The sequence below is a fragment of the Acinetobacter sp. 24-47-39 genome (assembly GCF_056783825.1).
This window is the reverse complement of record NZ_JBWYIP010000005.1, coordinates 1-57,671: the sequence shown is the minus strand read 5'-3', so window position 1 is coordinate 57,671 and position 57,671 is coordinate 1. Positions and strand designations below refer to the sequence as shown.

Annotated in this window: 50 protein-coding genes and 4 pseudogenes (1 of these 54 running past the window's edge); 23 read left to right on the top strand and 31 right to left on the bottom strand. The window is 37.5% G+C overall.

The window, feature by feature from the left end; translation table 11 throughout:
* The 3 genes from AC1M9C_RS06195 to AC1M9C_RS06185 form a co-directional block, all read left to right on the top strand.
* On the top strand, positions 1-841 hold the 3' portion of the coding sequence (locus AC1M9C_RS06195) for an MFS transporter (RefSeq protein ID WP_481953383.1). The gene continues 398 nt to the left of window position 1, outside the view; the window shows 841 of its 1,239 coding nt (coding positions 399-1,239); the start codon falls outside the window, past its left edge; its stop codon occupies positions 839-841.
* A 351-nt stretch (positions 842-1,192) separates the two neighbouring features.
* Positions 1,193-1,417 (top strand): hypothetical protein, encoded by a 225-nt coding sequence (locus tag AC1M9C_RS06190; RefSeq protein ID WP_180028591.1) that lies wholly within the window; start codon positions 1,193-1,195, stop codon positions 1,415-1,417.
* 383 nt (positions 1,418-1,800) lie between these two features.
* Entirely contained in the window at positions 1,801-2,490 is a 690-nt protein-coding gene (locus tag AC1M9C_RS06185) for an aspartate/glutamate racemase family protein (protein WP_180028590.1), read from the top strand.
* Between the two features lie 168 nt (positions 2,491-2,658).
* Here the strand turns inward: AC1M9C_RS06185 and AC1M9C_RS06180 are convergent, their stop codons facing one another.
* A complete protein-coding gene (locus AC1M9C_RS06180) occupies positions 2,659-4,368 on the bottom strand; it encodes an ATP-binding cassette domain-containing protein (protein WP_481953382.1) in 1,710 nt (569 codons plus the stop codon).
* 144 nt (positions 4,369-4,512) lie between these two features.
* On the bottom strand, positions 4,513-5,145 hold the full coding sequence (locus AC1M9C_RS06175) for a hypothetical protein (protein WP_481586409.1): 633 nt from the start codon (positions 5,143-5,145) through the stop codon (positions 4,513-4,515).
* Positions 5,146-5,258: 113 nt separating this feature from the next.
* Between AC1M9C_RS06175 and AC1M9C_RS06170 the strand changes: the two genes are divergently transcribed.
* Both AC1M9C_RS06170 and AC1M9C_RS06165 read left to right on the top strand, forming a co-directional pair.
* Positions 5,259-5,648: a DUF3144 domain-containing protein gene (locus tag AC1M9C_RS06170; protein ID WP_481586410.1), complete on the top strand. Its 390-nt coding sequence runs from the start codon at positions 5,259-5,261 to the stop codon at positions 5,646-5,648.
* Positions 5,649-5,789: 141 nt separating this feature from the next.
* Entirely contained in the window at positions 5,790-6,854 is a 1,065-nt protein-coding gene (locus tag AC1M9C_RS06165; RefSeq protein WP_481953381.1) for an amidohydrolase family protein, read from the top strand.
* Positions 6,855-6,907: 53 nt separating this feature from the next.
* Here AC1M9C_RS06165 and AC1M9C_RS06160 read toward each other — a convergent pair whose 3' ends face one another.
* The 5 genes from AC1M9C_RS06160 to AC1M9C_RS06140 form a co-directional block, all read right to left on the bottom strand.
* Positions 6,908-9,697, bottom strand: a complete 2,790-nt coding sequence (locus AC1M9C_RS06160; RefSeq protein WP_481953380.1) for a M16 family metallopeptidase — start codon at positions 9,695-9,697, stop codon at positions 6,908-6,910.
* Between the two features lie 73 nt (positions 9,698-9,770).
* Positions 9,771-10,598, bottom strand: a complete 828-nt coding sequence (locus tag AC1M9C_RS06155; RefSeq protein ID WP_092767133.1) for a PhzF family phenazine biosynthesis protein — start codon at positions 10,596-10,598, stop codon at positions 9,771-9,773.
* Positions 10,599-10,770: 172 nt separating this feature from the next.
* On the bottom strand, positions 10,771-10,896 hold the full coding sequence (locus AC1M9C_RS06150; RefSeq protein WP_257219857.1) for a hypothetical protein: 126 nt from the start codon (positions 10,894-10,896) through the stop codon (positions 10,771-10,773).
* A 104-nt stretch (positions 10,897-11,000) separates the two neighbouring features.
* Complete coding sequence (locus tag AC1M9C_RS06145) at positions 11,001-11,240, bottom strand: hypothetical protein (RefSeq protein WP_481586413.1); 240 nt, start codon at positions 11,238-11,240, stop codon at positions 11,001-11,003.
* A gap of 238 nt (positions 11,241-11,478) precedes the next feature.
* Entirely contained in the window at positions 11,479-12,018 is a 540-nt protein-coding gene (locus AC1M9C_RS06140) for a M23 family metallopeptidase (protein WP_481586414.1), read from the bottom strand.
* A 304-nt stretch (positions 12,019-12,322) separates the two neighbouring features.
* Here AC1M9C_RS06140 and AC1M9C_RS06135 point away from each other — a divergent pair, with 304 nt between their 5' ends.
* The 3 genes from AC1M9C_RS06135 to AC1M9C_RS06125 all read left to right on the top strand — a co-directional run bounded on the left by AC1M9C_RS06135 (position 12,323) and on the right by AC1M9C_RS06125 (position 14,438).
* A complete protein-coding gene (locus AC1M9C_RS06135; protein ID WP_481586415.1) occupies positions 12,323-13,105 on the top strand; it encodes an rRNA large subunit pseudouridine synthase E in 783 nt (260 codons plus the stop codon).
* A gap of 127 nt (positions 13,106-13,232) precedes the next feature.
* Positions 13,233-13,628 carry a hydroxyisourate hydrolase gene (gene uraH / locus AC1M9C_RS06130; RefSeq protein ID WP_481586416.1) on the top strand — a complete coding sequence of 132 codons (396 nt, stop codon included), beginning with the start codon at positions 13,233-13,235 and terminating at the stop codon, positions 13,626-13,628.
* Positions 13,629-13,742: 114 nt separating this feature from the next.
* A complete protein-coding gene (locus tag AC1M9C_RS06125; protein WP_481953379.1) occupies positions 13,743-14,438 on the top strand; it encodes a hypothetical protein in 696 nt (231 codons plus the stop codon).
* Between the two features lie 57 nt (positions 14,439-14,495).
* On the opposite strand, the gene AC1M9C_RS06120 is transcribed toward AC1M9C_RS06125, so the two are convergent.
* Positions 14,496-16,199, bottom strand: a complete 1,704-nt coding sequence (locus tag AC1M9C_RS06120; RefSeq protein WP_481586418.1) for a M61 family metallopeptidase — start codon at positions 16,197-16,199, stop codon at positions 14,496-14,498.
* A gap of 179 nt (positions 16,200-16,378) precedes the next feature.
* On the opposite strand from AC1M9C_RS06120, the gene AC1M9C_RS06115 reads away from it, so the two are divergent.
* From AC1M9C_RS06115 to AC1M9C_RS06100, 4 genes are all read left to right on the top strand, one after another.
* Positions 16,379-17,689, top strand: coding sequence for a D-alanyl-D-alanine carboxypeptidase family protein (locus tag AC1M9C_RS06115; protein WP_481953378.1), 1,311 nt, complete (start codon positions 16,379-16,381; stop codon positions 17,687-17,689).
* Between the two features lie 122 nt (positions 17,690-17,811).
* A complete protein-coding gene (locus AC1M9C_RS06110) occupies positions 17,812-19,098 on the top strand; it encodes an NAD(P)/FAD-dependent oxidoreductase (protein WP_035267310.1) in 1,287 nt (428 codons plus the stop codon).
* 135 nt (positions 19,099-19,233) lie between these two features.
* Positions 19,234-19,716: an FKBP-type peptidyl-prolyl cis-trans isomerase gene (locus AC1M9C_RS06105; protein WP_092767151.1), complete on the top strand. Its 483-nt coding sequence runs from the start codon at positions 19,234-19,236 to the stop codon at positions 19,714-19,716.
* Positions 19,717-19,847: 131 nt separating this feature from the next.
* Positions 19,848-21,263 (top strand): cryptochrome/photolyase family protein, encoded by a 1,416-nt coding sequence (locus AC1M9C_RS06100; RefSeq protein WP_481953377.1) that lies wholly within the window; start codon positions 19,848-19,850, stop codon positions 21,261-21,263.
* Here the strand turns inward: AC1M9C_RS06100 and AC1M9C_RS06095 are convergent.
* Positions 21,252-21,881: an HD domain-containing protein gene (locus AC1M9C_RS06095; protein ID WP_481586422.1), complete on the bottom strand. Its 630-nt coding sequence runs from the start codon at positions 21,879-21,881 to the stop codon at positions 21,252-21,254. The genes AC1M9C_RS06100 and AC1M9C_RS06095 overlap by 12 nt on opposite strands.
* 33 nt (positions 21,882-21,914) lie before the next feature.
* Positions 21,915-22,694: a peroxide stress protein YaaA gene (gene yaaA, locus AC1M9C_RS06090; protein WP_481586423.1), complete on the bottom strand. Its 780-nt coding sequence runs from the start codon at positions 22,692-22,694 to the stop codon at positions 21,915-21,917.
* 123 nt (positions 22,695-22,817) lie between these two features.
* On the opposite strand from yaaA, the gene AC1M9C_RS06085 reads away from it, so the two are divergent.
* Positions 22,818-23,447 (top strand): alpha/beta hydrolase, encoded by a 630-nt coding sequence (locus AC1M9C_RS06085; RefSeq protein ID WP_035267316.1) that lies wholly within the window; start codon positions 22,818-22,820, stop codon positions 23,445-23,447.
* 67 nt (positions 23,448-23,514) lie between these two features.
* Here AC1M9C_RS06085 and AC1M9C_RS06080 read toward each other — a convergent pair whose 3' ends face one another.
* From AC1M9C_RS06080 to AC1M9C_RS06065, 4 genes are all read right to left on the bottom strand, one after another.
* Positions 23,515-23,889 (bottom strand): hypothetical protein, encoded by a 375-nt coding sequence (locus AC1M9C_RS06080; protein ID WP_481953376.1) that lies wholly within the window; start codon positions 23,887-23,889, stop codon positions 23,515-23,517.
* A 111-nt stretch (positions 23,890-24,000) separates the two neighbouring features.
* Positions 24,001-26,247, bottom strand: coding sequence for a bifunctional prephenate dehydrogenase/3-phosphoshikimate 1-carboxyvinyltransferase (locus AC1M9C_RS06075; RefSeq protein WP_481953375.1), 2,247 nt, complete (start codon positions 26,245-26,247; stop codon positions 24,001-24,003).
* Between the two features lie 19 nt (positions 26,248-26,266).
* Positions 26,267-27,376: a prephenate dehydratase gene (pheA, locus tag AC1M9C_RS06070; protein WP_035267321.1), complete on the bottom strand. Its 1,110-nt coding sequence runs from the start codon at positions 27,374-27,376 to the stop codon at positions 26,267-26,269.
* Positions 27,377-27,657: 281 nt separating this feature from the next.
* Positions 27,658-28,800 (bottom strand): acyl-CoA dehydrogenase family protein, encoded by a 1,143-nt coding sequence (locus AC1M9C_RS06065; protein ID WP_481953374.1) that lies wholly within the window; start codon positions 28,798-28,800, stop codon positions 27,658-27,660.
* Positions 28,801-29,011: 211 nt separating this feature from the next.
* Here AC1M9C_RS06065 and AC1M9C_RS06060 point away from each other — a divergent pair, with 211 nt between their 5' ends.
* Positions 29,012-30,013 (top strand): glycosyl transferase family protein, encoded by a 1,002-nt coding sequence (locus tag AC1M9C_RS06060; protein WP_481953373.1) that lies wholly within the window; start codon positions 29,012-29,014, stop codon positions 30,011-30,013.
* Between the two features lie 50 nt (positions 30,014-30,063).
* On the opposite strand, the gene AC1M9C_RS06055 is transcribed toward AC1M9C_RS06060, so the two are convergent.
* Positions 30,064-30,330, bottom strand: coding sequence for a YeaC family protein (locus AC1M9C_RS06055; protein ID WP_035267325.1), 267 nt, complete (start codon positions 30,328-30,330; stop codon positions 30,064-30,066).
* A 2-nt stretch (positions 30,331-30,332) separates the two neighbouring features.
* On the bottom strand, positions 30,333-31,274 hold the full coding sequence (locus AC1M9C_RS06050; protein WP_035267328.1) for an NAD(+) kinase: 942 nt from the start codon (positions 31,272-31,274) through the stop codon (positions 30,333-30,335).
* Positions 31,275-31,501: 227 nt separating this feature from the next.
* On the opposite strand from AC1M9C_RS06050, the gene mrcB reads away from it, so the two are divergent.
* Together mrcB and AC1M9C_RS06040 are read left to right on the top strand one after the other, a co-directional pair.
* Positions 31,502-33,898 (top strand): penicillin-binding protein 1B, encoded by a 2,397-nt coding sequence (gene mrcB / locus AC1M9C_RS06045; protein ID WP_092767169.1) that lies wholly within the window; start codon positions 31,502-31,504, stop codon positions 33,896-33,898.
* Between the two features lie 26 nt (positions 33,899-33,924).
* On the top strand, positions 33,925-34,494 hold the full coding sequence (locus AC1M9C_RS06040) for a tetratricopeptide repeat protein (protein WP_481607683.1): 570 nt from the start codon (positions 33,925-33,927) through the stop codon (positions 34,492-34,494).
* Between the two features lie 30 nt (positions 34,495-34,524).
* Here AC1M9C_RS06040 and AC1M9C_RS06035 read toward each other — a convergent pair whose 3' ends face one another.
* Positions 34,525-35,427 carry a thiamine phosphate synthase gene (locus AC1M9C_RS06035; protein ID WP_481607684.1) on the bottom strand — a complete coding sequence of 301 codons (903 nt, stop codon included), beginning with the start codon at positions 35,425-35,427 and terminating at the stop codon, positions 34,525-34,527.
* A gap of 136 nt (positions 35,428-35,563) precedes the next feature.
* On the opposite strand from AC1M9C_RS06035, the gene hemP reads away from it, so the two are divergent.
* Positions 35,564-35,734, top strand: a complete 171-nt coding sequence (gene hemP, locus AC1M9C_RS06030) for a hemin uptake protein HemP (protein ID WP_035267337.1) — start codon at positions 35,564-35,566, stop codon at positions 35,732-35,734.
* A gap of 101 nt (positions 35,735-35,835) precedes the next feature.
* Here the strand turns inward: hemP and AC1M9C_RS06025 are convergent, their stop codons facing one another.
* The 5 genes from AC1M9C_RS06025 to tsaA all read right to left on the bottom strand — a co-directional run bounded on the left by AC1M9C_RS06025 (position 35,836) and on the right by tsaA (position 41,076).
* Complete coding sequence (locus tag AC1M9C_RS06025) at positions 35,836-37,167, bottom strand: sensor histidine kinase (RefSeq protein WP_481607685.1); 1,332 nt, start codon at positions 37,165-37,167, stop codon at positions 35,836-35,838.
* Between the two features lie 12 nt (positions 37,168-37,179).
* Positions 37,180-37,845 carry a response regulator transcription factor gene (locus AC1M9C_RS06020; RefSeq protein WP_481591355.1) on the bottom strand — a complete coding sequence of 222 codons (666 nt, stop codon included), beginning with the start codon at positions 37,843-37,845 and terminating at the stop codon, positions 37,180-37,182.
* Positions 37,846-37,990: 145 nt separating this feature from the next.
* The gene (locus AC1M9C_RS06015) at positions 37,991-38,368 is read right to left on the bottom strand and encodes a NirD/YgiW/YdeI family stress tolerance protein (protein WP_481607686.1); all 378 of its coding nucleotides are present in this window, start codon (positions 38,366-38,368) and stop codon (positions 37,991-37,993) included.
* A gap of 102 nt (positions 38,369-38,470) precedes the next feature.
* Positions 38,471-40,228, bottom strand: a complete 1,758-nt coding sequence (gene tfpB, locus AC1M9C_RS06010; protein ID WP_481607687.1) for a type IV pilus assembly ATPase TfpB — start codon at positions 40,226-40,228, stop codon at positions 38,471-38,473.
* A 128-nt stretch (positions 40,229-40,356) separates the two neighbouring features.
* Positions 40,357-41,076: a tRNA (N6-threonylcarbamoyladenosine(37)-N6)-methyltransferase TrmO gene (gene tsaA / locus AC1M9C_RS06005; protein WP_481607688.1), complete on the bottom strand. Its 720-nt coding sequence runs from the start codon at positions 41,074-41,076 to the stop codon at positions 40,357-40,359.
* A gap of 105 nt (positions 41,077-41,181) precedes the next feature.
* Here tsaA and AC1M9C_RS06000 point away from each other — a divergent pair, with 105 nt between their 5' ends.
* Positions 41,182-41,961, top strand: a complete 780-nt coding sequence (locus AC1M9C_RS06000) for a ferredoxin--NADP reductase (protein ID WP_035267346.1) — start codon at positions 41,182-41,184, stop codon at positions 41,959-41,961.
* A 125-nt stretch (positions 41,962-42,086) separates the two neighbouring features.
* Here the strand turns inward: AC1M9C_RS06000 and AC1M9C_RS05995 are convergent.
* Positions 42,087-43,261: pseudogene (locus tag AC1M9C_RS05995) on the bottom strand (IS3 family transposase).
* A gap of 185 nt (positions 43,262-43,446) precedes the next feature.
* Here AC1M9C_RS05995 and AC1M9C_RS05990 point away from each other — a divergent pair.
* From AC1M9C_RS05990 to AC1M9C_RS05970, 5 genes and pseudogenes are all read left to right on the top strand, one after another.
* A pseudogene (locus tag AC1M9C_RS05990) lies at positions 43,447-43,659 on the top strand (AHH domain-containing protein); the annotation flags it as partial.
* Positions 43,660-43,664: 5 nt separating this feature from the next.
* Complete coding sequence (locus AC1M9C_RS05985; RefSeq protein ID WP_481607689.1) at positions 43,665-44,210, top strand: hypothetical protein; 546 nt, start codon at positions 43,665-43,667, stop codon at positions 44,208-44,210.
* A 209-nt stretch (positions 44,211-44,419) separates the two neighbouring features.
* Positions 44,420-44,848 (top strand): transposase family protein, encoded by a 429-nt coding sequence (locus tag AC1M9C_RS05980; protein ID WP_481953372.1) that lies wholly within the window; start codon positions 44,420-44,422, stop codon positions 44,846-44,848.
* Positions 44,849-44,853: 5 nt separating this feature from the next.
* Positions 44,854-45,075 carry a hypothetical protein gene (locus tag AC1M9C_RS05975; protein ID WP_481953420.1) on the top strand — a complete coding sequence of 74 codons (222 nt, stop codon included), beginning with the start codon at positions 44,854-44,856 and terminating at the stop codon, positions 45,073-45,075.
* Positions 45,076-45,124: 49 nt separating this feature from the next.
* Positions 45,125-45,235 (top strand): hypothetical protein, encoded by a 111-nt coding sequence (locus tag AC1M9C_RS05970; protein ID WP_481595909.1) that lies wholly within the window; start codon positions 45,125-45,127, stop codon positions 45,233-45,235.
* Between the two features lie 37 nt (positions 45,236-45,272).
* Here AC1M9C_RS05970 and AC1M9C_RS05965 read toward each other — a convergent pair whose 3' ends face one another.
* The 8 genes and pseudogenes from AC1M9C_RS05965 to AC1M9C_RS05930 all read right to left on the bottom strand — a co-directional run.
* Positions 45,273-45,533, bottom strand: coding sequence for a hypothetical protein (locus AC1M9C_RS05965; protein WP_481607691.1), 261 nt, complete (start codon positions 45,531-45,533; stop codon positions 45,273-45,275).
* A 118-nt stretch (positions 45,534-45,651) separates the two neighbouring features.
* A pseudogene (locus tag AC1M9C_RS05960) lies at positions 45,652-47,835 on the bottom strand (RHS repeat-associated core domain-containing protein); the annotation flags it as partial.
* 122 nt (positions 47,836-47,957) lie between these two features.
* Positions 47,958-48,671 (bottom strand): tetratricopeptide repeat protein, encoded by a 714-nt coding sequence (locus tag AC1M9C_RS05955; RefSeq protein ID WP_092768994.1) that lies wholly within the window; start codon positions 48,669-48,671, stop codon positions 47,958-47,960.
* Between the two features lie 579 nt (positions 48,672-49,250).
* A pseudogene (locus tag AC1M9C_RS05950) lies at positions 49,251-49,763 on the bottom strand (RHS repeat domain-containing protein); the annotation flags it as partial.
* A gap of 222 nt (positions 49,764-49,985) precedes the next feature.
* A complete protein-coding gene (locus tag AC1M9C_RS05945; protein WP_481586434.1) occupies positions 49,986-50,627 on the bottom strand; it encodes a tetratricopeptide repeat protein in 642 nt (213 codons plus the stop codon).
* 93 nt (positions 50,628-50,720) lie between these two features.
* Positions 50,721-51,008, bottom strand: coding sequence for a hypothetical protein (locus AC1M9C_RS05940; protein ID WP_481586435.1), 288 nt, complete (start codon positions 51,006-51,008; stop codon positions 50,721-50,723).
* Entirely contained in the window at positions 51,008-55,777 is a 4,770-nt protein-coding gene (locus AC1M9C_RS05935) for an RHS repeat-associated core domain-containing protein (protein WP_481586436.1), read from the bottom strand. Before AC1M9C_RS05935 ends, AC1M9C_RS05940 begins: the two co-directional genes overlap by 1 nt.
* Positions 55,778-55,794: 17 nt before the next feature.
* A partial coding sequence (locus AC1M9C_RS05930; protein ID WP_481953371.1) for a DUF2345 domain-containing protein occupies positions 55,795-57,671 on the bottom strand: 1,877 nt, incomplete at its 5' end.

Sequence of the window (57,671 nt, the reverse complement as noted above, 5' to 3'; positions counted from 1 at the left end):
TGCAATCGCCTTAAGTGGTCGTGTTGCACCTCCTCACCTACCCATCGCCAAAGCAACAGCTATCGTCATGGCTGGCGTGACTCTGGCAACTGTGCTGGGTGTTCCGGTTGGAACATGGCTAAGTGAAATTTACGGTTGGCGTAATGCTTTTATGATCACCTCAGTGATTGGTGCCATTATTCTGTTATTTGAAATTAAATTCCTACCGAAATTACCGCCGACTTCAGCTATTCAATATAGTGATCTCCCCGCATTGTTTCGAGATCCAAAAGCTCGTAAAGGGTTAATCATTGTTTTATTTATCGGATTAGCGCATTTTTCAACGTACAGTTACCTGGCGCCATTCTATAAAAATGAAGCAGGATTTGATGGTTCAACCATCAGTTCATTACTTCTTATTTATGGAGCAGCAGGCTTCTTAGGCAATGCATTCTCTGGTTATAGCAGCAATATCAATGTCCGCTATACGCTTTTTGCTGTTGCATTGTGTTTAGCAATCGTATTCCTGACATTCCCTGTTTATGCCAAATTCTTACCTGGTGCATATATTCTTACAGCATTATGGGGTTTTGCTTTTGGTGCCTTTCCTACGACAGCCAATATTTGGATGTTTTTACATGCGCCACATGCGGTTGAAAAAGGGATGCCTCTTTTTGTCAGTATGTTCCAAATCATGATTGCAGCAGGCGCATTATTTGGTGGTTTTATGGTAGATCACTTCAATACCAGCACCTTAATTTACAGTGTATTGATTTTTATCTCTTTAGCTGTAATTGCAGTATTCACACATAGTCGAGGATTGAATAATCCTAAAGCTCAGCAATGTACATCAATTAATTGAGTTGAGTTGAGTTGAGTTGAGTGTAATTTTTTACGCTCAACTCTTAAATAATTCTATGAAATATAAACTCATTTGGTTGAGTGAAATCAATTTAAGAAATTAACGCGCTAAATTCTCAACCATCATTCAAATCGATCAATGCACCAATTCGGTGACATTTGCACAAAAATGATGAATTTTTTCATGAAAAATCCGTTAATCACTCCTCCATATTATTAATTATACCTAAATTATATATTTATCATTATTTATTAGTTGGCATACAAAATGCATTCATTATGATGAGTCTATCGTTTAACGCTAGTTATTCGATTTACTTGAAAATAAAATCAAACATGAATGGTGAATACAATGAATAATTCAAATCCAACAACTTTAAAAGAACTTACATTAGATGAAATTGAAGCAGTATCTGGTGCAGGTTTAGTGACTAATTTGCTTGGTACTGTCGGCTCTCTTGTAGGATTAAAAGATCCTTTAGTGAAAATTGGCACTGGCGTAAATGAAACACTTAATGGAACAATTGATTCACTAGGATTAGGTGTATTAAAAGGTGTTGTAGACACGTTGATTTAATTTTAAAAATCTTATGAACAATAGACTTTTTAATCTTTCAAATCACTCATCAAAAGGCTCATGAATGAGCCTTTTGATTGATATCCTACAAGATTTTGAACCAGAATGCTCTATACATGGATTGTTCAGCAATACAATAATTTTCCTCTATTTATGGCATCTAAGTTCTGGGTTAATGTGAATTCTTCCGATGAGAAGCTTACTCAACCATAAGATTGGTAAATTCTGCTGCTAAACTTATATACATTCATCCCTAAAAATACACATCAAAAGCTGAACTTTTCTCACTTTGATTAAGTCATTATTTTAAAAAGTAGCAATTTCATACTCGATAATTTTCATTATATTGATAAATTAAATATTTAATTTTTAAAGGTGCGAACTTGAAGACAATTGGTTTATTAGGTGGAATGAGTTGGGAGTCGACTGATTTGTACTATCAACAAATCAATAAGATGGTTCAAACGAAACTTGGCAAGTTACACTCTGCTAAGGTTATTCTTATTAGCGTTGATTTCGCTGAAATTGAGGAGTTACAACGCAAAGGATTATGGGAAGATGCAGGAATCTATTTAAGAGATCAAGCCATACAATTAGAAAAAGCAGGTGCAGATGGCATAGTACTTTGTACAAATACAATGCACAAAGTAGCAACTTATATTGAGGAATCAACCAACGTACCATTTATTCATATAGCAGATGCGACAGCCATGGAAATCATGAGCCAGAAAATTACAAAAATTGGGCTGCTTGGTACTGCATTTACGATGGAACAAGATTTTTATAAAAGCAGATTGGAGGAAAAAGGACTTAAAGTAATAACACCTAATAAAGCGAGTAGAAAAATTGTTCATGATATTATTTACAACGAATTATGTTTAGGCATAATTAGCGAAGCTTCGCAAAAGAAATATATTCATATTGTCGAAGAATTAATATCTTCTGGCGCTGAAGGAATCATTTTAGGATGCACTGAGATTTGTATGCTTATAGGAGATCTAAAATTCTCAGTCCCTCTATTTGATACAACTTCTATTCATGCGCAAGCAGCTGTAGATTTTGTATTATCATAAATATTTCATAGCATAAAAATCATTCAGCTCATGCTAAAAAATATTTAACTGACATCAAAATCTATCATCAAGTACATGAATCGTTGCTCAAGACTAAATTTAATCAAATAAATACATATTTTAAAAAACACTTTTTTTGATTGATATTCATGCCACAACAATCATCATTTAATCCTCATCGATAGAATTTAGAATGATGTTGAAATCAATAATTTCATCTGCGATTTCTGTCGCCATACGTTCATGAGAAATCATAATGACCGTTTCAACTCGCTCTTGAATAATTTTTAAAATTTTCGAACTTGTTTTCTCATCTAAGGCTGCTGTAGGTTCATCTAAGATCAGAAGCTCTGGTTTTTTTAATAATGCACGAATGATGTTTAATCGTTGTTTTTCACCACCAGAGAAGTTTTTATAAATTTCTTGTATATCATCGTCTAACTCAATTTGATTTTTTTCCAGCAAATGGAGTAAATCGAACTCTTTTAGCCAATGTTTAAGCTCCTCATCAGAATATTTGATCTCAGTATTTTGAATCAAATTTTGTCTTAATGAGGTTGAATAAACGATCGGAGTTTGGCTGACCACAGCAATCTGATCAAATATCTTTTCTGAAAATACTGAAGTGATCTCTAAATTTCTAAAGAATAGTCGTCCAGATTTGATCTTTTCTATTCCCACCAAATAATTGAGGAAACTTGATTTTCCAATACCTGTTCGACCTTGAATTAAATATATTTTTCCACACACGATGTCTAAATTAAAATTTTCAATCGTCTGCTGACCTAGATCAAATGTCACATTTTGAAACGAATACGCCACCGCACTTTCTTTCTGTTCCTCAGCTGTTAGATCATTCGTACTGAATGACTCATGTTCCAATTCAAAATATTCTAGGTACTGATCAATAGCCACAATATGACCTTTCAAATGAATGATATTTTGAGACATCATCATTAAAGGAATGGTTAAACCTATAATATAGGTACTGACTAAAACAAAATCACCTGAACTAAAACTTTGATATTCAAACATATAGACTGATAAAACCATGAATACCAAAAGAAAAAATGACACAAATAACAGTTGATATATCATGAGATACTGAAGTTTTTTATAGGTATCCTGAGTCTTTATTTTATAGTCATCGATTCTGCGGCTAAACTCTTCAAATTCGTAATATTTCGAATGACTGAGTTTGATATCATAACTTTGTTGGAGTTTTTCAATCACAAATTGATTCAGTTGATTTCGAGCACCATACATAATCGTAAAGATATCTTGTGTCTTAAAGGTAATGATGAGCGATAAAGCAACTGTACAAGCTGAGAATACGAAAAAATACACACCAAATTCTAGATTGATCGTATTTCCGAGCACATACACCATACCTAAGATTTTAAATACCGTGGGAACAATAACAAAAAATATAGTAAAAATAATTGTACCAAGTGCTTCGCTGCCACGAATTAAATTTGCATTAAATACACCGATATCTTGTTGACGTTGATCTTTTAATTTCAAATCTAGAAAATTAAATACACCAGCTTTAAGCATGGATGCATCAACATTTCTGATCATCATAGACATGGCAAAATTATTTACATTCTTCATCCCCTCATTGAAAAACCAAGCGAGTGCATAAGCAACGGCGAATAAATAGAGTAGATGAATTTGAAAAAAGTCTCGAATCGAATAGTAATGATCAGGCTCACTAGTCTGGTCAATCAGCAGCTTAAACAAATACGGTAAACCAACACTCGTACCAATAATTAAAATTTGAAGTATGGCTAAAACGAAGAATACACTTAATCCATTTTCATCATGTTGACGGAATAACATCCACGCCTTTTTAAATTGTTTAATCTTTTCAGTCATCATTCTTTAAATTAGTTATTTTTTGTGATGACTATTTTAAACACTACTTATCAATAGGTTTTGATATTGATCGTAGAAGCTTTGTACTTATAAAGTAGCTAATCATTGATTCTAATGTCTAAAAACTAAGTTCAATCAGCTCAACTAACGATATTTACCATAAATACGCCACGTGTTGTTATCCGCCAATGGATCGCTATATGAGTCATTTCTTTGCTTACGTGGTTTATCGCGAGCATCAACCAACTCGAAATGAGGCTCAACACTTAAGACAATCCCATTTACATAAAAACGTGTTCTCGTATATTCACTTTGCCCATGCTGAAATACATAAGTTCTTAAATCTATAAATTCGCGATGCGCAACTAATGCAGCAGTGTCATCATGATCCAACCAACGACTCATTGCCAAAACTTGTTCAGGTTCAAACTGTCCACACTTCTCTAATACACTGGCAATACCACGAAAAGTCTTTGATTCCTTTGCACGTGTTTTGTTAATGCGAATTCGATCTACATGAAAATAAAACAGCGGTAAATTTAGATGACTCGGTAAATGAACGGCATCTAAAACCTCGTCTTCCATAAAAGGTTGAAATAAATCTTGTGCCCTTTCGATTAGACCTGTCCACTGCTGGTAATATGCAGCAACTTGCTCTTTGCTTCCATAATAAATGGGTAGACCTTCGACATTCGCAAGATCGGCAGGTGGCCAAATATTCTGTCTCAGTAACGCAATATCACTTTTTAAATTTTGAACTGCGATAGCATCTTGCATAGAAAGGCTCATAAAAATTACTTAGGCTATTTTTAGATTAAGTGAAAGGTTTAGTTTATGCAAGCCTTTGCCTATAATAGTGCTTGAATTAAGTTATTTATTAGGAACAATTCATGGTTCAAAAGATTCAAGCGACTGATGTCACTGAAGAAGAAGCATTGAATGCGATTTTCTTCGAACGTGCTGATGAATTTATTAAGCAAGCCAATGAATTTTGCCGTGTTGAAAAAGGTTCTACTGTTAAACCAGCCGATGCTCGTGGTCAAGTCAGTGCTGCGATGCTATTTGGTACTGCTCGTTTTAACACATGGGTTGCTGCCAATAACTTTAAAGATGGCAATGAAATGCGTGATGCTAAAGAACAAGTGATGTCTTATATCATGCAACAGTTTCATATGATGCTTGAAGATAATTATGACGAATACTGCGAACAGTTTGAGAACTACCTTCGCTTCCGTCGTAATGAAGAGTTTCATGCAAATAAACATGACCACGATCATTAAATAGATTTGCATTGTGTGCATTGAGCCTCCTTTAGGGGGCTTTTTTAATGATTAAACTCTAATATTCAAACGAAAATGCAATTCAAAAAATGATCAATTTCTCGTATGTTATTCTTATTGATGACTCAACTAAGGATAGCGATGAATCAACTCAACTTTCCCATCGTCGATGCACATATCCATCAATGGGATCCTTATCACACACCGCATGCTGCCGCTTTAGCTGTTAAGCTTTTTGGAAAACATCCAAAAATCTTGGATAAAGTCGTTCGTCTCGTAAAACCTAAAGATTTAATAGAGACAGTAGGACTTACAGATTACATCACAGCACCCTATTTACCAGCGGATTACCACAAAGACATTGGACATTATACTGTGAGCCGTGTTGTACATGTCGAAGCCAGCTGGCATCATCAAAAAGGGACTGGCGTTGTAGAAGAAACGCAATTTATTCAGCAGCTTCCTTTTTCTCAAGAAAACATCAAATTGGCTGGAATCGTTGCAACAGCTGATCCTCGTGAAAGCAATTTCAAAAAAATTCTTAAAATGCATAAAAAGGCATCTCCGCATTTTCGTGGTATTCGAAGAATGGCTGCACATCATGAAGATCCCGGAATTCATGCTTGGAACGATGATCCCCATCTCTACACTGATCGAAAATTTTTAAAAGGTTTTGAAGCCTTAGCCCAGTACAATTTAAGCTTCGATGCTTGGGTTTATTCTAGCCAGCTTAAAGATGTTATTGCTTTGGCAAAACGTTTTCCTGAGACTTCGATTGTCTTAGATCATTTGGGCACACCAGCAGGTTTATTCGGCCCAGTAGGTAAACACACAGGAATTACCCAAACTGCGCGAGACAATATCTATTTCCACTGGAAAGAAGATCTTGCAGAATTAGCTCAATGTCCGAATGTATATACAAAAATGTCTGGACTCTTCATGCCAGTTTTGGGTCATCAATTTCATACACGACGAACCTTAGCATCTAAACAACAAATCATTGAATTGGTCTCTCCTATGATTAATCATGCTTTACAATGTTTTGGACCTTATCGTGTCATGTTTGCATCCAACTTTCCGATGGACAAAGTGAGCACATCACTTACAAATATCATTGATGCCTTTAGCGACATTGTCGCTGCCTATAATTCAGATGTTGTTGAACAGATATTTTGTAAAAATGCGCAGCAATATTATAAGCTTTGAAAAAAAGGCTCATTCACGATCGAATGAGCCTTTTTGAATCGTACATTGTGGTTCTAACTTTTAGGCTTAGAAATCATTTCAGGTTGTGGTTTACCGTACTGATCTGCCATAACTTCAACCAAAAACTCAGGCTTAATATATTTTTTGATCACTGCATCTATATCTTTCTTCGTCAGTTTTGCAAATGCCTGATCTCGCTCTAGTCTTGAAAGCTGTGTTTTATTTTGTTCAAGCTGGCTGTTCAATCCACGATGAATACGGCGCTCATCCTCTAAATTCGTGACACGCTGTTTCATAATATTGGCTTTAGCCGCTTCAAGCTCTTGCTCCGTCACACCATTCTTTAATAAGTCAGTGAATACTTTATGCACACCTTGAGAAACTTGAGCTGATTTTCCAGCTGCATAATTAGCACTTACACCTATAGCACCAGCATTGATAAAATTATCCAAACTCAAACTACTTCCAAAGCTGTAAACCAACGCATTTTTTTCACGTAACTCCATGGCAAGGCGTGATGATAATTGTGACTCGCCTAGAATATGGCTCAACACATATAATGCTTCTGCATCAGGATGATTACTACCCACTGGAATGGCAATAACCGCTTGATAATTACCAAATTGACGCTGTTCGGCCAGCGCATGAACTTTTTGAGCAGGATAATCTATATGACTGCCCTGTAAACGTTGGTATGGTTCTTTTGTCTTAGACTGACCTAAAGATGAATTCAAATATTTCAGAATGGCTTTGTCATCAAAATCACCAGTCACCGATATTTGACCATTTTGAGTTGTAAAATACTTTTGGTACAAAGCTTTAATTTGATCATTGGTGATGGTTTCAATTTGCTGCTTTGCTAGCTCAGGTTCAAAATGATATCGCAAATCACCTGGTTCATATCGCTCTACGATTCTAGCGATAGTCAGTCCTGCAACAGTTTCAGGCTCTGTATATGGTCGATTTAATGACGATAATGTTTGTGATTTGATGAGGTCAAACTGACTCTGCTCAAATTTCGGATTATTCATAACGTCGACAATAAACTTGAAGAATTCTGGAAATTTTTCTTTCTTCGCAGATACGTTAATCACAATACCATTATCAACAGCAGACGCAGATGCTCGACCACCCGCCTCGATTGATTTGTCTGCAATATCTTGCAGGCTATACTGCTCAGATGCTCTCAATAGCAAATAAGACATAAAGCCTAGTGCTTCACCTTGATGCTTGAGTGATTGTGCTGTCCCGAAATTTAAAGATATCGATGCGTAAGTTTTGTCATCGCGTGTTGACGTTGGGAATAGTGCATACTGCATCCCATTTTTCAAAGTACCACGCTTGATTTTTTTCTCTAAATTTTCAACATACTGTTTGGAATTTTTTAGGTGCTCAGCCACTTCAGCTTTATACACAGCTGGGTCTTTTAAAGGCTCTTCTTGAGTTGTAACTTGATCTAAAGTTTTTGATTCTTGCTCATGAGCGTCTAGCTCGAGTGCCTTTTTTTGATCCTCAGGCGTAGGTTGTATGTCTCCCGAAATACGATGCTCAGCAACCAAGAATTGATTTATTGCCTGATTAACTTGATCGACATTTAAACTTTGTATCTCTGCTTGATCTTTAAAATATTTTGCCCAATCCCCATTGGATGAAACCACATAATCACTAATGAAACCGCCCACAGAAGAAGCATTGGTCATCATGCTCTCTTGACCATTTTTAATCATGTTTTTGACACGATTTAATTCTGTTTCATTAAATTGATGCTTTTTCTCAATTCCTTTTTCTAGAGACTTGGCAACTTTTTTCTCATCATGATTAGGAGCATACACTGCCCCCATAAAAACAAGATTAAAATCAGGTGTTAACCATGTCGTCGATTGAACCTGTGTAGCCGTACCTGTTTCTACAATATCTTTGTACAAATGACCACTAGGTTGCATTGTAAATAAATAAGGTGCTAAAGCGAGTGCAGTCTGTGTTTTTTGCTGGGCGCCATTGAGATAAATATTGTATTTACCTAAATCACTTCCCTTTTGCACGATAAATTGACGATCTTTGATCTTGGTCGAATCAAGCACTGGAACTTGGGTTGACTCAGGAATTTGACGCGCAGGAATTTGATTAAAATTTTTATCCACTGCTTTCAGGATATCCGCTTTATTAAATTTACCTGCAATCACTAGAACTGCATTATTCGGTGCATACCATTGTCGGTAAAATTGATTCAGTTCCTTCATGTTGATTGACTGAAGCTCAGTTAAATCACCAATCGGTAGACGACCTAGATACTGATTTCCGTAAGCAGATTTCCAAATTTGATCCATCAATACTGAAAAAGGTTGATCCATTCGAACCTCACGCTCTCGTTTTACGATTGCGATTTCTGACGGAACAAATTTTTCCTGAAGTACGAGCTTATCCATTCGCTCTGCCTCAAGATACAGCATTTCATCAATGGCTTTTTTTTCTGGACGGATGACACTCATATACTGGGTAGAGTAGTAGTCAGTCATCGCATTACTCATGAGCGTATGCTGATCTAGACGACGTTGAAACTCATCTCCTTTTACATTTTCTGTGCCTTTAAACGCGAGATGCTCAAGTAAATGTGCTAAACCACCTTTACCTTGTGGGTCATTCAAAGCTCCCGTTAAATACACCATATTCATAAAAATTTTATTTTCTTTAGGTATTGGTGCCAAAATTACCCGTAAACCATTTTCTAGTTTGTATTCTTCAATATTTTGTTCAGTCTTAACCAAAACAGGTTGCGCTAAACCGCTAGAACTGATCGCAACGATCATTAAAGTAAGTGAAAGTTTTTTAAAACGAGTTAGCATTGTTCTTCCAATTATTGATATAAAAAAAATTGATCACACGCCTGACAAGGGTATGATCAATAGGGTTTATGCTTTAAAGGTAAATTTCAGCTTTCATATAAAGTTTGGCATAGCCAGAAATTTCAATTCTTTGATTCTCTTTAAGTTGGCAATACAACACGCCACCTCGTTCTGAGCTTTGAAAAGCAATAAGTTCTGTTTTATTCAATTTCTCAGCCCACAAGGGTGCTAATCCTGTATGCATAGAACCTGTTACAGGATCTTCATTGATGCCTTTATGTGGTGCAAAATAACGTGCCACATAATCATATTGTTCTGATGCTGCAGTTATAGCAATATCAGGATGATCGGATGCTGTAATACAAGTACTAACCTCATATGCTTCAGCAATTGCATTAATATTGGCAAAATTAGGTTTGGCATCAAGCACATCTTGTTCACTTTCCAAGACTAAAATATAAGCTTGTTGATTTAGATAAATTTCCTTGATTGGACGATCAACCACTTCTTTTAATAACTCAGGAAACTCTTCAGTTAAATGAGGGATTCGAACAGGGAAATTCATTGTAATTTTTCCATCATCTTGTCGAGTGATGGTAAAAATTCCTAAATCTTTGACATGAAATTTAATTTTTTTCGCTTGAGTATACTCATTAAAAAGTACATAACTGCTCGCTAAAGTGGCATGACCACAAAAATCGACTTCAACTTTAGGTGTAAACCAACGGATTTCATAATTTTCATCATCAATAATTTTAACAAAAGCCGTTTCAGCCAAATTATTTTCAAATGCAATATTTTGCATGAGTGATGTATCAAGCCATTCTTCACTGACCACTACAGCTGCAGGATTCCCCTTAAACAACGCTGTAGTAAAGGCATCAACTTGATACATTTTCATAAATACACCCTAATATTTCCAAACTTCTAATTGAGAATAATAATCTTTTATCATTTCAAATCATAGATTAATTTCAATCTTGACTATAAATTATTGCTTTACAAAGATTCGTTCATAAACTGTATATTTCTAATGATTTTCCATAAAAAAACCCTCACATGAGGGTCTTTTGCTATTTACGCTTTTTGAGCGCTTTCTTTAAATCTTTTAACTTAGATTCATGCTTAGAAATCTTCTTAAGTCTCGATTTAATTTGATCTTTTAAATCTTTAATTTTTAACTTGGACTTATTCGCCATATCTTATCTTCCTCGTGTCATTCACTTTAAATTGTTAATGATTGAATTTACTGACAAGAATGGGCATTCATCCCTAAATTCCCATTCAATTCATGATTAATGGATTAACGATTTTGTTGATCTAAATCAGATTGCTGTTGTGATTGTTGACGGGACTGTTGCTGATTCTGCTGCTGTTGATCTTGTTGCTGTTGCTGCTGATTCGGTTGTTGTTGATGTGGCTGTTGACCTTGTTGCTGTTGCTGCTGATTGGGCTGCTGTTGATGTGGCTGTTGACCTTGTTGACGTTGCTGGTGATTTTGTTGCTGTTGCTCATTTTGATCTTGATTGTATTGATTACTCATTTCATATCTCCATGATTATCAGATTTTGATACTGATCTTGAATTCTTTTTCACTTGAATGAATTAGACCAGTACAAATAACCATAACCCTTTTGCATGAAACTGCGAGCATAGAGCTGTATCAAAATACTGCATCGTAACTTTCATTCTGTAAGCTATATAAATTTCAGAGGATTAAAATTGATACGTGTTACGAGGCTTACAAGGCTCTCTCATTTGTTTACTTGTATTAACGAGACTTATTCCTTTAGTTTTAAATATGGATATGGATTTGTAGCACCACTCGTTAAATAAATCCCATAATGTAAATGTGGAGGTGTATTGATCGCATTGCCAGTATTTCCCACATATCCTAATACTTCACCGACTTCAACCCAGTCACCTTCTTGGATGTGTGCTGCATATTCATCTAAATGTGCATAGTAATGGCGACTTAACTGAGGTCCTACCACCCAGACGACTTTACCTCCCAAACTGTTTGTGCCGATACGACTTACAATACCTTGTGTTGCACTCAATACAGGCGTACCTCGTTTGGCAAAAATATCAATTCCTTGATGTGTACGACCATTTGAACGTGCCGCCCCCCAAGTATCTGCTAATTGAGTTTCTTTTACGCCTTCAACAGGTATCGCTAATGGCACTGTCAACGCTTGCTGTTGAAGTTTCCAGTACAAATATGGATATTGTATTCCTGCTGTTTCGCCCGAAGTTGGGGGCTGACAAGCAGTAAGCATCCAACTGATTGCAATGAGTGATCCAATAATCCTTTTTTTCATATACAACCCAACATCTTAAATTGAGTTAAATTTTAGCGTCTGATCGACGTTTGCATTGTATTGATTAAATTAAAAGCACTTGTCATAAACCAATAAAAGCCTGCTTATACCGATTAAATCGTCAGAATTACATATTTTTTTTGATCAATACGATACTTTCTTTTTTGAATCACGCATAATAGTCACCAATTCCCCTATTTATTTTGTTTGACTTCATTGATCGAATCCTCAGATCAATTCAGGATGTTCATAAATTCTTGATAAGTCAGACCTTTCACTATTTGCACATTATTGAAGTTTTTATATGAAAATCGTCATTCTCAATAAACCTTATGGCGTTCTCTCCCAGTTTCGTAAAGACGAAGCACATATGACAATGTCTGATTTCGTTGACGATCCGACTTTACGTCTTGCTGGACGTTTAGACATGGACTCTGAAGGTCTAGTGTTTTTAACCGACCATGGTGGTTTAAATCAGTACATTACCAACCCTGCCAATAAGAAATTTAAAACTTATTTGGTTCAAGTTGATGGTGATGTGACTGAAGAGGCTTTAGAACAGCTTCGTAAAGGTGTAGAGCTTAAAGACGGTATAACTCTACCTGCAAAAGCTGTAAAAGTTGGACAGCCTGAGTGGTTATGGGATCGTGATCCTCCTGTTCGTTTCCGTGCTTCTGTACCTACTTCTTGGGTTGAAATTTCGATTTGCGAAGGTCGTAACCGCCAAGTTCGACGTATGACTGCAGCAGTGGGTTTCCCAACTTTACGTCTTATTCGCACTAAAATTGGATCAATCGACTTAGTACAGATGGGTCTTGAATCTGGCGAAACTAGAGAAATTGAACCATTACTTTATCCTGACTTTCAAAATGTTCCTGCAGAAGAGCCATACCGCTCACGCTCTTATGTGAAGAAACCAGGCGGTACAGGTGGCAAGCCGATTAATAAGAAAGTCAATAAAGATGGTACTAAGAAAAAATCGGGTACTAAACGTATTTGGCAAATGGAAGAACATGAGAAACCACGTCGTAAGACCAATGGTACTACTCGCCCAAATACAAAAGCTCCACGTGGACGCGCACGCTAAGCTCAAGCTATTGTAAAAAAAAGTAAAAAGGATGCGATTGCATCCTTTTTTTATACATAAATTAACTTAAATAATCTCTCATTTTAAGTACACTTTTCGATTATTTGCTTACTGTGAGTTGATACTTATGAAAAAATTTTCACTTGCTCTTTCAGGTTTTGCATTTTCAACATTCACATTGGCAAATCCTTTAAGTGTTCATGTGCTTAATCAAGAAACTGGTCTTCCGTCTTCTAATATTGCAGTTACCCTTGAAGCGCAGCAGGGTGAAAAATGGGTAAAGCTCAACGAAGCTAAAACGGATGAAAATGGTCGTATCAAGACTCTATATCCAGCCGAAACAGATCTTCAAAAAGGTGTTTACAGAGTAACTTTTAAAACTGGCGACTGGTTTAAAGCAAACAACAAGCGTACTTTCTTCCCTGAAGTGCCAGTGGTTTTTGTGATTGATGGTAGTTTAGATCATTACCATATTCCGTTGTTATTAAGTTCTTATGGTTATTCAACCTATCGAGGGAACTAATGTTTTTTTGTTAATCATTTATGACACAAATTTAGCTCACATTATGTGAGCTTTTTTATTTCTCTATTAATCTTAAAAGTTTAATTATCCTATTCAAAAGAATAAGGATTTCTTATGAACATAAAAAAAGCTTTCCTAAAGGCTATTACGCTGCTTTTATTTTTATCAATTCTTTACTACTTCTTTTATGCATTGAATGAAAACAAGTTATCGCACTATTGTGATAACTATATTTGTCTTGAAATCTTATCTTTAGCTGAATTTCTTGGGATAATCACAGCTTGGATCAGCCTATATTTCGTACTGAAGTCCCTAGAATCATGGAAAGATGCCTATAAATTCCATACAACAATTGAAACTTTATCCAAGTTTGAAGAACTCAAGATTATTTCAAATCAATATCACACCATCTTATACCAATTAAAAAACTCACTCATCCGCGCTAAAGGTTATGAATTACACAGCTCATTTGATTTAGAAGAGCAAAAATACGAAGATAAATTCAATAATCTGTATTACTACGACAAATTAATAAATCTTCAACAGTGGCTTAATCAAGAAAAAAATGTGAACAAGCATAAAGATTTTAAAGAAGTTTTAAGAACTTTTGAAACTGCTATAGATTCTGCTCATAGACTTGTTTCAGAAGCTCATTTAAGTGAGGTAAATTATGGTCAAAATTACGCTACAGAAACCGACATAAACAGAAGAAAAGAATCTATAAAAAAGGTTCAAATTGCTTTTGAAAAATACTCAAAAGACAAAACAATATTTGAAAAGCGTTTGGAAGTTCTAAGACGAAAACTGTAGTTATGAAAAACCCATAGCTAAGCATGGGTTTTTCATGAACTTTATAGTCTAAGTAAATTAAGCTTTAAGCCATTTCTCAACTTTAGATTGATCGGAAACCTTAAGATCTACTTCAGTGAGTTCACTACCACCCGATTGAACTTCAAATTGCATTAATTCATCACGACGGAAAGCATGCACATTAAAAGTACCTTCCAATTTTGCATACTTGTCGAGTTGTTTAGTGGTCGCCTTTAAACCATCAACTGCGATGATAATATCATGAGCAGAAAGCCCAGCTTTAACACCAGCGCCATCACGACGAGCAGACTGAATTAATACGCCTTCAGGTTTATCTAGAAGTTTTAAACCAAATGGTAAAGATTTATCATGCTTTAAAACATAGTCTAAGCCAAATTCAGGGAACAATTGATCAAGCGGTAACTCATCCGTGGTATTAATCAAATGATTAATTTGTTCAGACCAATCATCACCTGTTAATTCTTGGCATAATTCATAGATGGTACGTTCATGAACCTGTATACCCTTTTGCGCATTTTCATACAGCTTACGCATCAATGCATCAAGACTTGAACCTCTTAAACGTAAACCTAAATCTAAACACAGTGCTACTAAGCAACCCTTGTTATAGTAACTTGTGCCAGCATTGTTAGAGTTTTCATCTTGACGATAGAATTTGACCCATGCATCAAAACTTGACTCTGCAACAGTTTGAACAAAACGACCTGGATTTTGCAAATAACGATCGATCTGCGCCTTTAACAACTTCAAGTAAGATTCCTGAGAAATCACACCACTACGCAGTAGAATCAAATCATCATAGTAGGACGTAAAGCCTTCAAAAATCCACAGCAAAGAGGTATAGCCCTCTTTGTCTAAATCATAATTCACAAAATTTTCAGGGCGAATAAATTTCACCAACCATGAATGAAAATATTCATGGCTACACAACCCTAAGAAACGCTGATAATCAGCGGAAGGTTCAACAGGCTCATTGGACTTAGGTAGATCATCACGTGGAGAAATCAAACTGGTTGAGTTCGGATGCTCTAAACCACCATAACTATTACCCGTCGCGATGGTCATAAAGGTGTAGTTTTCGAAAGGTGCCGAACCAAACATCGATATTTCTGTCGCACAGATTTTCTCAATGTCTTGTTTCATACGTTCGATATTCATCGCATGTTTGCCAGAGATCACAAACTCATGCGGAATACCATTTGCTTCAAAAGCAAAACGAGTTTGATCTGCAAGCTCAAATGGTGCATCAATCAATTCAGCGTAGTTTTTTGCCTTAAGCGTATAGCGACCACGCACTAAACTTTTAGATGCCAATCCTGTAGCGAGTTGGAAATGTTTCAATTCATCTGGCAAAAATAACTCAACTTCTACCGCTTTATCTTCTTGTCCTTCTAAACCTAAACATGCACAAGCAGGATTCACATATAAGCGTGTTTCATCAACATAAGCACCACGTACTGAGAGGTCGTATGCATAGACGTCGTACTCAACCGTAATCAGCTCAAAATCAGTATTAAATAACTGCCACTTATTTTTTTCATTTTTACGAATCTTGAGTATTCGACCATCTTCATCATAGGCACGAACAGACTCAATATGTTTTGAAAACTCTCGAATGAGATAACTTCCTGGAATCCAAGTTGGCAAGCTCAATACTTGAGTTGGCTGAGCAACGAAACGAACAGTAACGTGAATGAGATGCTGACGAAAGTCGTCAAATTCGATCTGATAATGCAACATAATGTCTTAATTGAGAAACTATAGAACCAACTTGTATTTAGATTAGCATTTTTTTACTTGGAGTTGCGCGATTCGTATTAATTGTCTACAAATCTGACTAGAGTTTCAGAAAAAAAAGGCATAGCATGCGGTGTGCTTGATGATCTATGCCATTGGATTGGCTTATATAGGTAAACCCGTTGAAACTCTACTCTGCTCTACTCATAATTTTTAGTTTTTTTATAGTAAATATCACACATGCTTCCTTGTTCGAAGTTGCACCAGAAAGTTTAGAAGCTGAAGCATGGACTGTCTTAGATCCACAATCAGGTCAAGTCATTACTGAACACAATAGCCATGTCCAACGTGCACCAGCTTCGTTAACCAAAATGATGGTGGCATACATCGCTCTGAAAGACATTCAAGCAGGTAAAATTAACAAAAATGAAGTTATTACTGCCTCACCAGTCGTCAATGTAGTTCAATGGGATGAGTCTCAGATGTATCTGAAGCCGACTCAAAAAATTACGATTGATCAGCTTTTGGCAGGCTTAATTATCATGTCTGCCAACGATGCTGCTGTCACATTGGCTGAACGAATTTCAGGATCAGTGCCTGCATTTGTTCAACGCATGAATCAAGAAGCCAAAGCGCTAGGCATGAAAGATACAAACTTTGCCAATCCAGCGGGCATTACAATGGACATGCACTATTCAACAGCGCATGATTTAGCCGTGCTCGCACAAGCGCTCACCAATGAAACACCCAATTACCTTGACTACTCGAAACAGCAAAGTTTTACTTACAATCAGCATTTTCACCGTGCAACGAATATCTTACTCAAACAAGATGCCACTGTTGATGGTTTGAAAACAGGGTTTACTCGTGCTGCAGGCTATAATCTTGCACTCACTGCGAATCGACCAACTCAACAATTTGACCTCAATCAAAGAAGACTTATTGTTGTGGTACTCGGTGCTCAAAGTGGCTTCAAACGCGCTGAAATCGCACATCAGCTTTTAAACCTATCCTATGCTTATACACGCAATGAAATTGCAATTAAAAATAAGCAACTAATTGCTGAACTCCCTGTAGTCGCATCTACCTTAAAAATGTTCAAAGTCGAAACTAAAAAGCCAAGTATCGTGACGACCTCTTTGTATAACGCGAATCAAATGATTGATATGCGTAATTTTGACAATCAAACTCATCGTTTGATTCAAGCAGATGCTTTTGGATTCACTTCAGCTCTTGAGCCTTTACAGCAAACTCAAACGCATATGAACGTCGAGCTACTAACACAATCATTAACCGCACCTATTGCGCAAATTCAGCAGTTGGCACGTATTCATATCTATCAAAATAACAGACTCATTCAAACGGTATTGATTGAAGATGAACTTCAAATTGATGAAGCATCATGGTTTGAAAGTATTTTGAATTGGTTTAAACAATTATTTAGTTTTGGATCTAGCAGTACAAGTCACCCAAAAATCTATCCTTTAAACTGATTGCAGTTTTTTATTGTAAATCTGTAACTTGTAATACAAAAAGAACAATTCTTTTAAAAAAGAGATGGCATATTAACCCCATCTCTTTTTTATTTATGACGCCATAAAAATAGGAATATTAAATGTCGAATCTTCATCATATTGTCATTGTGGGTGGTGGTGCTGGTGGCTTAGAACTAGCAACACAACTGGGTGACACGCTGGGCAAATCGAAAAAAGCAAAAATTACATTAGTGGACCAAAAGCTTACACATATTTGGAAACCACTTTTACATGAAATTGCAGCAGGTACGTTAAGCCCTAGTGATGAAGAAACAAACTATTTTGGTCATGCTGCGAAGCATCATTATGAGTTTGTATTGGGTAAATTCGAACAATTAGATCGTGAAGCCAAGACCATTCAATTGCTCAAACCTGTTGCATCGACCTATGACCAATCTACTGATCATTTAACGCTAAGTTATGACACTCTTATTCTGGCGGTTGGTTCGGTTTCCAATGATTTCAATACTTCAGGTGTGCAAGAACATTGTCACTATTTAGATAATCCAAAACAGGCTGAACAGTTCCAGCAGCATCTACTTCATCTTTATATCGAAGCTCAAAATAATAATGACCATCGTGAGCTGCATATTGGCATTATAGGTGCAGGTGCAACTGGCGTTGAGCTTGCAGCGGAATTAGTTCAAGCCAAACAAAACTTCTTTAAATATGGACTTAATAAAATTGATCCTAAAAACGTCAAAATTTCACTAATTGAAGGCGCGGATCGTATTCTACCGGCTCTTTCTGAAAAAATGTCAGACCACAGCACTAAGCAGCTTAAGCGCATGAATGTGGATATTTTAACGTCTAAGCGTGTCGAAAAAGTGGATGCTGATCAAATTTACTTTAATGATGGAAGTTCAATTCCAGCACAATTAAAAGTTTGGGCTGCAGGCATTAAAACTCCAGCAGTGATTCAAAACCTAGAAGGCTTCGAAAAAGATCGTATGGGTCGCTTACACGTATTTGCAACACTCCAAACAAAAGCAGATCCGAATGTTTTTGCATTCGGTGATTGCGCATACTGTATTCTAGATGCCCGTGAAACAGCTTTAGGACCGCGTGCGCAAGTTGCAAGTCAACAGGCTGCTTTCCTCGTTGATGCAATGAAAGCGCGAATTTCAGGGAAATCACAACCGATGTTCAATTTTTCTGACAAAGGCTCACTTGTATCTTTAAGTGAGAATAAAGCAGTTGGTGAATTACTTGGTCAGGTCAATGTTCAAGGATTTGTGGCGAAGTCGATGTATGTATCGCTTTACCGACTGCATCAAGCCACGATTTATGGTTATGCACAGGCAGGGTTACTCACAGCCAAAGATTTTGTGACCAGAAAAATAGCACCTAAAATCAAATTGCATTGAAAAATCTAAAAGACGCCCCAATGTAATATTTAAGCGTTATAAATTATCGAAACTGCATTTTTTTTAGAAAATTGTCTACAAAAATTGGTTTTCACTTTATGATGTACCCTTAAAATATTTGAATGGATCATTAACATGACAGTTATTGCAAATGACCTTGTGGTTTTATTTAACTATAAATTGACTAATGCAGAGGGTGAAACTCTCGATCAATCTCAAGGTGAACCACTTGCATATTTGCAAGGCGCTGGCAACATTATCCCTGGCTTAGAAAAAGCAATGTTAGGTAAAACGACTGGTGACAAATTTACAGTAACGATTCCTGCTGCTGAAGCTTATGGTGAGTACAACACTGATTTAGTTCAAGAAGTACCTAAACAAATGTTCCAAGGCGTAGACAACATCGAAGCTGGTATGCAATTCCAAGCGCAAACTGATGATGGCGTTCAAATTGTGACTGTTAAAGCGGTTGAAGGCGAAAACGTAATCGTTGATGCTAACTTCCCGCTTGCTGGTCAAGACTTAACATTTGATGTTGAAATCGTTGAAATCCGTGAAGCAACTCAAGAAGAGTTAGATCACGGTCACGTTCACGGTGTAGGTGGTCACCACCACTAAGATCTACGGATTTTAGGACAAAAAGGTGAAGCTTCTGCTTCGCCTTTTTTTTATGCAAAAAATTACAATGCTTAACGATTTAAATGATTCAAATTCTTATAATTTCCTGAGGATATTTGGATATTAATCATATGAATCTCATTTGGTTTCGTCAGGATTTAAGAGTTAGGGATAACACGGCGTTAATGGAGGCAAACCGGCATGGGAATACTTGTGCGGTGGTGATACTTTCGCCTCAACAATGGAAATTGCATGATGATGCAGTGATTAAAATTGACTTTTATCTTCGCCAACTTAAATCACTTGAAAGTGAGTTAAAGCAATTCAATATCCCACTTGTGGTGGAAATCGTTACCCAATGGGACGATGTACCAGCTAGATTATTAACTTTCGCAAATAAATATCAAATTACTGCGATACACGCCAACATTGAAATCGGCGTGAATGAGTTACATCGTGATGCGCAAGTCCAGACCTTATTAGAATCGCATCAAGTGACTGTCGAGTATTATCATGACCGCACAATTTTCCCACTTGGATCAATTCGCAATAAGAGTCGCCAGCCTTATCAAGTTTTTGGTGCTTATAAACGTGCATGCTATGAAATCTTGAATATCTCTGTTCCTCAACCACTCGCTGTACCGAAAGTACAGCCTCATGAGCTTATACAACGCTTTCATACTTCCAAAATTCCATCGATACATGATTTTTATCCTGATGCTCAGATTAAATATCAATGGCCTGTTGGAGAGTCATTTGCACTACAAATGCTCGAGAAATTTGTTGACGAGAATTTAGAGACGTACAAACAACAACGCGACTTTCCAAACATTGATGCAACCAGTCAATTATCACCGTATTTAAATCTAGGAATTATTTCGATTCGACAATGTTTGGCTGCAATTTTTAGTCGCTCAAACGGCAATTTTCATCTCTACTCTGATGGTCAACAAACTTGGTTAGATGAGTTATTATGGCGAGAATTTTATCAACACATCCTATTTGATTTTCCAAGATTATCGAAATATCAACCATTCAATTTAAATACGTCTAATGTGCCATGGCGTGATGCACCCGATGAATTAAATGCTTGGAAATTTGGACAAACGGGTATTCCAATTGTGGACGCTGGAATCCGTCAAATGCTTCAAACAGGTTGGATGCACAATCGTGTCAGAATGATTGTCGCCATGTTCCTTAGTAAGAATTTGCTCATCGACTGGCGTAAAGGCGAACAATGGTTTATGCAACATTTGATTGATGGAGATTTAGCGGCAAATAATGGTGGCTGGCAATGGTGTGCTTCAACAGGTACAGATGCTGTACCTTATTTCCGTATTTTTAACCCCATTAGTCAATCACAAAAATTTGATAGTCAAGGTGATTATATTCGCAAATGGGTACCTGAATTAGCTCATCTTGATGCGAAAATCATTCATGAGCCTTATGCTAAAAATCCGAATCTTAAACTCAATTATCCAAAACCTATTATTGATTTAAAGATGAGTCGACAGCGCGCATTAGCTGCTTTCAAATCAGCTAACTAATGCTCGTTCTAAATTTTGTTTGGCTTGATTTTCTAAAGTGTCATGAAAATATGCTGTTTTATAAATGGATTCCATTTGATAAAAGCTATTAAGAACTTCATTTCGTTTTAATGTATAAATTTCAGAGGGTACCCAACTGAATTCTTGATGAATTTGCTGCTGATATTCTTCAAAACGTTTAGCGTTTGAACCGAGAATTGCAAGATCAATATCAAGTAAATAGTTAAGGTCTGAATCAACTGAAGCACGATGCTCTTTGGTCGCTAATATCCACTGATAAATTTTCTCACATCTCCTCATCTCCATGTGGGGAGATATGATGTTCAGCATCATATCAGCACTTTGTTGTTCATTATCGTGTGCCTTAGGCTCATATATGACATCATGAAACCAAAGAGTTATAGAGACTGATAAAGGATCTTTTAAATTTGGTAGAACCAATTGTAAGTGATCCATACATTCAACGATATGCTGCACTGTATGATAATGCCGATGAGGCTCACTGTAATGAACTTCTAATCTATCAAGAATAGATATGGAATCCTCTGAGGATAGTTCAAGCTGTTGTGCAGTAGCGGCCCAGTATCTTCTCAACTGTTTTAAATATGAATCAATCATCAGACACCTTGCCCCGCTACCGCCTATTTATTTTCAAGCAGCCTGCTCATCACGTTTAAATACGAGCTCACCTTTCAAAGAACTTTCAGCATCGAAATAATAGCCATCCGTATTGAATGATTTAAGATCATCCACAGTATTAGGTTTATTTTCGATAATATAACGTGCCATCAATCCACGCGCTTTTTTTGCATAGAAACTTATTACTTTATATTTTCCATTTTTCTGGTCTAAAAATACGGGCTTGATAATTTCAGCTTTAATTTTGCTTTCTTTCACCGATTTATAATATTCATCGGATGCGATATTGACCAATAAATCACTTTTGGCTTCTGATAAGTCTTGATTGATCAAGTGGGTAATTTCATCTCCCCAAAATTCATAAAGATTGTGACCTCGTGGATTTGTTAATTTCGTGCCCATTTCTAAACGATAAGGCATCATTAAATCCAGTGGTCGGAGTAATCCATAGAGACCTGATAGCATTCTTAAATGGCGTTGAGCATATTCTAAATCAGCTTGCGTAAGCGAATACGCATCCAGACCTGTATAAACATCGCCCTTAAAGGCAAATATTGCTTGGCGTGAATTTGATAAATCAAAGTCTGATTGCCAATCTCTAAAGCGTTCCACGTTCAGATTCGCAATTTTTTCACTTACACTCATTAATTTGGCGATTTCTGAAGCAGACAATTTACGACTTACGTCTATAAGCTGTTGTGAGTGGTCAAGCAATCTTGGTAAAGTATGTTCATCAGTTGGAAGTGTAGATTCATAATCTAATGTCTTAGCAGGAGAAATTAAGGCAAACATAGAAACCTGATCAAAAAACAATTAATCAAACTATAACAGTAGATTTATTTTATTTCCAATTGTGTTTTTTTTAATTATTGACGTTAAAATATACGATTCTCCTGCACGTTAATCGGTATTTTTATGTCTGAACAAATGTTCATTCAAGGCCCTGTTGGCAAAATTGAGGTTTTTGTAGATTATCCTCAGTCTGAAGTAAAAGGATTTGCGGTCGTTTGTCACCCTCACCCGCTTCAAGGTGGTACTCCTCAGCACAAAGTTCCCACTCTGCTAGCTCAAATGTTCCTTGAGCGTGGTTATATCGTTTATCGTCCAAGTTTCCGTGGATCAGGTCAAAGTGAAGGGGTTCACGATGAAGGATTTGGTGAAACAGAAGATATTTTAGAAGTCATTCGTCAAGTACGTGCAAAACACCTTACATTGCCTTTCTACGTTGGAGGCTTTAGTTTTGGTGCACACGTTATGGCGAAGGCATATCATGCACTACCTCAAGAAATTCAACCTGAACAAGTCATTCTATGTGGTTTACCAACAGCCACAGTTGCTGGTATCCGTCACTACGTTACTCCAGCAATTAAAGGTGATATTCTGTTTATTCATGGTGAGGCAGATGAAGTCACTTTATTATCCGATTTAATTGAATGGGCAAAGCCTCAACGCCATATTATTACAGTGCTACCTGGTGCTAATCACTTCTTCACAGGTTATTTGAAGCAACTTCGCGTCGCGATCACTCGCTTCCTGACGGCTTAATATAAATATTACGTGTTTCAGAAAAACCCAGTGTAAATTCTTTACATTGGGTTTGTTTTATCCCTTGTTAGGATTTCCACTCTAACGATTGGAAAGACTCGTCTTCTCTTAATGTCTGCTCTACGGCTTGCGCAAGTTGTTTAATCACACTCTGCGTCTCAATTTTTTGGAACCAATCCTGTTCCTCATCTGCATGCGCACTTATTTCACATACAAAATGTCCTTCGCCATCTGGTTGATTACAGTTCACCCCTAAAGCAATTGGGTGATCAGAGACACTGACTTCTAATTCATGCTGATTCGTAGCTTGAGTGTGAAATCCATGTTGTACCAACTGTTCAGATAACAATGCTGTAACGTAAGTTTGTGCATTATCATGAGAATGACTTGAATGAGCCTTAGCATATTTCGTTTGATCAACTAAAAATTGTAGTTTTTTCATTTCCTCGTCCAAAGGCTTTTTAATTATATGGAATTAGAATAAGCAATATAAACAAAACAGCCAAGCTTTTGCTTGGCTGTTTGAAAAGAAATATACAAATCTTTGGTCGTATCATTCACTAACTTGAATAGATAAACCTGCTTGTTCAGTGAGTTGAGTAAATGTTGGGAAACTTGTTGCAACGGTTTCAGTTCCCACAATTTTAATTTCGCCTGAAGTACGCAGACCCGCAATGGAGAAACTCATGGCAATACGATGATCATGATGTGACTCAATTTCACCACCTCTAAAGATAGCAGACCAGTCACCAGACTTACCTTTGCCTTCGATAATAATGCCATCATCCGTAGGCGTACAATCAACACCCATCGTTTTCAATCCATCAGCCATCACTTGGATTCGATCAGACTCTTTTACACGAAGTTCAGCTGCACCAGTTAAGACTGTTTGACCTTCAGCACAAGCTGCAGCAATAAATAATGCTGGGAATTCATCAATCGCTAAAGGTACTTGATCTTCTGGCATGTGAATGCCTTTCAAAGTACGAGTACCACGAATTCGAATATCAGCAATCGGTTCACCACCTGCAATTCGTTCGTTCTCGACGGAAATGTCAGCACCCATTTGCTTCAAAATTTCGATCACACCCGTACGAGTCGGGTTAATACCCACTGCCTCAAGTGTTACATCTGAATTTTCAGTAATGGCAGCACCCACCATAAAGAACGCAGCAGATGATATATCTGAAGGCACTTGAATATTCGTGCCCACTAACTTGCCACCACCTTGTAAAGAAATACGGTTACCTTCAGTTTTCACATCATAACCAAATGCACGTAACATACGCTCTGAGTGATCACGTGTAGGTTCTGGCTCAGTCACCGACGTTTCACCGTCTGCCCATAAACCAGCGAGCAGAATTCCAGACTTCACTTGTGCAGAAGCCATCGGTAAATCGTAATGAATACCTTTAAGTTGCTGATTACCTGTGATCGATACTGGCGGTGTGCCACGTTCACCTGTTGTTTGAATTTGAGCACCCATTTCACGGAGTGGCTTTGCAATACGCTCCATAGGTCGTTTGGTCAGCGATGCATCACCAGTCATCACTGAGTCAAATTTTTGCGCTGACAACATCCCTGACAGAAGACGCATTGAAGTCCCAGAGTTACCCATATAAAGCTCACTTGCTGGAGCTTTAAGGCCATGCATTCCTACACCATGAATCGTGACTTCACCATTTTTTGGACCTTCAATATTTACACCCATATCACGGAATGCTTGAAGTGTTGCTAAGGCATCTTCACCTTCTAAGAAACCAGTAACATGTGTTGTACCTTCAGCGATCGCACCAAACATGATTGAACGGTGTGACACAGATTTGTCACCTGGCACGCTAAATTTTCCAGTAAATGATTTAGCACCCGGCAGAATAGTAAATTGCTGTGTCACAGTTTTGTTCTCCATTAAAGGTTTCTTGGCAAGCATATGGTTAAAATGTTGGCGTGCTGCTTGAGCATGTCCAAGCAATCCCATGAGTGCTTTTGAATCTTCGTTTTCAATGAGCTGTCGAATATGAGCCAATTGGTTCTCAAAGCCATCAACAGCATTCAAAATCGCTTTTTTATTGGCAAAGAATATGTCATGCCACATTTGTGGATCACTCGCTGCAATGCGAGAAAAGTCTCTGAAACCACCTGCTGCATAACGGAAAATGTCCAGATTATCTTCACGATTTGCCAGTTGCTCAACCAAATTGAATGCCATTAAATGTGGTAAATGACTCGTATGCGCGAGCACTTCATCATGCTTTTCCACATCCATACAAATCACTTCAGCTTGAGCAGCTTGCCATAATTGAATCAGTTTTTGCACTGCCCACTCAGCACTTGTTGCTAACGGCGTTAATATCACTTTGTGGTTAGCAAATAAATCCACTTTACCTGCATGAACACCAGTATGTTCAGCACCAGCTATTGGATGCCCTGGAACAAAACCGGCGGGTAACTGCTCACCAAAAACTGCAATTGCAGCCTCAACCACATTACCTTTAGTACTACCCACATCTGTAATAATGGTATCAGGAGTAATCACAGATTTGATTGAATTTAATACAGATTGTGTTGCTCTCACAGGTAAAGCAAGAACGATTAAATCTGCATCAACCACTGCATCTTCGGCATCTGCATATCCTTCACTAATCAAACCTAAAGCTTTAGCATCTTCTAACGTTTGAACAGATCGCGTAGATGCCACAACATTTTCAGCAAGACCATGTGCTTGAATGACACGTGCTAAACTTGATCCAATCAATCCTAGCCCAATAAATGCAACTTTTTTAAATAAAGGTTGAGACATATCTAAGTTTCAACTCTTTTTAAAGTACCGCAATTGGGTATGAACCAAGAACACGGATTTCTTTGACTAATGGACGAATTTCTTCGACAGCCGCACGTACGTTCTCTTGTTCGATATGCCCTTCTAAATCGATAAAGAATACATAAGCCCATTTTTCAGGCAAAGCAGGTCTTGTTTCGATACTGGTCAAGCTAATGTTATGTTTAGCGAACGGCGCTAAAATTTCTAATAACGCACCTGCACGGTCATGTGCAGAGATCAATAAAGAAGTTTTATCATTACCACTTTGTGGTACTTTTTCACGCCCAATAACTAAGAAGCGTGTTGTATTTTCTGGATTATCTTCAATATTGCTATGTAAGATTTCTAAATCATATAAGCTCGCAGCTGTTTCAGATGCGATTGCCGCAGAATGCCATTCATTACGGATACGGCGAGCAGCTTCAGCATTCGAACTCAAAGCCACACGTTCAACACCTGGATAATGAGCATCGAGCCAGCCACGACATTGAGCTAAAGTTTGTTGATGCGCATAGATTTGTTTAATGCTGTCTTTACGCGTATTTGAAGAAATCAAAAATTGATGATGAATACGTAATTCAACTTCACCAATCACATTTAAATGTGACGCTTTAAAACAATCAAGCGTGTGGTTAACCACACCTTCGGATGAGTTCTCAACAGGAACTAAACCATAATGTGCACTGCCTGCTTCGACTTCACGGAACACTTCATCAATTGTAGGAAGTGGGCGCACAACCGCATCATGTCCAAAATGCTTCAGTACTGCCGAATGGGTGTAAGTTCCTACTGGACCAAGGAAAGCAATGCTTTGTGGTGCTTCTAAAGCAAGGCACGCAGACATAATTTCTCTAAACAAACGCGCCATCGTCACGTCAGATAAAGGACCTTCATTACGCTCCATCACATTACGCAAAACTTGTGCTTCACGCTCAGGACGATAAAACATTGGATTTTCTTCAGAAGCAAATTTTGCTTTTGCTACAGCTTCAGCAAGTCGTGCTCGACGGTTAATCAGTTGTTGGAGTTGTTGATCTACTGAGTCGATATCTTCGCGGATTTTAGCTAAGTCTAAAGAATTCGTCGTGTTTTGATCATCGTTGATCATTGTAATGTCGCCTTACAGAATCAGTTATGTAAACAGTATAACAATAGTTAGCTTTCAAATGTTAAGCAACCAAACTTTATGGCAATAAGACTTAAAAATATACAGTTGAAATAATCATCAATCCAATACGCGCTATAAATTAGAAAAAAGACAAGAACATTGAATAGGATAGCTTTAATCTTTTTTTTTAAATCAGTTCGTTCTATAAGTTTTAAAATTGAAAACACATTCGAATACATCTCGCTTGTATTCCTCAAGCGAGATGTAAATACGGATAAAAATTAACGTCCTAGCATGCCACGTGCTACGATTTCTTTCATGATTTCGTTGGTTCCGCCGTAGATTCGTTGAATACGTGCATCCACAAAGAAGCGTGAAATAGGATATTCCGTCATATAGCCATAGCCACCAAAGAGTTGCAGTAGATTATCCGCCACTTTCATTTGCATATCTGTACTGAAACTTTTTAATGCAGCTGCTGTTTCAACATCCAATTTCCCTTCTTTATACAATGCTAGGTTTTGATTATAAAAAGCGGCTGTAGCCAGTTCATCGATTTTCGCTTGTGCTAAAACAAAACGAGAATTTTGGAATTGTCCAATTTTTTGACCAAAAGCCTGACGTTCTTGGACATATTGAACTGTCACATCAATTGAACCTCGAATTGCTCCTAATGCTGTCGCAGCAATCGCTGTACGTTCACGTGGTAATTCTTGCATCAAATATGCAAATCCCTGACCCGCTTGACCTAAAAGCTGATCAGCTGGAACTTTGACATTGTCAAAAAAGAGTTCCGAAGTATCTTGCGAATGCAAACCGATTTTGTCGAGATTTGTGCCTTTTTTAAACCCTTCTATATGAGTATCAACCAATAGAAGTGAGACGCCTTTAGCACGTGCCTGAGGATCTGTTTTAACGGCAAGCACAACCAAGTCTGCATGCTGACCATTTGAAATAAAGGTTTTAGAGCCATTCAAAACATAATGATCACCATTCAAAATGGCATTCGTACGGATGGCTTGTAAATCAGAACCAGCACCTGGCTCTGTCATTCCAATTGCTCCCACCACTTCACCAGAAACCATTTTTGGCAACCAGTATTTTTTTTGTTCTTCGTTCGCGATGTGTAGAATATATGGTGCTGCAATTTCTGAGTGACATGAAATACCTGTCGATAATGCGCTATAACCTGCACGTGCCGACTCTTCAACCAACATTAAAGAATATTCTGTTGGAACACCATAACCACCATATTCTTCAGGAACATCTACGCACAAGAAGCCATTTTCACCAAGTGCATTCCACACTGAACGTGGCATTTTTCCTTCACGTTCCCACTGCTCATAATGAGGAGCAACGTGCTCACTCATAAAACGTTTGAAATTATCACGGAATAATTCTAAATCTGCATCATATGCCAACATTCTTGTGTTCCTTACACTTCATTTTTTTATAAGTTTTCATGCTATCCCGTTTTTTTCCAGTTGTCATGGACAAAAGCGCTTGAAAATTCATACAATTTGGTCAGTCTCAAAAGCTAAAAATAATGCTTGGTCATTAAGTTTTATATTTAGCTTTTATTCCAAGCATCATTCCACGTTACACTGTCATTAAGAACATCCAACTGCATTGATCATGAATACAAAACGTAATTTATATAAAGACTTTGAACATCCATTTGCGCAATTTGTTCGTATTCTTGGCAAAGGAAAAAATGGTGCGCGATCACTGACCTATGAAGAAGCCTATCAAGCATTTGAGATGATTTTAAAAAATGAGGTATTAGACGTTCAGCTGGGTGCTTTTTTAATGCTTTTACGAGTGAAAGAAGAATCTGTGGATGAACTGGCTGGCTTTGTGCAAGCGACTCGTGATCAACTTAAATTTGAAGCTATTGATGTCGACCTAGACTGGTCTTCTTACGCGGGGAAACGCAAACACTATCCGTGGTTTATCTTATCGGCGTTAACCTTAGCAAAACATGGTCATCGTATTGTAATGCATGGGGCTTCTGGACATACCATTAATCGATTATATACAGAACAAGTTTTAGAGTATTTAGGTTATACCATTTGTCAAAATGAAAACGAAGTGGCATCAGAACTTAATCAGCATAACTTTGCCTATATACCACTCGAAGCCATTTCACCTACCTTGAGTGATTTAATTGCATTACGCAATATTATGGGCTTACGCTCACCCATTCATACACTTTCACGACTCATCAATCCCTTTAATGCCAAAGCCACTTTGCAAGCGATATTTCACCCAGCGTATCGCAGTTCTCATCAACAGACTGCTGCCAAATTAGGTTACGTTAACAGTTCGGTGATTAAAGGTGAAGGCGGTGAATTTGAACGTAACCCAGATGCAAAAACCTTAATTTGCGGTATACGAGACGGTGAACTGTATGAACTTGAACTTCCGAAACTCACAGCTGATCGTTCAGCAATTGAAGAAGAGTTGAACTTAGATACTTTCAAAGCCGTATGGTTAGGTGATTCCCATCATACTTACGGAGAGGTGGCTGTTATTGAAACTATGGCTATCGCACTCTACACCATGAATGTGGCTGAAACATTTACACAAGCACAGACTTTGGCTGAAGAATACTGGCAGTCACGTCATCAATTTTAAATTCGGATTAAAAAAAGACACCATCAGGTGTCTTTTTTTAACATAGAAGATTATACAAAACGTATAGGTTGAAATTCTGGCTCTGGAACATGTGAATCACATTCATCACCTTCCTCTTTATGACCTTTATCAATATAGCCTGATCTTTCTGTTTCTGGCAGATTTTTAGCTTCCCAAGCAATGACTGCTTGCATTGAAATCTGACGCTGCTCTTGAGTTAAAGCTACACCGTTTGGCCATTTACCGATTTCAACGGCAGTTCTTAAACGAGCAACGATGTCTGCATCCAAAACTGATAACATTTGTTCAATATTCATGTTTAGTCCTGCTGATGAAATGAATCGTAATCTTGATTCCATCCTAGTTTGGTACGACATGCCATATAAAAGTCGTATCCAGGTGGATGTAATAAAGTAAGTTTGAAAGGATGTTTGCGAATATGCAACCAATCACCTTCATTTAAAGAAACACTGTGTTGCCCATCAGCACTCACCATTGGCAACACTCGATTCTTACGAATTTGAATTTTAATTTCACTTTGACCACCCACCACAATCGGACGAGAAGAAAGCGTATGCGGGTGCATTGGCACTAGCGCGATCGCATCCATACTTGGGTGCAAAATTGGACCGCCACCAGAAAGTGCGTATGCTGTTGAACCCGTAGGTGTCGATACAATCAAACCATCACTGTGTTGGCGATAAACATATTGACCATCAATATGAAGATCAAACTCAATCATATGGACTGACTTACCTGAATGCAGCACCACATCATTCAATGCTATTGCATCATAAATCAGTTCATTTTTACTACGAACTTCGACTTCTAATAAAAAACGGCGATCTAGCTGAAACTCACCTTTCAAGACTTGATCTAATTTAAATAAAACTTCTGTCGGTTTGATATCTGTTAGGAAACCTAAACGCCCACGGTTTACCCCGATGACGGGAGTATTGTATTTCACTAAAGATCTAGCCGCTTGAAGCAATGAACCATCACCACCTACGACAATCACCAAATCTGCAACTTCGCCCAATAAAGCTCGACTGACCGTTTGCGAATTTTTATAAGGGACCAATTTAGCGGTTTCTGAATCAAAAACTGGATGCAAACCTAAACTAATCAAATGGTCATGAATTAGACTTAAAGTCTCAACCACAGATGATTTATCTGGTCGTCCAATTAATCCAATATTACGAAATGACTTTGCTGAAAGTTGCACGTATGCTACGGCTCCAGATGAATTGTTGAGTATCATATCATCATCATTCTGTGACTTACATATTTCAAGCCTGTTTCATGTTATGAATTTCACGAATAATTTCACATTTTCTCAACTTAAAATCTTAATTTTCTCCTTAATATTGAATTAGATAAATCATTACATTTATCTAAAAAAGGCATAAATTCACAGTTTAATTATTGCAAATTATAAAAAAGCTTCGCATGATGAGCGCAATAAAACAGGGTTTTGCTTTTTGATCTATGAAGTTTGAACGTGGTATTGGCTTAATTGCATTGATTTTCTCAGTGCTGGTGATTTCTGCATTTGTGGCTTTTAGTATTTATTTAATCCGTTTAGATAATATTATTCGCGATAAATTTGAAGGCAATCGTTGGGATATTCCAGCGAAAGTATATGCACGCCCCTTGGAAGTTTATGCTAATGCACCCGTTGAGCAACAAAACTTCATTCAAGAGCTAGGTCTGTTGGGTTATAAAAACGCTGAAGACTATACCAAGCCAGGTAATTTTTTGGTTCAAGGCAATACTATATATGTCCACACGCGTGGTTTCGATTTTGGTGATAGTGTAGAACCAGAACAAATCCTCCAAGTCAGTTTTGGCGCTAGTCAAATTTCAGAGATTAAAGCAACAAAACCATCGAGTACGGGGATTGCCCGTCTAGAACCAATGTTAGTTGGGGGAATCTACCCTCAACACAACGAGGACCGTGTTCTCATTAAACTCAATCGTGTTCCTAAACCTTTAATTCAAGCGCTTATTGCGACTGAAGACCGCAACTTCTATCATCATCACGGCGTCTCGTTTCGTGGTACAGCACGCGCAGTTGTAAGCAACGTTACTGGTGGTAAGCGTCAAGGTGGTTCTACACTCACACAGCAATTGGTTAAAAACTTTTATTTGACCCCTGAACGTACAATCAAACGTAAAGTGAATGAAGCCTTTATGGCGTTGTTGCTTGAGTTTCATTATGACAAAGATGAAATTCTGGAAGCATATTTGAATGAAGTTAATTTAGGACAAAATGGTAATTACTCGATCAATGGCTATGGTTTAGCGTCTCAATTTTATTTTGGTTTACCACTTAGAGAATTGAGTATAGCGCAACAGGCTTTCCTTGTCGGACTCGTTCAAGGTCCTAGCTTATACAATCCTTGGAGAAATCCTGAAAGTGCATTAAAACGCCGTAATGTTGTTCTAAACAATATGTTAGTCATGGGATATTTGACTGAAGAGCAATATGAAACTGAGTCAGCTAAACCTTTAAACGTGATTAAAAAACCGACTTTAGGCCCAGCTCGCTTCCCTGATTTCCTAGACATCGTTCGTCGTCAACTCAAAACAGAATACCAAGAAAGCGATTTAACGAAACAAGGTCTTCGAATTTTCACCACATTAGATCCAATCGCACAAATCAAAGTACAAAAATCATTTACAGATTCAGTATCAAGACTGTCTAAGACCAATCCTGCACGCTTGAAAGAGCTTCAAGGCGCGGTATTAGTTTCTCACCCTGAAAATGGTGAATTGATTGCAGCCGTAGGTTCAGTATCTGACTTCACAGGTTTTAACCGCGCAGTTGATGCAAAACGTCAGGTAGGCTCATTATTAAAACCTGTTATTTTCCTAACTGCTTTGGAATCTGGTCGTTATAACTGGGCGACGGCAATCGAAGACTCGCCAATTAGTGTGCCAGTCGATCGCAATCAGACTTGGACACCCAAAAATTATAGCGGAACTTCGTATGGTTACGTCCCAATGGTTCAAGCTTTAGCCAATTCGTATAACCTATCTACAGTTCGCTTAGGACAAGAATTTGGACTTTCTTCATTTACCAATCATTTAATGAAGTTTGGCGTGACTTCACCTATTCCAAATTACCCATCGATTTTCTTAGGGGCTGTTGAAATGTCGCCTATGGAAATCATGAATATTTATGGCAACTTTGCAACTGGAGGGTTTAAATATCCTACAAAATCTATCCGAACAGTTGTTGATACCAATGGTCAGCTCATTAATCGCTATAGTTTAAATGTTCAACAAACGATCGACCCATCGGCTGCTTATATTTTAAATTACGGATTACAACGTGTGATGTCGGCAGGTACAGGACGTGCTGCTTATAACGGCCTCGCTCCGAATCTAAATCTAGCGGGTAAATCAGGTACGACCAATGATACAAGAGATTCTTGGTTCGCGGGGTATTCAGGTAATCATTTGGCAGTTGTCTGGCTTGGATTAGATGACAATAAAGTCACAGGCTTAACGGGCTCATCTGGCGCTTTACCCGTGTGGACCAACGTAATGAAGCAACTGAAGCAAAAACCAGTCAATTTACGTCAACCTGATGAGGTACAATGGCATTGGATTGACTCAAATAGCGGCGAGCTTTCAGCACAAGGTTGTCAAGGTGCGCTCTATGTACCGATACTTAAATATACTGTTCCTCGTCGCGCAACAGCATGTGGCTTACCACACTACCAAGTAGAGCCGACTTACGTTCCTGAAACGAATGCAGAAGAAATTCCAGCAGAAGACAGCATCGACCAATATATTCGTGAGAGCGAAACAGAAATGGAACGGGATTTAAATACGAATGCCACTCGAGTACTTTCGAGTGGAAGTTATAATCCTTAAAATAAGTTTAGGAGGAGTTAAGGTTAATGAAAAAACTGAATTTTAGCGTACTATTCGCCAGCATATTACTCTTAGGCGGTTGCCAAACTTTAACCTCCCCTCAAAACTCACAACCGTCTCAGAAACCTAAACAACCTGAGACTAAAACAACACCATCTCAAAAAGATGCCGATGGTATTAAAATTACGCCTTATGATCGACCCGAGATTAAACGGGAACAATTACAAATTGTTATTCCTGAACAGAAAAGCTCAACTCAAAAATTCGATGATGGCCGCCAACTTCCCGCATTTAAAAATCTAATGCAACAAACCCATCATGCATTTCGTCAAGCAAAATGGAGTGAAGCTGAGAAAGCCGCACTCCAAGCACAAAGACTTGCCCCTCAATCTGCAGAGACCTATATGTATCTCGCGATGATTGCCAATCAAAAAAATGAGGCAAAAAATGCTGAATCGTTGGCAAAACGAGGTCTCAGTTATGCTCAAACAGCAACGATGAAGCGACAACTTTGGCAAATTATTTTGAAATCAGGTCAACTCCAAAAAAATCAAAAACTCATCCAAGAAGCACAAAACCAAATCAAGAAATTTTGATTTAAGCATGAGTTTTACTTTTTAATGCCTTTAAAAAGCACGAATACCAGCAATTCCATAAGCTCCATGTTGTATGGCCTGATCTAATAATTCAGGCTTCATACCGCCTAGCGCATAAACTGGTATATGTATATCTTTTGATAACAATTCAAACTGCGTCCAACCTAAGGGTGCTTGCTGAGGATGCGATGTTGTACACAGTACTGGACTTAAAAATATTGCATCAAAACCTAACGCTACAGCTCGACTGACACTAGAATGGTCATGACAGGATGCGATGCGTTTAATGCCCTTCCATTCCTCCATAAATGAATCAGAATTTAATTGCATCAATTGATCATGTTTAAATTGTACGGCAAATACTTTTTTCTGATTTGATTCTGATAATCCTATCCACACATCACGATTGATAATGAGCTGATCCAGTTGATTCTTCTGGTTGAGATGCAGCGCAAAATCTAAAGCATTTTTAGTTCTCAAATAGCTAACTCGATTAAGATCAATGATTGTATCGAGACGATCTATATTTTTTATTGCAATTTTATTCGGCCAGAGTAGTCGTTTAACAATGGCATCATTAGCTTTAGGAAAATTCAAAATGGTTAGTGCTGAACGATCATGCCATGTCCAAGGACTTTGAATATGATCTAGTAGAGACTGATCAACATAAGCCTGATAAATGTGTAATTTTACGATTAGATCTTCATATTCATGCGTAATAATATCGAATAAATAGACATGATCTAGAAAAATTCCCACCTCTTCTTGAACTTCACGCTTGCAAGCTTGTTCAGGAGTTTCACCTAACTCCACTTTTCCTCCAGGAAACTCAGCTTTATCCCCCTGATGTAAAGAGACTTCTCTCCATCCTACAAGAACTTGATTTTTGTGGAATAACAACGCTATAGAAACATTAAGTGTTTTTTTTGACATGATTTTCTTTCAAAAAATGAGTGCTTAATTGTAAGCATTTTATGTTTTTTTATAAATGAGAAAAATTATCGTTGACAGCTCTATTCGATAATGATTATCATTTAAATCGTTCACCACATACCACGGAGTCCAAGGAATGAACGCACCATTTAGCTTATTTACACGTAATAACGAAAACCACCAAGCATTACCAATGCTTCACTCAAATAATCTATTTGCTCTAGGCAGAGAAATTCGCATCATGCATGCAGGAGAAGAATATCGCCTTCGTCTCACACGAAATAATCGACTCATTTTGACAAAATAAAAATTCTAAAATTTGATAATAATAATCGTGGAACTAAGCAGTATGAATCAGCCCATACTGCTTCTTTAATTTTATTTCTTCAACTTTATAGACAATCGGTTTTAATGAAATTTTATTTCAACTTTTAAACCACCTAACTCTGATTTCTTAAATACAATCTCGGCTTGATGTAATTCGACAATTTTACGGCAAATTGATAATCCTAATCCTGAGCCCGTTGTACGTGTGCCTAACTGACGATAAAATCTTTCTCCCAGCCGATCAATCACTGTTTGCTCAATGCCGTGACCTTCATTTTCAATCACAAATAGAATTTCATTATTATTTTGTTTGATTAAAATATCAACGATTCCATTCTGTGGCGTATAGCGGATTGCATTATCGACTAAATTTCGAATGCAGCTAAACATTAACTCAGGATTTGCCTTAATCGCATGATTTCCTAACTCAGTTTTAAACTGAATATTTTTTTCTTGGCTCAAAGGTTGTACTGAATGTAAAACCTCTTTCGTCAAACGGTCTAAATCTATGGACTGTATCGGTACATCTTGCGTTGAAGACGGATCAAGTCTAGCCAACAAAAGTAAATTTTCTAAAATATTTGAGCCCCTACTCACATCTTTTAGAATCTGCTCTAAGTCTTGTGACAAATCCTCATGATCAGACTGGTATTTTCGTTTTAAAAGTTGTAACCGCATTTGAATCGCAGAAAGTGGCGACCTTAATTCATGGGATGCATCAGCTGTAAAACGTTGTTCCGCAGTAATTGCCCGATCTAAACGCTCCATCATTTGGTTTATTTGACTCACAATAGGTTGCAGTTCTTTTAGTTCTGGTTTTGAAGGTGTAATCGGTGATAAATCCTTAACAGTCTTTTGGGAAATTAATTTTGAAAGTTGGTGAATAGATCTAAACTGACGTCGTATAATAAAGTGTAGAATAAACCATTGAATGCCCCATAAAATAATGAGAACACCACCGTAGCCCAGCAAACTTTTGAATAACTGATCAACACGCGCTGACATGGGTTGAAGCATAGTTAGAATTTGCTGATCACTTTGCTCACTGTAATAACGAAATAATCGTCCTTCTAGCCAAACAAAACCAAAGTGATCATTCTGAAAAAACACCTTGGAACCAATTTGATTGAAAGCAAGGTCTTGGGATTCAATCAAAATAAGTTCATCGAGCTTTAATTCATATTTGATATCAAATTGTTCACTTAAATCATCTAACTCATTTCCCACATGACTTGAAATATCACTGACCAAAATCAAATCGGCGATTTCATCCATCATATTGTCATGGGTCTGCATGTTTTGGTAAAGCGAGATCACCAATAAAAGAATTAATGCGATAACGCCCGCCAACATCGAACTGAGCATTGAAGACTTAACAAGACGATTTTGTAAAGAAATAGGGTGCTGATGCAACGCTGTTCTACCTTAAGCCTGATCTAAATTCATTCTATAACCTAATCCGCGAATCGTTTTAATCATGGTTGAGCCTATTTTTTTCCGAATCTGATAAATAAAAACTTCAACTGCATTACTTTCGATTTCATCACCCCAAGCATATAAGGACTCTTCTAGTTGTTCACGTGTCACAACACGTTCAGGATGTTGCATCAACTTATATAAAATTTGGTACTCTTTCGCTGTGAGATTGACAATTTCTGAATTCAATTTAACAACTTTGGTTTGGGGGTCCAAACTCACGGATCCATACATTAGGATTTGAGACGTGCCTTTGTGCTGAGTACGTAATTGTGCTCTCACTCTCGCCGAGAGCTCATCTAAACTGAATGGTTTAACTAGATAATCATTAGCCCCCAAATCAAGTCCTCCAACACGATCTTGGATACTGTCTTGGGCTGTAATAAAAATAACTGGTGTATTGTGTTGGTGTTTTCTTAAATGTGTCAGAATGTCATCACCAGTTGCTTTCGGTAATCCACGATCAAGTAATAAACAATCATATTGATGCTGCTCAATTGCTAATATCGCATGATCTCCACGCTCGACCCAATCAACACTATATCCATCCATTTCTAACCAAGCTTTGATACTTTCAGCTTGTGACACATCATCTTCTGCTAACAATATACGCATGTCTCTCTTCACTAAGCCACAATTCATTCACTATAAAGTTTTTCAAAAAAAGATGCATAAAAAAACCACATTTCTGGAGAATGTGGTTTTTTGGTTTGAGTACTTAAAAGCCATAAATCAAATACTCAATTCAGTAGATAGCTCATTAAAATTGAACTTGATCTACATCAATTTCTACACGCTTAGCAGGCTTATAATCAATATCCACTTCACCAATTAATACAACAGGTGTTTTTGCAGAGATTGGTTTACCTTGCCAAAGTTCATCATCAATATCCACAGTGATCACACCCGTGCTATCGCGGAATTGATATTTTTCATCACCAGTTGCCTTAACAATATAGCCTTTTAATTTCACTGGGGTATCATCTTTGGCAGTTAAAGCATTTTTAACAGTCGTAATTGCTTGTGGTGCAATGGCTGCATGATTAACAGCACTTTGGTTCACTGCCGTATTAGCCATTGCAAATGTAGTTGCACCGACTAAAACTGTCGCGATTAAAGCTTGATTTAAAACTTTCATTTTCTATACCTTTTCATGTGATGTTTGTTTCGATGAAGCTATTAAAACAAACAAAGCTGAAGCGAATCTTAAGAAATATGAATATTTATTAATCTTTGACAATTAACTTAGTGGTACGACTCTTAGTACCTCTTCTAATGTCGTTACCCCTTCAAGGACTTTTCGAGCACCCGCAATACGCAACGGCTCTACACCTTCTTTTTTTGCGTGAGCACGTAATTCATCTAAATTAAGATTAGCACTGATTTTTTGTTTTGTTTCTAGAGACACAGGCATAAACTCATATATACCCACCCGACCCTTATACCCTGTGTGACGACAATGTTCACAACCTTTGGCATGATACACTTGAGCAGGCATCTTCACTAAATACCCATAGGTCAGATGTTCCCATTCTTGAGCATTAATTTCCCGTTTTTCTTTACAATGAGAACATAATTTTCTGACTAACCTTTGCGCCAATACCCCTAAGATTGTTGCCGCTGTTAAAAATGGCTGCACCCCTAGATCATGTAAACGAGTCAAGCTTGAAGGTGCATCGTTTGTATGAAGTGTTGAAAGTACGAGATGACCTGTTAACGCAGCTTGAATCGCCATATTCGCTGTATCTTGGTCTCGGATTTCCCCTACCATGATAATGTCTGGATCTTGGCGCATGAGGGCACGTACACCATCGGCAAAATGAAGATCAATTGCAGGGTTTACCTGCATCTGATTAAAGCTCGGCTCTATCATCTCGATAGGATCTTCAATCGTACAAACATTTAATTGCTCAGTCGCAAGTTGTTTCATTGATGAATACAGGGTTGTGGTTTTACCTGAACCAGTTGGACCTGTCACTAAAATGATGCCGTGACTATTTTTGGTAATGGCATTCCATTGTTCTAGCAGTTTTCCTTCAAAACCCAGTTGTTGGAAACTCCTCACTAATACTTCAGGATCAAAAATTCGCATTACCATTTTTTCGCCTGCTGCAGTAGGCAGAGTTGATAAACGCAGTTCAGTTTCTTGACCCTTAGGTGTACGCGTTTTTAAACGCCCATCCTGAGGACGTCGTTTTTCTGCAACGTTCATACGACCCAGAATTTTAATACGAGAAATTACTGCCGTGAGTGTATTGCTAGGCATGTTATAAATCGTATGCAGCACACCATCGATACGGAATCTAACACGTCCTTTCTCCGCACGAGGCTCAAGATGAATATCACTCGCACCCTGTTCAAAGGCAAATTGAAGCAACCAGTCGACTAATTTTACGATGTGCTGATCGTTGGCATCAGGATTTTGACTATCACCCAATTGTAAAAGGGATTCAACACCTCGGCTCTGTCGGTCGTAAGCTCCTGAATATTGAGAAGAGTTTACTGCTCGGCTCACTTGATAATATTCAATCAAGTAACGTTGTAACTGCTCTGGATTCAGTAAAACCTTAACAATTTTTTTAGGACTTAAACTCTTTTCTAAATTCTTAACCCAATCATCCAAGAATGGTTGATCTGTACCAATTAAGATCTGATCAGGATGCACCTCCACAGCAAGAATTTTATTTTTGAATGCATATTCTTGTGACATGACCTGAGTCAGTGCTGCAACATCTACTTTAAGCGGGTCGATCACATAATATTGGAGTTGTGTTTTTAATGCTAACCACTCACATAAGCGTTGCAATGTTAACTTATGTTGAGGTTGAACTTGATCTACCAATTCAAAATGAGCAATCCACTGCAATGGATGCCATTTAAATTGATCTTTTTGGCGGTGTCGGGTTTGTATGAGCAACTTATCTCGCTCTAAAATACGACCATCTTTTAGTAGTTGTTCTAAACACCATGTTGTATCAATTTCAAAATTAAAATTCATTCAAATTGCCCCATTCCTTGAGCCCAACTATAGCAAATTCTTTATTCAACATTAGCCTTTAGCCTATTCAGAATTTACAATTAAATTCATTAGATCAAATTCAGCTTTAAATACATCAGTCCAACAATTTATTCGTTTGCACAAAGTTCCAGTGCAACGATCTCAACCTCAGTATCCACTTTAAATTTGACATTTAAGAGGCCGAAACTTAGCCCATAAATTCGCTCAGGATCATTTTGATAAGATGGTCTTGGATCAAATGACAAAACTTGTTCCAATTCCTTTATTAAACTTTCAGCGACACATTGTTGATCCAACAGTTGATTTCGCTGAGTTTCAGCAGTTTTTGACCAAACAACTTTTTTTTGAATTGGCTTATCCTGTGCATAACCGCTCGTCGCCTCAACCACGGCATCAGAATATTGAATATATGGTTTGATATCGATAACGGGTGTTCCATCTAGTAAATCACTGCCAGACACATACAATCTCAAAGAATCACCTTCTTTAAAAAGTTTTTTGAATTGTACGACTGACATACCGATAGGTGCTGGACGGTACATGCTTCTTGTCGCAAAGACCCCCATTTTTTTATTTCCACCTAAACGTGGTGGTCTGACTTGTGGCTTAAATTTTTGATTATTCTGATTTTTATTATCGTGAAACTGCCAAATCAGCCATAAGTGACTGAAATCATGTATACCTTCAAAAGCCAATTCATCATTATATGGCGCCAATAGTTCAATATAACTTTCAACATTTACTAAATTTGGCTGACGTGGAATACCAAACTTTTCTTTGTAGGGAGATCTCATTATACCAATCACAGGTAAAGTCAGCTCATTCATAATCACTTTTTTTGATAAGCTCAATTAAATATATTCAGTTTATCGAGAATGGTTTTAGTTTAGAATAGCAAGCTGTTCTAATTTGATAATTTATTGAGACCTTTAATGGCTGCTTTTAACGTCGAAAAGATTACTCACGTACACCACTGGAATGACACATTATTCAGTTTTAAAACGACTCGCGATACAGCATTGCGTTTTAAAAATGGTCAATTTGTGATGATTGGTTTAGAAGTCAATGGCAAGCCTTTAATGCGTGCATATTCGATTGCTAGCGCGAACTATGAAGAAGAACTTGAGTTTTTCTCTATTAAAGTTCCAGATGGTCCTTTGACATCAATCCTACAAAAAGTAAAAGTTGGTGATGAAATTTTAGTTTCTAAAAAACCGACTGGTACACTTGTTCTTGATGATTTAAATCCTGGTAAAAACTTGTATCTTTTATCATCAGGTACTGGTTTAGCTCCTTTCCTTTCGACTATCCGTGATCCAGAAACTTATGAGCGTTTCGAGAAAATCATCGTTGTACACGGTACACGTTATATCTCAGAGTTGGCGTATCAAGACCTTATTCAAAATGAAATTCCAAACCATGAGTTCTTTGGGGAACTTGGTGCGAAAGAAAAGTTAATTTATTACCCAACAGTTACACGTGAAGACTTCCATACTCAAGGTCGTGTTACAACTGCGATTGAAACTGGTGCTCTTTTCGAGAAAATCGGCTTACCTCGTTTTAATCCTGAAACTGACCGTGCAATGTTATGTGGTTCTCCTGCATTCCTTGACGATGTAGCTGCACTTCTTGACCAACATGGCTTAAAAGAATCTCCACGTATGGGTGTTCTTGGTGATTATGTGATTGAACGTGCGTTTGTTGAAAAATAAAATTACGTACAATAAAAAAACCGAGCTTTTTTGCTCGGTTTTTTTATTGAGTGTTATATTTACCCTATTATTTAAATCGATTTTATCTTGATTTAACTCTGTAGTAACTTTATTCAGTGTAGAGGTCAACAAATATTGGACATAGTTTTAAGTTTTTGTTCAGCCTCACAAGGGCTGATGCCATCATTAAATTGATGTCGTCGAATCTGATTGTAATATTTCATCAGATACAGACCGATATCTAGCTTTGCTTCTTCAATTGAGTGATATCCGAGTTTAGGAATCCATTCAGTCTTAAGGCTCCTGAAGATTCGTTCTGTTGGAGCATTATCCCAACAGTTACCTTTTCGGCTCATACTTTGTCGCATGTCATAATGCTCTAACCTCTGTCGAACGAGATGACTTTTATATTGGCTACCTGAGAAGCATTGCTTCGCAAGAGAATGAAAGATGACACCAACAGGCTTTCCTCTACAATGCCATGCTTCATCTAAAGCCTTAATCACTAAATGCTGATCTGCTTTTGCTGATATAGACCAACCAATGATTCAACGTGCATATAAATTAAGAACGATAGCAAGGTAAGCCCATGTTTTACCTGTCCAAATATATGTAATATCGCTGCTCCAAGCATGGTTAGGTTGAGCAGGTTTAAATTGCCTATTTAATGTATTTGGGGCAACAGGAATATCATCAACATTGCTTTGATACTTGTGCCTCTTACGCTGTTTGGAAACAAGCCCCAATTCACGCATCAACTTACGTACCAAATAGCGCCCAACACTAATACCTTGATTCAGTAGCATTGATCGAATTCCACGACTGCCGAGAGAGCAACGACTCTGTCTAAAAAGACTCTTGATCATCACTTTAAGCTTGATGCGATCTGGATTCGAACTTTTACTTTTTGAACAGTAATGGTAGTAACTTGAACAAAGTACACCAAAGGCGTGACATAATAATTTAACAGAGCTTAGCTTTCTTAATTGATCGATCAACACATATGTTTGAATTCGTCTGACATTAAGAGAGCTGTAGCCTTTTTTAGAATAATCTTCTCCTGTTCGAGTTGATGAATACGAGCTTTAAGTTGCTGTATTTCTCTTTGCTCGGGAGTTAAAGCAGTGGCTGTTGGAGCTTGACCTGTACGTTCCAGTTGAAGTTGATCGACCAAACGTTTTAATGCTGTTTGTCCAACATCTAAAGCACGACAGGCTTGAGAAATTGAATAGCCTTGATCAAGCACAAGGCTAGCTGCCTCTAATTTGAATTCTGGAGTGAATGTTCGTCTTGTTTTCATTGAGCACCTCTTTGGTGAATACATTATCACCTAATTTAGTGTCCAACTTTATTAAACCACTACATGCGGTAGATTTCGTGTGTAGGCTTCTTCATTTGAAAATTATATGGCTGAAGAAGCCCTTAAGAATAGCTTTGTGCAACAAAGCCATTCATTAGTACAAAAAATCTTCAAAGGGTGGGTTTAATATAAACGGCGCAGAGAATGGTGTGCGATTATCAAATCATAGGGGGCCACATCAATATTACAGTATAAGGATTGAAAATTATTTGAATAACGTAAATCGTACCTATCCAAATATGACGAATGAAGAGGCAGCAAAGTACCTTGTTAACTTTAATCGTGAAATGAGAGTAACTTTGAGAAATATGGATAAGAAAGGGACAAGACTGGAGTAAGCGTAATGGCATTATATGATATTGAGAAATATGATGACTCTTTAACTTTTAGTAGTGATCATGTCGGTAGGTTGGATCAAGGCAGTGATGAGTTATCTTCTGATTGTAAAAAAGCTATACATATGTTTTTCGAAGAATTCTCGCAAGTAATCACATTGCTTGATTGGGATTATATAGCGATTGAGTTCTGGTTTGATGCGGGGCATTTATATTTATTTCCAGAAAAAATTGTTGACAAAACAATTGATTTTACTGATTTAGGGGCGACCGAAAGACTTGATCCTTATTTCACTCTTTGTCTTACATCGTATCTAAAGAAATTTGATGCCTTTGTTGAACATGATTATGGTAAGTTCTCTGATAATGAGCTTGAAGAATGGTATTTAGAAAATTGTAAAGAGGTTTTTGGCAGTGTTAGTCTTGCATTAAGTGATAGTACCCTTTCCAATTTTATTCTAAATGCCTTAAATAGGAAGCAAATTGTTTTTCGTTATTTTGGAACTTCTAGAAAAATTGAGTATGGAGAAAAAACTATTGCTTTGATAATGTGATACATATTGTAGATTTTTTACCATTGCAGGGGGAGAGAGGACGATGCTAATTTATTTTTTTCTTTAAAGCATCAATATCAATATTTTCAAACATAACTTTTCTCTGCAGTTGAATTCTTAAATAGATCTCTTTCATAAATCAAAAAACGATCTATCCCTTGCTGACTATTTGTACCGAATAATTTTAAATATTCATGCATAATGTGCGAATGAAATACATCGACTCAAAGAAGCTTTCTGAAACACAGTTTAAGCGATATACAGGCATCTCATGGTCAACCTTTGATTTAATGACTGAACAGCTAAATATGCTTGTACCTGCTAAAGGTAGACCATCTAAGTTAAGTGTAGAAGATCAAATCCTTCTGTGCTTAAGTTATTGGCGTGAATATCGAACATTGTTTCATGTCGCAACGAGTTATGGTGTGTCAGAGCCTACTGCTTCAAGAATCGTCCGCCACGTAGAGGATTGCCTGATCAAGTCCAATCTATTTAATTTACCCAAGAGTTTGCCTGAAGGCGAAGGTATCGACTGGAATGTGGTGATCGTAGATGCCACAGAAATTCTAATACAAAGACCTAAAAAAAACAGAAGAAAAGCTATGGTGGTAAGAAGAAGGCACATACTTTTAAAGTAGAAGCCATTATCCATTATAGAACACAGCAAGTTCTGAGTTTATGCACGAGTCGTGGTGCTGTACATGATTTCGAGCTTTTCAAACGTAACCTGAATCAAATTCTTAAAGGGTCTTTTATCCTTTCAGATAAAGGCTATCAAGGGATTTATACGGTGTATCCAAATAGTCTATTGCCATTAAAAGCAAAAAAGCGCTGTAAACTACATCCTGTAGCTAAAACTTTATAACCAAGAAATCAATAAAAGAAGAATTGGGATTGAGCATGTATTTGGGACTTTGAAGACCTTCAAAATCCTTGCTGAGCGATATCGCAACCGTGGCAAAAGATTGGGATTAAGATTCAGTTTAATCGCAGGGATTTATAATTTAGAACTGAGTAAAAAATGATTTATGAAAGAACCCTAATTTAAAATATATTCCATCACTATTTCTTATCAATATAATTTGCTATTATCTCAATTAAAAAAACTCCTAAGCTAATTATTAACCCTACTCCAATACTTATAGCTAGTGCTAGCCCAATAGAACTGTCTTTACCATTTGATAGATCTGAGAAGACCATCAATAAAAACATAACTACAGCAATAATAATACCTCGTATAATAATATTAATAATCGGATGTTCTGTAGCTTTGAAATTCGCTATAAATACTCCCATGATTATTTCCACTAAAATTGTTAACATTACTTCACCTTATTTATTAGTTGATTTTTCTTTTTCAGTTGCAGCTTTAACTGCTCTTGAACCAGCTTGCCCCATGACTTGCTCATTCGCAAAAATAACCATGCCTGAAGCATTATTCTTAACAAACTTCCCTATATTTGGGGTATGCCACACTTTTCCAACCAACTTGCCCAAAACCAGCTGCTGCTGATGTTGTAGCTCCCCATCCACTCGTTACAGCACTAACGGCAGCGACTCCTCCAGTACGTACAAGATTAATATCTTTAACGCATCTACAAGTATATGCTTGGATACCAGCATCCATACCGCCACCTACTAACGCTGAAGTACCTGCTGCTTTAGCTACTGTAGCCGCAGTTAAACCTGCACCTTCTAATTGTGCTCCAGTACCAATAAGCGGTGCTACTTTCTGGGCAATTGGTGCAGCCACTCTACCTACAACTGGTGCAGCAGCAGATCCAGCTGCCGCAGTTCCTGCCACAACATAAGGTCCATAGCCTGCTACAGATGCTGCCGCCAAGTTATTATTACGTATTACACCTAATGATCTTAAAGTACGAGCATCCTCGGGTTTTCTAGCAAACCCAGACATTGTATTTGGGAATAGAAAGCCAATACCTAATCCCGATTTTTTTCCTTCTTCTGGCTGCAAGCCCATTGGATCAACCCACTGATTCGGATCACTTACATAAGCCGACGTGTTCATACCACCAAATAACCCTATCGGGTCTTTACTGATATAACGTGCACTATACGGTTCATAGTATCTGTAACGGTTGTAATGTAATCCTGTTTCCTCATCGTAATATTGCCCTTGGAAACGGATATCACTTTGTTCTAATGGGTTCTCTTGGTGCTTCACTTTGATCTGTTGTGTTTGTCCCCATGTATTCAGTGTTAACTCCCAGATACATTCACCTTGCTCATTACTTAAAGCTTAAGGTGTACCAACTTGGTCACAGTGGTAGAACGCAATCTGTTCTAACTCTGTTGGACTCTTCCTTGAGTCTGTTCTCCACACTGGATCTTTATGGATAGAATACGGTTCTGTTTTAAATCTTTCGTAATTCGGTGTTTCTATCAGTTGTATAAAGTGTTGATACCCTGCTTGGAATAGCGGTACAAAGCTATTCGGCTCATAGATATAGTGTTTGGTATAACTTTGACTATTTTGTTCTGTGTTATTTTTATCTGTTAATTTTGAACTGGTTTTTGATTCCCAAATCATTAAATCACCATCCCAGCCAAATAAGGTCAGGCTGTTATTTGATTTGTTGGCTTTATACAGGCGTCGCCCGAAGACATCGTAGCCATATTCAGTGATTTGCCCGTTGTGGTCGCTTTCGATTAAGCGATTTAAGTTGTCCCACTTCAGTTTCAACTGTTGGTCTGCCTGCTGGGTTTCAATCACATTACCTTGGGCATCGTATTTGTAGTGTTTGCCTTGATAGTGTTTCACCAAGTTGTTTTTGATTTCTGCACTTTGCGTTGCAACTGGATCTATTAAGTTGCCCGCTGGGTCAAAATGGTAACGTTCAGTTTGCTTTGAGCTTTGCGCTTGTATTAAGCGACCAATCGCATCGTATTGATAACTAAGTATGCCTTTTTGACTATCTTGAACTTGAGTCAACAAGTAGTTGGCATTATAAGTGTATTGGCGTTGTGCCTGATGTTGTGTTCTATTGGCTGTTTCTTGTTCTACATATATGCGCTGTGCAATCAGTAATCCAACGTCGTTGTATTGGTTGCTTTGGCTTAAACCATTGGCAAGGTAACGTTCTGTTTCTCGGTGTAGGTCATCACGTTTAAAACCAACCATGTCTTTTTTATTTAGGGCAATACCGTAGATATGTCCTGATCCATAAATTAAGTGGCTAATTTCCTGACCATCCGGACGAACAGTTTTGATGAGATTGCCGAGTTCATCGTATTCATAACGTAGTACTGCAGTCATTGGTTTCAGATTTGGCACTTGGTAGTGTTGGTGTTCTCTAACCAATTGTCCTATCGCATTATGGTAGAAGTCGTTTTGGCTCTGTTGGTTCTTTGCTTGAATTAACTGGCTATTCAGATTGTAAGTAAACTCTTCTGTTTGGTGTTGTTTGCTTTCGCGGTGGATGTAGGTTTTTGACGCAATTTGTCCGTCTTCATAGTAGCCAAATTGTGTGATGATATTCGGTTGTTGAATGTGGCTAAGTCGACCAAGCTCATCGTAACTATAGTGTTTTTCTTCACCATCAAAGGCTTGTTCTCGTGTGAGATAACCCTAAATATTGTATTCGAATACGTATTCTGCATGGTTTTAGTGGAATATATTGATTCAAAAAAAATTCTAAAACATCATATACCTAAACTTTCATTTACTAATTTTATAAATAAAAGTTATTTTTTGAAAGCTATATTACTGAATAGACTAAAAAGAACCTAATTCTCCAACTTATTCAATCGCTGTCTTGCAGCTAAATTACCTTGATCTGCTGATTTCTTTATCCAGAATTTAGCTAATTCGATATCTTTTTTTACACCTAGTCCCTCAGCATACATGCTGCCTATTAAATATTGACCATCAGGATCATCTTGTTCAGCTGCTAATTTAAACAAATCAAATGCCTTATGAATATTTTTTTCAATTCCATATCCATTTAAGTACATACTTCCTAGATTAACTTGTGCTACAGAATATCCCTGATTAGCTGATAATCTATACATTTCTACAGCCACTTCTAAATCTTTAGGAACTTGAATACCATCCCTATAATAGTTTGCAAGATTATTCAATGCTTTAGAATTATTTAACTGAGCTGATACAACATACCAATTTTTTGATTTTTCCAAATCTTGTAATTGTCCATATTCATTATTACTATAAATTACTCCTAAATTATATTGAGCATCAGAATCACCATTTTCAGCAGCTTTATTTAACCAAAATATAGCATCATTAATATTCCTCTTGAAATTATTATCTCCGTTTAAATATAAAACTCCTAAATTATACTGGGCAACAGTATCACCACCTTCTGCTTTTTTAATAAGCACTTCATATTTCTGATTATCTTGTGTTATTTTAGAAGAATTATGACATGCCGTTATAAATAAAAGGCTTAAAAAAATTATAACACAACTTATTTTTTTCATACTTAACCTTCTACATTAGAGTTAGAATAAACCATGATTTACTAAATCCAAAGTATGATAACCCATTTTACTTGGAACTTCAGCTGGTCTAGGTATAGGTGGTAATTTTAGATCTGTTGTCGTTTGCTTGCCTTCTGACAACTTGACTCCAGCTACTTTACCAGCAATGGCTTTTTGTGTATAACCATATGTAGTTTGATCATCATTTATTCCACTACAATACTGCTTTTTGCCAGTGGCACCACACCCTTCATAATATTTACCATCTTGCCTTTCTCCCCAAACATATTTCTTGTCCTTCATTATTGCAGCTCCCCCATACAATCCAACACTTCTTTCCAAATTACTTTCTATGACTCCATCACCCTTATAGCTGGCACATCCACCCCCCCCTACACCAGCTGCAACACTAGCACACATTGCTTTACCAGATGCAGCTTTCTCAATCAATGCGGTTACGTAATTTGGAGAAACTCCATTATTGGAATTTTTTCTATTTTTTTGATTTCTTTCATAAGTTCTTAGTGCATCATTTGCTCCTATTGAATGATTAAAACCATGATCGCTTTTTTGGAGTTGCAACCCCAGTGGATCGATCCACTGATTCGGATCACTTACATAAGCGAAGTTATTTAAACCACCTAATAGACTGATCGGATCTTTGCTTACATAGCGCGCACAAAATGGTTCGTAATATCTGTAACGGTTGTAATGTAATCCTGTTTCCTCATCGTAATATTGCCCTTGGAAACGGATATCACTTTTTTCTAATGGATTCTCTTGGTTCTTTGTTTTGATCTGTTGTGTTTGTCCCCATGTATTCAGTGTTAACTCCCAGATACATTCACCTTGCTCATTACTTAAAGCTTGAGGTGTACCAACTTGGTCACAGTGGTAGAACGCAATCTGTTCTAACTCTGTTCGACTCTTCCTTGAGTCTGTTCTCCACACTGGATCTTTATGGATGGAATACGGTTCTGTTTTAAACCTTTGGTAATTCGGTGTTTCTATCAGTTGTATAAAGTGTTGATACCCTGCTTGGAATAGCGGTACAAAGCTATTCGGCTCATAGATATAGTGTTTGATATAGCTTTGATTGCCTTGTTCTGTGTTGTTTTTATCTAATGAGTGCTCGGTTATATGCAGGCCAATTGGTTGTGCGGTAGATTTTGTGTGTAAGCTTCTTCATTTGAAAATTATATGGCTGAAGAAGCCCTTAAGAATAACTTTGTGCAACAAAGCCATAAACACAATAAAAATTCTAGCCTACTATTTCATTTTTTTAAAATACAATATCAATAGGCTTTAAATTTACTAATTTTGATTTAAAACATCTAGTCTTTCTAAGTTTTCTTTAGCTAATAAAAATCCATTACTCAACGATAGTTTATACCAATATTTAGCTTTAACCATATTTTTTTCGACACCTTCGCCATGCTCATACATCCAAGCTAAATTATTTTGTGCTAATGAATCATTCATATTAGCAGCTAGTTGAAAATAATGGAACGCCTTATTATTATCTTTCCGAATTATCTTCCCATCGTAATATTGCACTCCAAGCTCAGTAATTGATGGCAAGAAATCGTTTTCAACTGAAAACTCTAAGTTTTCTAACATTTTATTACTATTATTTTGATCTCTATAAATTAAAGCTAATTGATAAGCCCCTAAACTATCTCCCAAGTTTTTGGCAGACAAAAACCACTTCTTAGCTTTTTCAACCTCATTTTTTTCTAGATACAAAAAACCTAAGGAATAATGTGCCGGCGAAAAACAATATTTAGCTGACTCTATTAAAAAAATCTCAGCCTTTTCATAATCCACTAGAACATTATTCCCAACCAAATAAGAATAACCATAATAATAACTTTTATAAAAATTATCATTCATTTTGTTAATATTATACTTAACTTTCTTATTATTTCCCTGTAAATTATATAAACTATTCTCCATAACTTTATCCGCTATCGAATAATCAATATCAATACAGTTTGCATATACAAAAAAAGGGGAAAATAAAAATATAAACAAAAATTTAATCAAAGATCACCTCAACATAACAAATATAGAAATTAAAAACATGACCAAAAATACTATTTGCACTATATAAAAAATTTTTATTTTTTCACTATAATAACCACCCTCCCCTCCTTCAAATAAAATTTTTTTTATATATACAATATGATTTATACTTTTTAAGTTAAAATCAATATAACTTTCAACCTCTCCTTTTTCTAAAAGATATTTATACAAATAAAACCGAACTAAACAAAAACTTATTATAAAAAAAAGCAAACTCAAAATAAAAATTAAAACAATTAAACCATCAGTCATTATCTTAGCCCCCCGAAATCTAAGGGTTTTGTTGGAAGCATTCTTTGATTTTGCCTAATTTGATCATAATCAATTTTTGTTTCAGGAGCCAAGGCATCTTTTGATCTTTTCTCCCCACTTACTCCACTTACAGCTGCTCCCAATCCCACACCCACTGAAGCATTTCCATAAACCCCTCCCCCCCTTGAATAACCAACACAAGTTTGTACTGCTAATCCTAGTCCTGCGCTAGCACACAATTCATAATATTTACCATCTGTTTGCGTACCCGCATTAATAACCTCTCTTGTTGAAGTAACTTCCAAAGCAACTCCGTATGCATTTCCGCCTCTAACATTATACTTCCCATTCCCATCATAACCTGCAGATGCTGTTACACCAACTAAAGCTGCAGCAGTAGCGTTTACATTCATACCAGTAAGTACCCTATCAGTCATTTGATATAGTTCTGGTGCATCCTTAAGTCTAGTTGGTATTTTTGCTCCAGGAATGCGTTCAACAAATGCCTCTCTCATAGCGCTACCAAGAGTTTCTTCCAACCCCAACGGATCGATCCACTGATTTGGATCACTCACATAAGCTGAGTTATTTAAACCACCTAATAGACCGATCGGATCTTTACTTATATACCGTGCACTAAATGGTTCGTAATATCTGTAACGGTTGTAATGTAATCCCGTTTCCTCATCATGATATTGCCCTTGGAAACGGATATCACTTTGTTCTAATGGGTTCTCTTGGTTCTTTGCTTTGATCTGTTGTGTTTGTCCCCATGTATTCAGTGTTAACTCCCAAATACATTCGCCTTGTTCATTACTTAAGGCTTGAGGTGTTCCTACTTGGTCACAGTGGTAAAACGCAATCCGTTCTAACTCTGCTCTATTATTTCTTGTGTCTGTTCGCCATACTGGGTCTTTATAGATTGAATAGGGTTCTGTTTTAAATCTTTGGTAATTCGGTGTTTCTATCAATTTAATGAAACTTTGATACCCTGCTTGTAATAGCGGTACAAAGCTATTTGGCTCATAGATATAGTGTTTGGTATAGCTTTGCTTGCCTAGTTCTATGTTGTTTTTATCTGTTGGATTTGAACTGGTTTTTGATTCCCAGATCATTAAATCGCCATCCCAACCAAATAAGGTGAGGCTATTATTTGCTTTGTTGACTTTATACAGGCGTCGTCCAAAGACATCGTAGCCGTATTCAGTAATTTGCCCGTTGTGGTCGCTTTCGATTAAGCGATTTAAGTTGTCCCACTTCAGTTTCAACTGTTGGCCTGAATGTTGTCTTTCAATCACATTGCCTTGGGCATCGTATTTGTAGTGTTTGCCTTGGTAGTGTTTCACTAAGTTGTTTTTGATTTCTGCACTTTGCGTTGCAATCGGATCTATTAAGTTGCCCGCTGGGTCAAAGTGGTAGCGTTCGGTTTGCTTTGCGCTTTGCGCTTGTATTAAGCGTCCAATTGCATCGTATTGGTAGCTGAGTTTGCCTTTTTGGCTGTCTTGCACTTGGGTCAGTAAGTAGTTGGCATCGTATGTGTATTGGCGTTGTGCCTGATGTTGTGTTCGATCTGCTGTTTCTTGTTCTACATGTATACGCTGTGCAATCAGTAGTCCAACGTCGTTGTATTGGTTGCTTTGGATTAAACCATTAGTTAGATAGCGTTCTGTTTCTCGGTGTAGGTCATCTCGTTTAAAACCCACCATGTCTTGTTTGTTCAGGGCAATACCGTAGATGTGTCCTGAGCCATACGTTAAATGGCTAATTTCCTGACCATCCGGACGAACGGTTTTGATGAGATTGCCGAGTTCATCGTATTCGTAACGTAGCACTGCTGTGAGTGGTTTCAAGTTTGGCACTTGGTAGTGTTGGTGTTCTCTAACCAGTTGTCCTAACGCATTACGATAGAAGTCGTTTTGGCTATATTGGTTCTTTGCTTGAATTAACTGGCTATTGAGATTGTAGGCAAATTCTTCTGTTTGTTGTTGTTTGCTTTCTCGGTGGATGTAGGTTTTTGACGCAATTTGTCCGTCTTCATAGTAGCCTAATTGTGTAATGATATTCGGTTGTTGAATGTGGCTAAGTCGACCAAGCTCATCGTAACTATAGTGTTTTTCTTCACCATCAAAGGCCTGTTCTCGTGTGAGATAACCATAACTGTTGTATTCGAATACATATTCTGCATGGTTTTGGTTGATAAGTTTCTGTATACGCCCTTGTTTATCCCACTGATAGGCAATTTGGTGTTTGTTGGCATCAAGGCGTTTTTCTAATAGACCCACTGCATTGTAGTGGTATTGAGTCACCTGTCCTTTGGTATCAATGTGTTTGAGAAGGCGTCCTTCTTGGTCATGTTCAAAGTGTTCTTTTTGTCCATCTGGATAGATGATGGATTTAAGTTGTCCTTTGTCTATCCCTTGATCACTATAGATGTATTGTGCACCTGTTTGATCTGCGGCTTGTTGTTGCTTAAGTAGCCCGTCCTCATCATATTGCCAAGCACTTTCTTTACCCGAACAATCGGTATAGGAGATCATTTGTCCAAGGTCGTTGTATTTGATTTTTTTAACACCACCTTTGGCATCAGTAATTTCAATCAATTGACCTTCGGCATTGTAATTATATTGTGTTGTGTGACCCAATGGATTGATCTCTTTGGTGATCAAACCATCTGCATTGTATTCGCGTTTCCAAATATGACCTTCAGGATCTTTTATTTCAGTTAGATTTTTATGTTCATCATAAGCAAATCGAATCACTCCGCCATTTGGTTGAATGATTTTACTCAGTTGTCCTTCTGCATTGTATTGTTGTTGGGTTTCTCGACCACTGTAATCAATTTCTCGGGTGATTCGTTTTTTTTGATCACGTGAATACCATTTTTCACGACCATCTGCTAATCGAATACGATAAGTAAAACCATCCAAATCAAAGTAGTAATAGGTCGGCACGTTGTAAGCATCATACACAGCGACTTGGCGCAGACGACGATGCCATTTTAAAGTTGTTTTAAAGCTTCCATCATCCGCCCATTCTTCAATGGCTTTTGCATTTGGTTCATTCGAATCATAACGAATATTTTGACCACGACCTGATCGATCGGTATAACGTGTTAATTGATGATACGCATTGTATGAATACTGACGAGCGTGACCATTCTCATCATATGCTTCTACTAAATTTCCGTCATGATCGTACCCATAACGAGCAAGTGGTTGTTCTTGATCATCCACAAATATAGCAATAATTTTTGCTTGATCATTGTACGCAAATTTCAAAATTTGCTGAGTCTTCTTAAAATTAAAATGGACGGTTTGTAAATAAGCTTTGCTATTTAGCAAGATATAACGAAGATCAACTTGTTCTTGAGTTGATGAATTTTTCTCTTGTGTAAGCTGATAACTTTGACCTTGATCGAATGTACTAAATTGATAATCCCATTCTGTTCCAAAATTTAGGACTAAATCACCCTGTTCATTTAGATGTGTTGTAATACCTTGGAATGGAACTTCATAAGATTCGCTCATAATGATCGATGGTAATTGTTGTTTTCTGCCTTTCGCATCAATAAACAAATAACCCTTTTCATTTGGAACAATCAAATTAGAAAAAGGCATTAACCAACGAGCACCCAAAGCACCGTTATCGAATTCCGCCATTTGGGAGTTATAAAGTCGATTGAATACTAATCCCAGCTTAGGTAGGCTGAAATCTACATGGGAAACTCGTTCAGCACCTATAGAATAGCTAATACTATGAGCAGTATTGGTTTCAGCACTTATTGTTGGTTCAGCTGGATTCAAACATGGTGGATCCATTAATGCATCTGCTTGCAAACTGACAAATTCAAGGATATCACCATCAGTTTGACGCTCAAATTCACCAGTTTGATTAATCGGAACACTGGCATTTCCCTTATTTTGATTATCTTGAATAGCCTTAAGTGTTTGTTGAATGAGCCAACCAAGACTGTATTGCAAGCTTGGGTTTGTCTGATTCTGCAAATCGTTACTAATCGAAGTAATCGCCTCTACAAGTAAAGTTTCAAAATGACTCGGAGTTGATTCAATTTTAGGCGTTAAATCTGCTTGAGGCTCAACACTGAGTAAATCTATTAATGGTATTGCCCAATTTTGAAATTGTAAATTTGGATCTCTTTTTTCAGCTGATGCGCTCGATGTTGTTTCCGTTGCAACAGACGATAATGAAGATGATTGAAGAGATTTTAGAATCTGAACAGCCAAGGCATTTGCATTCGTTAATAAGTCCGCTAATTTAGCTTGTGTCTCTTTTAGATAGGTCTCTAAATTCCCTGCCATTCTTGCATTAAGATGTAATTCCATACGTCGAATGTCATTTGACTTAATTTTACCATTTTCAGGATATAGACATTCAGCCATTAATCCTAAAATGGGACGTAAACCCATCCTTGCATGTGCTTCATGTTTAGGCTCTGCAAACAATCCAATTAAATTCGCACCAAGCAAAGCATTTCGTTGTATTGAAAGCACTTCTGTTTGAGGAGACATTGCATACAACAATAAATCAAGCACACTTCCACTTAAAGCATATATATTAGCTACAGTAGTTATATGGGCATTTGCTTTGACTTTAAGTAATGATGTTTGACCACAGACCACAAGGAAATTTTCAATTTGATTAGCAATAACTTGTAAGTCCGCTACACTACTCACACTGTCTAAATTAAATACAGCAAGTTCAACACTCGATTGTGCATTATTAGAAACTTGTTCGTTTTCAGTTGCCATGACTAACCTATATATTTTTAATCTTTTAAGTTTTTCGCGTTATATTGTTCTAAATCAGGACGATCATTACTCGTTTTTAATCGAGTTGTTTCCGTATATTTAATGCCGCCAGATTGATAATATTTTTGTGAAATAAACTGATCATCTGCTGATGTTGAATTCTTTGTACTCACATCTACTTTATTCACTTGTGTAGGCTTATTAACCTCAACAGTCTTTTGATTTGTTAACAATGGAACTGGATTCGATTTCGTACTGATTCTTGTTGTTTCGGTATACGTTAATCCGCCAGATTGATAATATTTCTGTGCAATGTAGTCATCAGTTACAATGACCTTTTCAGATTGATTCGAAATATTTTCCTGATCTAATGCTGTATCAAAATTTGTATTTGGCATAAACCCAGTTGAATTCATAAAATTCGGAATCAACTTTGATGTGGCCTGCTGAGTTATAAAATCAACGCCTTGCGTGCGAATCATATCTAGTGATCGAGAAGGATTTATTGCCATTTGGCTTATAGTCTTCAATTGATCAGGACTTAAACCTAAATTTAATTTTTCTGAAATTCCACCTAAGGTAGAACTTGCCACTTGATTTTTGAGTTGCCCAACAGTTTGGTCTGCTAGACCTTTTAAAGCATTCTTGCCTATATCCTTTAAATTCATACTATCAAGTTGAGTCAAATTATTTTTAACTTGAGCCATTAAATTCTGTCCAAGCTGATTTAAGCTCGAGTTCACAAAATTAGATGCACCAGGAATTACAGCATCTGCCCAATCATAACTTCGCGAAAAATGACTTGATAATGCCCAAGGACTTCGCTCATCTTTATCAAAAATGACTTGTGCACCGGCAGGAGCAATTCCTGTTACTTGAGCAAATCCATTCGCATCTAATTTCCCTGTTATTGTCTTACCAAGAGAGTCGATAACTTTATATCCAGTTCCTTTAAAGAATTCACTTCCACCGTAACTTCTTAGAAGATTCAATGCACCTTTTAACGGTTGCATTGTTGGCAATTGAGCTGAAGCACTTACACTTGCTCCTGGCTTAAACAGATGCTGTCCAGCTTTGACTTCAAACTTGCCAGCTGTGGTAGGTAAAACTCCCGAACTGCTAATTTCAATCTGTGAGCCGCCACCGATCAACACTATTTTTTTTGCCGCTTTAATTTCAATTCGATCTTCCGTCGAAATAATCTGCACACCCTTTCTTGCAATCAGATCAGCACCATCCCCTTGAGCTTGAATCTCGATCTTGCCTTTCCCTGCATACAGTCGTGCTCCTTCTTGCGCTGCAAATAAGCTGATCTTTTTGCTGGCATGTCCGATGATACTGTCTTGCGTGCTGGTGTTAATGCTTCCTTGTGCAATTTGGTTGATCTGCCCATCTGCACTGAGGTAGATATCTTCGTTACTTTCTACGGCAATTGAACTTGGTGAAGCCAAAAGCATGATCGCTTGTTTGAAGGCCGCGGCTTTGCTTTGGTCTTCGCTCTCTAAGTTCTTGAGATAGCCTTGTAGGTTTTCGAGTAAGCTCAGTGGGTCAGTTTGTTGGTTTTTTGCCACTTCACTTAAGGCTTTGGCGTTGTTTAAGCTACTTTCGAGTTGTTGTTTGGCTTCGCTTGCATCTAAATGGTTTGCTTTGGCTTGTTCTTGTTTGTAGGTGGAGATGAGTATGCCTTCGCCCGCTCGTACTGCACCCCATTGGTCGGTTCTGAGTTCGAAGCCTTCGCCTCGTCCTTCACTTTCTGCGGTTGCTTTGGGATGACTGAGATTCCCTAGGTTGAGTTGGCTCGCCCCGTGGGTGTTTTGCAGTTGGGTGGAGATTTGTCCTGTGGTGTCATCAAAGCGGAGTTGTCCATAGCCTTCGCCTTGGACTTCTTTACTTT

Coding starts and splice junctions, on each gene's coding strand:
- pheA (WP_035267321.1), bottom strand. CDS start 27,376: ATGATCAACGATGATCAAAACACGACGAATTCTTTAGACTTAGCTAAA.
- tfpB (WP_481607687.1), bottom strand. CDS start 40,228: ATGAATTTTAATTTTGAAATTGATACAACATGGTGTTTAGAACAACTA.
- AC1M9C_RS06060 (WP_481953373.1), top strand. CDS start 29,012: ATGAATACAAAACGTAATTTATATAAAGACTTTGAACATCCATTTGCG.
- AC1M9C_RS06125 (WP_481953379.1), top strand. CDS start 13,743: ATGAACATAAAAAAAGCTTTCCTAAAGGCTATTACGCTGCTTTTATTT.
- AC1M9C_RS05945 (WP_481586434.1), bottom strand. CDS start 50,627: ATGGAGAATAGTTTATATAATTTACAGGGAAATAATAAGAAAGTTAAG.
- AC1M9C_RS06135 (WP_481586415.1), top strand. CDS start 12,323: ATGAAAATCGTCATTCTCAATAAACCTTATGGCGTTCTCTCCCAGTTT.
- hemP (WP_035267337.1), top strand. CDS start 35,564: ATGAACGCACCATTTAGCTTATTTACACGTAATAACGAAAACCACCAA.
- AC1M9C_RS06160 (WP_481953380.1), bottom strand. CDS start 9,697: ATGCTAACTCGTTTTAAAAAACTTTCACTTACTTTAATGATCGTTGCG.
- AC1M9C_RS06100 (WP_481953377.1), top strand. CDS start 19,848: ATGAATCTCATTTGGTTTCGTCAGGATTTAAGAGTTAGGGATAACACG.
- AC1M9C_RS06145 (WP_481586413.1), bottom strand. CDS start 11,240: ATGAGTAATCAATACAATCAAGATCAAAATGAGCAACAGCAACAAAAT.
- AC1M9C_RS06150 (WP_257219857.1), bottom strand. CDS start 10,896: ATGGCGAATAAGTCCAAGTTAAAAATTAAAGATTTAAAAGATCAAATT.
- mrcB (WP_092767169.1), top strand. CDS start 31,502: ATGAAGTTTGAACGTGGTATTGGCTTAATTGCATTGATTTTCTCAGTG.
- AC1M9C_RS06120 (WP_481586418.1), bottom strand. CDS start 16,199: ATGTTGCATTATCAGATCGAATTTGACGACTTTCGTCAGCATCTCATT.
- AC1M9C_RS06000 (WP_035267346.1), top strand. CDS start 41,182: ATGGCTGCTTTTAACGTCGAAAAGATTACTCACGTACACCACTGGAAT.
- AC1M9C_RS06050 (WP_035267328.1), bottom strand. CDS start 31,274: ATGATACTCAACAATTCATCTGGAGCCGTAGCATACGTGCAACTTTCA.
- AC1M9C_RS06155 (WP_092767133.1), bottom strand. CDS start 10,598: ATGAAAATGTATCAAGTTGATGCCTTTACTACAGCGTTGTTTAAGGGG.
- AC1M9C_RS06085 (WP_035267316.1), top strand. CDS start 22,818: ATGTCTGAACAAATGTTCATTCAAGGCCCTGTTGGCAAAATTGAGGTT.
- AC1M9C_RS06110 (WP_035267310.1), top strand. CDS start 17,812: ATGTCGAATCTTCATCATATTGTCATTGTGGGTGGTGGTGCTGGTGGC.
- AC1M9C_RS06190 (WP_180028591.1), top strand. CDS start 1,193: ATGAATAATTCAAATCCAACAACTTTAAAAGAACTTACATTAGATGAA.
- AC1M9C_RS06170 (WP_481586410.1), top strand. CDS start 5,259: ATGGTTCAAAAGATTCAAGCGACTGATGTCACTGAAGAAGAAGCATTG.
- AC1M9C_RS05985 (WP_481607689.1), top strand. CDS start 43,665: ATGGCATTATATGATATTGAGAAATATGATGACTCTTTAACTTTTAGT.
- AC1M9C_RS06095 (WP_481586422.1), bottom strand. CDS start 21,881: ATGATTGATTCATATTTAAAACAGTTGAGAAGATACTGGGCCGCTACT.
- AC1M9C_RS06035 (WP_481607684.1), bottom strand. CDS start 35,427: ATGTCAAAAAAAACACTTAATGTTTCTATAGCGTTGTTATTCCACAAA.
- AC1M9C_RS05965 (WP_481607691.1), bottom strand. CDS start 45,533: ATGTTAACAATTTTAGTGGAAATAATCATGGGAGTATTTATAGCGAAT.
- AC1M9C_RS05980 (WP_481953372.1), top strand. CDS start 44,420: ATGAAATACATCGACTCAAAGAAGCTTTCTGAAACACAGTTTAAGCGA.
- AC1M9C_RS06080 (WP_481953376.1), bottom strand. CDS start 23,889: ATGAAAAAACTACAATTTTTAGTTGATCAAACGAAATATGCTAAGGCT.
- AC1M9C_RS06015 (WP_481607686.1), bottom strand. CDS start 38,368: ATGAAAGTTTTAAATCAAGCTTTAATCGCGACAGTTTTAGTCGGTGCA.
- AC1M9C_RS06175 (WP_481586409.1), bottom strand. CDS start 5,145: ATGCAAGATGCTATCGCAGTTCAAAATTTAAAAAGTGATATTGCGTTA.
- uraH (WP_481586416.1), top strand. CDS start 13,233: ATGAAAAAATTTTCACTTGCTCTTTCAGGTTTTGCATTTTCAACATTC.
- AC1M9C_RS06040 (WP_481607683.1), top strand. CDS start 33,925: ATGAAAAAACTGAATTTTAGCGTACTATTCGCCAGCATATTACTCTTA.
- AC1M9C_RS06105 (WP_092767151.1), top strand. CDS start 19,234: ATGACAGTTATTGCAAATGACCTTGTGGTTTTATTTAACTATAAATTG.
- AC1M9C_RS05935 (WP_481586436.1), bottom strand. CDS start 55,777: ATGGCAACTGAAAACGAACAAGTTTCTAATAATGCACAATCGAGTGTT.
- tsaA (WP_481607688.1), bottom strand. CDS start 41,076: ATGAATGAGCTGACTTTACCTGTGATTGGTATAATGAGATCTCCCTAC.
- AC1M9C_RS05955 (WP_092768994.1), bottom strand. CDS start 48,671: ATGAAAAAAATAAGTTGTGTTATAATTTTTTTAAGCCTTTTATTTATA.
- AC1M9C_RS06020 (WP_481591355.1), bottom strand. CDS start 37,845: ATGCGTATATTGTTAGCAGAAGATGATGTGTCACAAGCTGAAAGTATC.
- AC1M9C_RS06165 (WP_481953381.1), top strand. CDS start 5,790: ATGAATCAACTCAACTTTCCCATCGTCGATGCACATATCCATCAATGG.
- AC1M9C_RS06055 (WP_035267325.1), bottom strand. CDS start 30,330: ATGAATATTGAACAAATGTTATCAGTTTTGGATGCAGACATCGTTGCT.
- AC1M9C_RS06140 (WP_481586414.1), bottom strand. CDS start 12,018: ATGAAAAAAAGGATTATTGGATCACTCATTGCAATCAGTTGGATGCTT.
- AC1M9C_RS05940 (WP_481586435.1), bottom strand. CDS start 51,008: ATGACTGATGGTTTAATTGTTTTAATTTTTATTTTGAGTTTGCTTTTT.
- yaaA (WP_481586423.1), bottom strand. CDS start 22,694: ATGTTTGCCTTAATTTCTCCTGCTAAGACATTAGATTATGAATCTACA.
- AC1M9C_RS06065 (WP_481953374.1), bottom strand. CDS start 28,800: ATGTTGGCATATGATGCAGATTTAGAATTATTCCGTGATAATTTCAAA.
- AC1M9C_RS06180 (WP_481953382.1), bottom strand. CDS start 4,368: ATGACTGAAAAGATTAAACAATTTAAAAAGGCGTGGATGTTATTCCGT.
- AC1M9C_RS06075 (WP_481953375.1), bottom strand. CDS start 26,247: ATGTCTCAACCTTTATTTAAAAAAGTTGCATTTATTGGGCTAGGATTG.